At 65.9% G+C, this 57,087-nt stretch carries 50 protein-coding genes, 1 tRNA gene and 2 pseudogenes (1 of these 53 only partly in view); 31 read left to right on the forward strand and 22 right to left on the reverse strand.

Going from position 1 to position 57,087, the window contains the following annotated elements; genetic code table 11:
- The 6 genes from AC3WON_RS01975 to AC3WON_RS02000 all read right to left on the reverse strand — a co-directional run.
- The coding region (locus AC3WON_RS01975; protein ID WP_492351006.1) for an NAD-dependent epimerase/dehydratase family protein at positions 1-192 on the reverse strand (192 nt) is incomplete at its 3' end.
- On the reverse strand, positions 189-1,130 hold the full coding sequence (locus tag AC3WON_RS01980) for a formyltransferase (RefSeq protein ID WP_492351087.1): 942 nt from the start codon (positions 1,128-1,130) through the stop codon (positions 189-191). The genes AC3WON_RS01980 and AC3WON_RS01975, both read right to left, overlap by 4 nt.
- Positions 1,130-2,185, reverse strand: a complete 1,056-nt coding sequence (locus tag AC3WON_RS01985; RefSeq protein WP_492351007.1) for a glycosyltransferase — start codon at positions 2,183-2,185, stop codon at positions 1,130-1,132. Before AC3WON_RS01985 ends, AC3WON_RS01980 begins: the two co-directional genes overlap by 1 nt.
- The gene (locus tag AC3WON_RS01990; RefSeq protein WP_492316822.1) at positions 2,164-3,336 is read right to left on the reverse strand and encodes a DegT/DnrJ/EryC1/StrS family aminotransferase; all 1,173 of its coding nucleotides are present in this window, start codon (positions 3,334-3,336) and stop codon (positions 2,164-2,166) included. Before AC3WON_RS01990 ends, AC3WON_RS01985 begins: the two co-directional genes overlap by 22 nt.
- A gap of 55 nt (positions 3,337-3,391) precedes the next feature.
- Positions 3,392-3,763 (reverse strand): EamA family transporter, encoded by a 372-nt coding sequence (locus tag AC3WON_RS01995; protein WP_011617364.1) that lies wholly within the window; start codon positions 3,761-3,763, stop codon positions 3,392-3,394.
- A 36-nt stretch (positions 3,764-3,799) separates the two neighbouring features.
- Complete coding sequence (locus AC3WON_RS02000; RefSeq protein ID WP_492316823.1) at positions 3,800-5,539, reverse strand: glycosyltransferase family 39 protein; 1,740 nt, start codon at positions 5,537-5,539, stop codon at positions 3,800-3,802.
- A 524-nt stretch (positions 5,540-6,063) separates the two neighbouring features.
- On the opposite strand from AC3WON_RS02000, the gene AC3WON_RS02005 reads away from it, so the two are divergent.
- A complete protein-coding gene (locus AC3WON_RS02005; protein WP_492351008.1) occupies positions 6,064-6,954 on the forward strand; it encodes a hypothetical protein in 891 nt (296 codons plus the stop codon).
- A gap of 70 nt (positions 6,955-7,024) precedes the next feature.
- Here the strand turns inward: AC3WON_RS02005 and AC3WON_RS02010 are convergent, their stop codons facing one another.
- The 3 genes from AC3WON_RS02010 to AC3WON_RS02020 form a co-directional block, all read right to left on the reverse strand.
- Positions 7,025-7,336 carry an amino acid ABC transporter permease gene (locus AC3WON_RS02010; protein ID WP_492351009.1) on the reverse strand — a complete coding sequence of 104 codons (312 nt, stop codon included), beginning with the start codon at positions 7,334-7,336 and terminating at the stop codon, positions 7,025-7,027.
- Between the two features lie 188 nt (positions 7,337-7,524).
- Positions 7,525-8,463, reverse strand: a complete 939-nt coding sequence (locus AC3WON_RS02015; RefSeq protein WP_011617360.1) for an amino acid ABC transporter substrate-binding protein — start codon at positions 8,461-8,463, stop codon at positions 7,525-7,527.
- Between the two features lie 171 nt (positions 8,464-8,634).
- On the reverse strand, positions 8,635-9,156 hold the full coding sequence (locus AC3WON_RS02020) for a hypothetical protein (RefSeq protein ID WP_492351010.1): 522 nt from the start codon (positions 9,154-9,156) through the stop codon (positions 8,635-8,637).
- Positions 9,157-9,400: 244 nt separating this feature from the next.
- Here AC3WON_RS02020 and AC3WON_RS02025 point away from each other — a divergent pair, with 244 nt between their 5' ends.
- The 4 genes and pseudogenes from AC3WON_RS02025 to fabI all read left to right on the forward strand — a co-directional run bounded on the left by AC3WON_RS02025 (position 9,401) and on the right by fabI (position 14,781).
- Positions 9,401-11,722, forward strand: coding sequence for a DUF3141 domain-containing protein (locus AC3WON_RS02025; protein WP_492351011.1), 2,322 nt, complete (start codon positions 9,401-9,403; stop codon positions 11,720-11,722).
- Positions 11,723-12,727, forward strand: a pseudogene (locus AC3WON_RS02030) (phosphate acetyltransferase); the annotation flags it as partial. It lies immediately after the preceding gene.
- Positions 12,728-12,731: 4 nt separating this feature from the next.
- Positions 12,732-13,922, forward strand: coding sequence for an acetate/propionate family kinase (locus tag AC3WON_RS02035; RefSeq protein ID WP_492351012.1), 1,191 nt, complete (start codon positions 12,732-12,734; stop codon positions 13,920-13,922).
- A gap of 76 nt (positions 13,923-13,998) precedes the next feature.
- The gene (gene fabI, locus AC3WON_RS02040; protein ID WP_492316829.1) at positions 13,999-14,781 is read left to right on the forward strand and encodes an enoyl-ACP reductase FabI; all 783 of its coding nucleotides are present in this window, start codon (positions 13,999-14,001) and stop codon (positions 14,779-14,781) included.
- A gap of 319 nt (positions 14,782-15,100) precedes the next feature.
- Here the strand turns inward: fabI and AC3WON_RS02045 are convergent, their stop codons facing one another.
- Positions 15,101-15,463 carry an EF-hand domain-containing protein gene (locus tag AC3WON_RS02045; protein ID WP_492316830.1) on the reverse strand — a complete coding sequence of 121 codons (363 nt, stop codon included), beginning with the start codon at positions 15,461-15,463 and terminating at the stop codon, positions 15,101-15,103.
- A 283-nt stretch (positions 15,464-15,746) separates the two neighbouring features.
- On the opposite strand from AC3WON_RS02045, the gene AC3WON_RS02050 reads away from it, so the two are divergent.
- From AC3WON_RS02050 to AC3WON_RS02060, 3 genes are all read left to right on the forward strand, one after another.
- Positions 15,747-16,283, forward strand: a complete 537-nt coding sequence (locus AC3WON_RS02050; protein WP_492351088.1) for a GNAT family N-acetyltransferase — start codon at positions 15,747-15,749, stop codon at positions 16,281-16,283.
- A gap of 303 nt (positions 16,284-16,586) precedes the next feature.
- Positions 16,587-17,237 carry a response regulator gene (locus AC3WON_RS02055; RefSeq protein ID WP_492351013.1) on the forward strand — a complete coding sequence of 217 codons (651 nt, stop codon included), beginning with the start codon at positions 16,587-16,589 and terminating at the stop codon, positions 17,235-17,237.
- Complete coding sequence (locus AC3WON_RS02060; protein WP_492351014.1) at positions 17,237-20,230, forward strand: hybrid sensor histidine kinase/response regulator; 2,994 nt, start codon at positions 17,237-17,239, stop codon at positions 20,228-20,230. The genes AC3WON_RS02055 and AC3WON_RS02060 overlap by 1 nt, the downstream gene beginning before the upstream one ends.
- Before the next feature lie 368 nt (positions 20,231-20,598).
- On the opposite strand, the gene AC3WON_RS02065 is transcribed toward AC3WON_RS02060, so the two are convergent.
- The gene (locus AC3WON_RS02065) at positions 20,599-21,072 is read right to left on the reverse strand and encodes a hypothetical protein (protein WP_492351015.1); all 474 of its coding nucleotides are present in this window, start codon (positions 21,070-21,072) and stop codon (positions 20,599-20,601) included.
- Positions 21,073-21,341: 269 nt separating this feature from the next.
- On the opposite strand from AC3WON_RS02065, the gene AC3WON_RS02070 reads away from it, so the two are divergent.
- From AC3WON_RS02070 to AC3WON_RS02085, 4 genes are all read left to right on the forward strand, one after another.
- Complete coding sequence (locus tag AC3WON_RS02070; RefSeq protein WP_492351016.1) at positions 21,342-21,767, forward strand: hypothetical protein; 426 nt, start codon at positions 21,342-21,344, stop codon at positions 21,765-21,767.
- Between the two features lie 69 nt (positions 21,768-21,836).
- Positions 21,837-22,292: a DUF3302 domain-containing protein gene (locus tag AC3WON_RS02075; protein WP_492316836.1), complete on the forward strand. Its 456-nt coding sequence runs from the start codon at positions 21,837-21,839 to the stop codon at positions 22,290-22,292.
- Positions 22,293-23,471 (forward strand): HlyD family secretion protein, encoded by a 1,179-nt coding sequence (locus AC3WON_RS02080; RefSeq protein ID WP_492351017.1) that lies wholly within the window; start codon positions 22,293-22,295, stop codon positions 23,469-23,471.
- A gap of 10 nt (positions 23,472-23,481) precedes the next feature.
- Positions 23,482-24,879 carry an efflux transporter outer membrane subunit gene (locus tag AC3WON_RS02085; protein WP_492351018.1) on the forward strand — a complete coding sequence of 466 codons (1,398 nt, stop codon included), beginning with the start codon at positions 23,482-23,484 and terminating at the stop codon, positions 24,877-24,879.
- A 119-nt stretch (positions 24,880-24,998) separates the two neighbouring features.
- Here the strand turns inward: AC3WON_RS02085 and AC3WON_RS02090 are convergent.
- A pseudogene (locus AC3WON_RS02090) lies at positions 24,999-25,217 on the reverse strand (3-keto-5-aminohexanoate cleavage protein); the annotation flags it as partial.
- An 8-nt stretch (positions 25,218-25,225) separates the two neighbouring features.
- On the opposite strand from AC3WON_RS02090, the gene AC3WON_RS02095 reads away from it, so the two are divergent.
- Positions 25,226-25,471 (forward strand): helix-turn-helix domain-containing protein, encoded by a 246-nt coding sequence (locus AC3WON_RS02095; RefSeq protein WP_492351019.1) that lies wholly within the window; start codon positions 25,226-25,228, stop codon positions 25,469-25,471.
- Positions 25,472-25,700: 229 nt separating this feature from the next.
- Here the strand turns inward: AC3WON_RS02095 and AC3WON_RS02100 are convergent, their stop codons facing one another.
- The 4 genes from AC3WON_RS02100 to AC3WON_RS02115 are packed head-to-tail and all read right to left on the reverse strand — an operon-like array spanning position 25,701 to position 29,729.
- Positions 25,701-26,759 (reverse strand): VWA domain-containing protein, encoded by a 1,059-nt coding sequence (locus AC3WON_RS02100; RefSeq protein ID WP_492351020.1) that lies wholly within the window; start codon positions 26,757-26,759, stop codon positions 25,701-25,703.
- Positions 26,756-27,778, reverse strand: coding sequence for a DUF58 domain-containing protein (locus AC3WON_RS02105; RefSeq protein ID WP_492316841.1), 1,023 nt, complete (start codon positions 27,776-27,778; stop codon positions 26,756-26,758). The genes AC3WON_RS02100 and AC3WON_RS02105 overlap by 4 nt, the downstream gene beginning before the upstream one ends.
- Entirely contained in the window at positions 27,756-28,769 is a 1,014-nt protein-coding gene (locus AC3WON_RS02110; protein WP_439669149.1) for an AAA family ATPase, read from the reverse strand. The genes AC3WON_RS02105 and AC3WON_RS02110 overlap by 23 nt, the downstream gene beginning before the upstream one ends.
- A gap of 12 nt (positions 28,770-28,781) precedes the next feature.
- The gene (locus AC3WON_RS02115; RefSeq protein WP_492351021.1) at positions 28,782-29,729 is read right to left on the reverse strand and encodes a S1C family serine protease; all 948 of its coding nucleotides are present in this window, start codon (positions 29,727-29,729) and stop codon (positions 28,782-28,784) included.
- A gap of 74 nt (positions 29,730-29,803) precedes the next feature.
- On the opposite strand from AC3WON_RS02115, the gene AC3WON_RS02120 reads away from it, so the two are divergent.
- From AC3WON_RS02120 to mdcH, 18 genes are all read left to right on the forward strand, one after another.
- Positions 29,804-30,868 (forward strand): VWA domain-containing protein, encoded by a 1,065-nt coding sequence (locus AC3WON_RS02120; protein ID WP_492316843.1) that lies wholly within the window; start codon positions 29,804-29,806, stop codon positions 30,866-30,868.
- A 209-nt stretch (positions 30,869-31,077) separates the two neighbouring features.
- A complete protein-coding gene (locus AC3WON_RS02125) occupies positions 31,078-31,773 on the forward strand; it encodes an ABC transporter ATP-binding protein (protein ID WP_492316844.1) in 696 nt (231 codons plus the stop codon).
- A gap of 3 nt (positions 31,774-31,776) precedes the next feature.
- On the forward strand, positions 31,777-34,302 hold the full coding sequence (locus tag AC3WON_RS02130) for an FtsX-like permease family protein (protein ID WP_492351022.1): 2,526 nt from the start codon (positions 31,777-31,779) through the stop codon (positions 34,300-34,302).
- Positions 34,299-35,375 carry a lipocalin-like domain-containing protein gene (locus AC3WON_RS02135; protein WP_492351023.1) on the forward strand — a complete coding sequence of 359 codons (1,077 nt, stop codon included), beginning with the start codon at positions 34,299-34,301 and terminating at the stop codon, positions 35,373-35,375. Before AC3WON_RS02130 ends, AC3WON_RS02135 begins: the two co-directional genes overlap by 4 nt.
- A gap of 759 nt (positions 35,376-36,134) precedes the next feature.
- The gene (locus tag AC3WON_RS02140) at positions 36,135-39,395 is read left to right on the forward strand and encodes an AfsR/SARP family transcriptional regulator (protein ID WP_492351024.1); all 3,261 of its coding nucleotides are present in this window, start codon (positions 36,135-36,137) and stop codon (positions 39,393-39,395) included.
- Positions 39,396-39,515: 120 nt separating this feature from the next.
- Positions 39,516-40,901 carry an FAD-binding oxidoreductase gene (locus tag AC3WON_RS02145; protein WP_492351025.1) on the forward strand — a complete coding sequence of 462 codons (1,386 nt, stop codon included), beginning with the start codon at positions 39,516-39,518 and terminating at the stop codon, positions 40,899-40,901.
- A gap of 207 nt (positions 40,902-41,108) precedes the next feature.
- Positions 41,109-41,462, forward strand: coding sequence for a hypothetical protein (locus tag AC3WON_RS02150; protein WP_492351026.1), 354 nt, complete (start codon positions 41,109-41,111; stop codon positions 41,460-41,462).
- A 248-nt stretch (positions 41,463-41,710) separates the two neighbouring features.
- A complete protein-coding gene (locus AC3WON_RS02155; RefSeq protein WP_492316850.1) occupies positions 41,711-42,178 on the forward strand; it encodes a fumarate hydratase in 468 nt (155 codons plus the stop codon).
- Between the two features lie 118 nt (positions 42,179-42,296).
- A tRNA-Ile gene (locus AC3WON_RS02160) sits at positions 42,297-42,372 on the forward strand.
- 585 nt (positions 42,373-42,957) lie between these two features.
- On the forward strand, positions 42,958-44,364 hold the full coding sequence (locus AC3WON_RS02165; RefSeq protein WP_492351027.1) for an SLC13 family permease: 1,407 nt from the start codon (positions 42,958-42,960) through the stop codon (positions 44,362-44,364).
- 97 nt (positions 44,365-44,461) lie between these two features.
- Entirely contained in the window at positions 44,462-45,379 is a 918-nt protein-coding gene (locus AC3WON_RS02170) for a LysR family transcriptional regulator (protein ID WP_492316852.1), read from the forward strand.
- 137 nt (positions 45,380-45,516) lie between these two features.
- Positions 45,517-47,175, forward strand: a complete 1,659-nt coding sequence (mdcA, locus tag AC3WON_RS02175) for a malonate decarboxylase subunit alpha (RefSeq protein ID WP_492351028.1) — start codon at positions 45,517-45,519, stop codon at positions 47,173-47,175.
- Complete coding sequence (locus AC3WON_RS02180) at positions 47,175-48,116, forward strand: triphosphoribosyl-dephospho-CoA synthase (RefSeq protein ID WP_492351029.1); 942 nt, start codon at positions 47,175-47,177, stop codon at positions 48,114-48,116. Before mdcA ends, AC3WON_RS02180 begins: the two co-directional genes overlap by 1 nt.
- On the forward strand, positions 48,097-48,414 hold the full coding sequence (locus AC3WON_RS02185) for a malonate decarboxylase subunit delta (RefSeq protein WP_492351030.1): 318 nt from the start codon (positions 48,097-48,099) through the stop codon (positions 48,412-48,414). The genes AC3WON_RS02180 and AC3WON_RS02185 overlap by 20 nt, the downstream gene beginning before the upstream one ends.
- The gene (locus AC3WON_RS02190; protein ID WP_492351031.1) at positions 48,411-49,262 is read left to right on the forward strand and encodes a biotin-independent malonate decarboxylase subunit beta; all 852 of its coding nucleotides are present in this window, start codon (positions 48,411-48,413) and stop codon (positions 49,260-49,262) included. Before AC3WON_RS02185 ends, AC3WON_RS02190 begins: the two co-directional genes overlap by 4 nt.
- A complete protein-coding gene (gene mdcE, locus AC3WON_RS02195) occupies positions 49,259-50,095 on the forward strand; it encodes a biotin-independent malonate decarboxylase subunit gamma (protein WP_492351032.1) in 837 nt (278 codons plus the stop codon). The genes AC3WON_RS02190 and mdcE overlap by 4 nt, the downstream gene beginning before the upstream one ends.
- The gene (locus tag AC3WON_RS02200) at positions 50,083-50,727 is read left to right on the forward strand and encodes a malonate decarboxylase holo-ACP synthase (RefSeq protein WP_492316858.1); all 645 of its coding nucleotides are present in this window, start codon (positions 50,083-50,085) and stop codon (positions 50,725-50,727) included. Before mdcE ends, AC3WON_RS02200 begins: the two co-directional genes overlap by 13 nt.
- Entirely contained in the window at positions 50,724-51,641 is a 918-nt protein-coding gene (mdcH, locus tag AC3WON_RS02205) for a malonate decarboxylase subunit epsilon (protein ID WP_492351033.1), read from the forward strand. Before AC3WON_RS02200 ends, mdcH begins: the two co-directional genes overlap by 4 nt.
- Positions 51,642-51,837: 196 nt before the next feature.
- Here mdcH and AC3WON_RS02210 read toward each other — a convergent pair whose 3' ends face one another.
- The 6 genes from AC3WON_RS02210 to AC3WON_RS02235 form a co-directional block, all read right to left on the reverse strand.
- Entirely contained in the window at positions 51,838-52,683 is an 846-nt protein-coding gene (locus tag AC3WON_RS02210; protein ID WP_492316860.1) for a phosphodiesterase, read from the reverse strand.
- Positions 52,680-53,738 (reverse strand): ABC transporter ATP-binding protein, encoded by a 1,059-nt coding sequence (locus AC3WON_RS02215; protein ID WP_492351034.1) that lies wholly within the window; start codon positions 53,736-53,738, stop codon positions 52,680-52,682. The genes AC3WON_RS02210 and AC3WON_RS02215 overlap by 4 nt, the downstream gene beginning before the upstream one ends.
- Positions 53,731-54,606 (reverse strand): ABC transporter permease, encoded by an 876-nt coding sequence (locus AC3WON_RS02220; protein ID WP_439669144.1) that lies wholly within the window; start codon positions 54,604-54,606, stop codon positions 53,731-53,733. Before AC3WON_RS02220 ends, AC3WON_RS02215 begins: the two co-directional genes overlap by 8 nt.
- Before the next feature lie 10 nt (positions 54,607-54,616).
- Positions 54,617-55,435 (reverse strand): ABC transporter permease, encoded by an 819-nt coding sequence (locus tag AC3WON_RS02225; RefSeq protein WP_492351035.1) that lies wholly within the window; start codon positions 55,433-55,435, stop codon positions 54,617-54,619.
- A 107-nt stretch (positions 55,436-55,542) separates the two neighbouring features.
- On the reverse strand, positions 55,543-56,565 hold the full coding sequence (locus tag AC3WON_RS02230) for an ABC transporter substrate-binding protein (RefSeq protein WP_479942089.1): 1,023 nt from the start codon (positions 56,563-56,565) through the stop codon (positions 55,543-55,545).
- A gap of 53 nt (positions 56,566-56,618) precedes the next feature.
- Positions 56,619-57,087 carry the 3' end of a substrate-binding domain-containing protein gene (locus AC3WON_RS02235; RefSeq protein WP_492351036.1) on the reverse strand. Its footprint extends 629 nt past the window's final position, so only the last 469 of its 1,098 coding nucleotides appear in the window; its start codon lies beyond the right edge, outside the window — the gene reads right to left on this strand; it ends in the stop codon at positions 56,619-56,621.

The raw sequence follows: 57,087 nt of genomic DNA on the forward strand, positions 1-57,087 counted from the left end.
GTACTCGATCCACTCCTTGTTGATGGTGATGTCACCCTCGAAGAAGTGCATGCGCGGGTGGTCGACGAGGTCGCCGAGGCGGTCGGACGACATGTCCATGCCGTAGACCTCCCACGGCGTGGTTTCCAGGATGCGGCGCGTCAGGTGATGGCCGATGAAGCCGTTGACGCCAAGAATCAGGACCTTTTTCATCGGCTTTCCTCGTTGGATGATTCGGTATGGATAAGTTTGGCGAAGGCTTGCGGCGTGAGTGCCGAGCCATCCTGTGCCAGCAATCGGGTGACCATGACCAGGCCGCCGTCGCCGCACAGGCCGACGATCTGGCCGTCATGCACATGCAGGCCGGGCGCCGTGCCGGCGGGCAGCGCCAGCGCAAGCTCCGGCAGCGGCCGGCGCGCCTGCGCCACAATGAAGCGGTGCCCGGCAAGGTCGGTAAAGGCGCCGGGATAGGGCGGCGCGACGGCGCGCACGAGGTTGTAGACCTCGGCGGCCGGGCGGCTCCAGTCGATGCGGCCGTCTTCCGGCTTGCGCCCGGAGAAGTAGCTGCCCTCGGCCAGCCGGTTGGGGTGTTGCGGCGTCTGCCCGGCGATCATCGCGGGCAGGGCGCGCCACAGCGTCTGCTCGGCGGCAACGGTGACTTTCTCGAAGACTTCGCCGGCAGTGTCGTCCGGCAGGATCGGCACCGCGGTCTGGTCGACGATATAGCCCGCGTCAGGCCTGGCTTCCATGGCGTGCAGCGTGGCGCCGGTCTCGGTCTCGCCGTGCAGTACCGCCCAGTTCACCGGCACGCGGCCGCGGTACTTGGGCAGCAGCGAGCCGTGCATGTTGAAGGCGCCGCCGGGGGCCAGCGCCAGCACGCCCGCGGGGATCATGGCGCGGTAGTAGAACGAGAAGATGACGTCCGGGTGCGCGTCGCGCACGGCCTGGGCGATCGCGGGATCGGCAGGGTCCTCGCCATAGACGAAGGGGATGCCCAGCTCGGCGGCAGTGTCGGCCACGCGGCGGAACCAGATGTTCTCGTCGGGGCGGTCGCGGTGCGTGATCACCAGCGCCACTTCCACGCCGCGCGCATGCAGCACGCGCAGGCAGCGGTCGCCGACATTGTGGTAGCCGAAGACGACGGCGCGCATCATTGCTCCGCGCCCGCGCCCGCGCCCGCGCCCGCGCCCGCGCCCGCGCCCGCGCCCGCGCCCGCGCCCGCGCCCGCGCCCGCGCCCGCCGGCGTGACACGCTGGTCCGCTTCCAGCACGGCCTTGATGCGGTAGCGCGGGCGGTCGCGCACTTCCTGGTGGATGCGGCCGACGTATTCGCCCAGCAGGCCCACGCCGAACAGCAGGATGCCGATCAGGAAGAAGTTCATGGCGAACAGCGTGAACACGCCCTGTACTTCCGATCCAAGCACGAAGCGCCGCAGCAGCAGCACCACGAACAGCACGCCCGAGAGCAGCGACAGGATCGTGCCGATCGCCGAGAACCACTGCAGCGGCACGATCGAGAAGCCGGTCACGAGGTCGAAGTTCAGGCGAATCAGCTGGTACAGCGAATACTTGGATTCGCCCGCAAAGCGCTGCTCGTGGCCGACTTCGATTTCCACGGGATTCGAGGCGAAGGTATAGGCCAGCGCGGGGATGAAGGTGTTGACCTCGCGGCAGGCATTGATGGTGTCGACCACGTTGCGGTCATAGGCGCGCAGCATGCAGCCCTGGTCCGTCATGCGGATCTTGGTGATGCGCTCGCGCAGCCGGTTCATCGCGCGCGAGGCATAGCGGCGAAACGCGGTGTCGTTGCGCTGGCGGCGGATGGTGCCCACATAGTCGTGGCCGGCGCGCATGGCTTCGACCAGGCGCGGGATTTCTTCCGGCGGGTTCTGCAGGTCGGCGTCCAGCGTGATCACGATCTTGCCGCGGGTCTGCTCGAAGCCCGCCAGGATCGCCATGTGCTGGCCGAAATTGCCGGCGAACAGCACCACCCGGGTCACATCCGGGCGCTTGTGGAACTGCGCCGCCAGCAGCTGCGCCGAGCGGTCGACGCTGCCGTCGTTGATGAAGATGATCTCGTACGACTCGCCAAGGCCATCCAGCGCCGGATAGAGGCGGTCGAACAGGGCTTGCAGCCCGTCTTCTTCGTTGTAGACCGGAATGACGACCGAGACTTCGACCGGGCTCATTTGGAGAGACGTTTGCATGTTTCGCTGAGGATTGCACAGACCCGCTCCACATCGGTGGCTTGCATCGCGGGGAACAGCGGCAGCGTGACGATGCCGCGCCCGATGCGTTCGGCATGCGGCAGCATGCCTTCGCGCCAGCCGAGCGAGCGGTAGTAGGTAAAAAGATGAATGGGCGGGTAGTGCACGCCGGTGCCGATGCCGCGCTCGCGCATGGCCTCCATGACCTGCTGGCGCGCCCGGGCCGGGCCGCCTTGCAGGCGCTCGGTCGGTAGCACCACCTGGAACATGTGCCAGTTGGTGGTGGCATCGTGTGCATCCAGCGCTTGCGGCAGCTCGATGCCCAGCGCCTCCAGGCCACTGTCGGCGGCACAGCGGAAATACGTCTCGGCCAGCTCGGCGCGGCGCGCGGTGATGGTGTCGAGCTTGCCCAGCTGCGCCAGCCCGACCGCGGCGTTGACGTCGGTCAGGTTGAACTTGCCGCCGGGCTCTTCGACATCCATGCCGTCCATGCCGGTGCGGATCACGCCCTGCAGCCGCAGGCGCTCGGCGCGCACGGCTTCTTCGGGCGTGTTCATCACCAGGCAGCCGCCTTCGATGGTGGTGATGTTCTTGTTGGCCTGGAAGCTGAAGCTGACCAGGTCGCCAAAGGCGCCGATGCGCTGGCCGCGCCAGCGCGAGTCGATTGCCTGCGCGGCATCCTCGATCACGCGCAGCCCGTGCTTGCTGGCAATGGCGTACAGGCGGTCCATGTCCACCGGCAGCCCCGACAGGTACACCGGCATGATGGCGCGCGTGCGCGGCGTGATCGCGGCCTCGACGGCATCCAGGTCGAGATTGCGCGTGCGCGGGTCGATATCGACGAACACCGGCCGCGCGCCCACTGCCAGCACCACGTTGGCGGTGGCGACCCAGGTGACCGGCGTGGTGATGACCTCATCGCCCGGCCCGATATCGGCAATGCGCAGCGCGATCTCCATCGTGGCCGAGCCATTGGCGAAGGTGCGCACCGGGCGTCCGCCGAACAGGCCTGACAGCGCGGCCTCGAAGGCCTGCATCTTCGGGCCGGAGGTGATCCAGCCCGAGGCCAGCACCTTGCCGACTTCGGCAATGGCGGCGGCGTCGATGTCAGGCCGGACAAAAGGCAGGAACTCAGGGGCGGATGCGGTCATGGCAGGGCGAAGAAGTACGGTCGGTGTCGGACCTGGCGGCGTGCGCGCAGGCGCGTCATGAGCGGGCGATCAGGAAGACGCCCGCCAGTATCAGCAGGATGCCGGCCACGCGCAAGGGGCCGATCATCTCGCCGAACAGCCACCAGGCGGCCAGTGCATTGACCACATAGCCGAGCGACAGCATCGGGTAGGCGATCGACACATCCACGCGCGACAGCCCTACGATCCAAACCCCCACGCTGACCACGTACAGCGTCAGCCCGGCCAGCACCGGCCATTGGGTCAGCACGCGCAGCGCCGTCACCAGCAGCGTGCCGCGGTCCAGCGTGATCGCGCCGATGGCATTGACGCCGGCCTTGAGCAACAGTTGCGCAGCCGCATTGAGCAGCACGCCGGTCAGGATGAAAGCGAAAGTGGAAAGCGTCATGGCACTGCGTAGTGCAGGAGTAGCAGGAGTTGCAGGTTACTGTCCTGGGGCTTGCGTCTGCGGGCCATTGCCCGGCAGCGCGAAATTGGCGACCGCCACACGGCGGCGGTCACCGGCGATCCTGTGCATCGGCACGCCGCGCGCAGCCAGTGCGTTGTAGGTCGAGGGCAACATGATCGCTACCGCGCGCTTGCCGTCCTGCCAGCGCGCGATAAAGCCATCGATGGTCGGGATCCACTTCTGCGGTTCCTGGCCGATACCGAATTCCAGCTCATCGGGATGCGCCACCATGATGGTGGTGCGGCGCAGGTAGAACGGCAGCGTGTGGTCCAGCATGCCCACACTGTACAGCGGCATGTCCGGCGTCAGCACGGCATTAATGGCGGGCACCAGGTCCGCGCCGGAACTGGGCCGGCCCATGGCTTCGTGACCGCGCAGCGCCACCGTGGAGCAGATGAACATCGCCAGCGCATAGGCCACCACGCTGGGAAACACCCCACGCGTGCGCAGCAGCCGGCGCGCCAGCAGTGCGCCGCCCAGCATCACCGCGAAGGCGATGCCGGTCCACACTGCGAATTCCCGATAGACCACATTGGGCGTGCTGGGTTTGTCCATCATGCCGACAAACGGGCACGCCAGCAGCCCGACCACGCCCAGGGCAATCATGGCATTGACCTGCCAGCGCCACGTGCGTTCCGTCAACGTGTCCAGCGCCACGCCGGCCAGCAGCGCCAGCGCCGGGAAGATCGGCACGATATAGCCGGGCAGCTTGGAGCCGGACAGGCTGAAGAAGACAAAGATCGCCACGGCCCACAGCGCCGCCAGCAGGGCGGGCTGGAATGGCCGCGGCGAGGTGCCGCGAGCGACGCCGGCGCGCTCGCGCACGGCCTTCCACATTTGCGGAACCAGGCCCAGCCAGGGCAGGAAGCCGGCCAGCAGCAGCGGCACGAAGAACCAGATCGCGCCTTCGCGCTGGTGCACGTTCGAGGTATAGCGTTGCCAGTGCTCGTGGATAAAGAAGAAATGCAGGAACTCCGGATTGCGTTCCGACACCAGCCAGAACCACGGCACCGTCACCACCAGCATGGCGACGATGCCGCCCGGCAGATGCAGGCGGCACCACAAGCGGAAGTCGCGCGTCACCAGCGTGTAGACCACCAGCACCAGCCCCGGCAGCGCCAGCCCGACCAGCCCCTTGACCAGCACCGCCACGCCCATCGCCGCCCAGCAGGCGAGCATCCAGTTGCGGCGTTCGGCGCGGGTGGCATCCGGGTGCTGCGCCAGCAGCATGAAGGCCAGCACGCACGCCATGGCGCCGGCCAGCGTCATGTCCAGCGAGTTGAAGTGGCCGGCAATATTCCACATCGGCGCGGAAACCAGCACCAGCCCCGTCAGCATCGCCACGCGCCGGCCGTACCAGCGTGCCGCGGCCAGCATCGACACGCCCAGCCCCAGGATGCCGGACAGGGCCACGCACAGCCGCGCCTGCCAGTCGCCCACGCCAAACAGCGTGTAGGCCAGCGTGGTCACCCACAGGTGGAAGGGCGGCTTCTCGAAATACTTGAGTTCCTGATAGCGGATCGTGACCCAGTCGCCGGTGGCGAACATCTCGCGGGCAATCTCGGCGTAGCGGCCTTCATCGGAGCGCAGCAGGTGACGCATGTCGAGGGTGCCGAACCAGACCAGCAGGATAAACAGGCTGGCCAGTGCGACCGCACTGGCGGTGGTGGCTCCAACGGACAGCGCGGCAGCCCGCGAGGTCGATGAACTACGCATAGATCTCCTGGAAAAGCGCGACGGATCGATGGTCCTGCGTGGGGCGCGCGGTGACGGGAAGCCATCACAACGCATGGCCTTGCCTGTTGGTGGACACCAGGGAGGCAAGTCGCCTGCGGCTGGCACGCTGGCAGCGCCTCGCACGCCACTGCCGCCTCGGCACACGCGAGGCCGGCAATGGTAGCACGGTGGGCAGGCCGCCCCCGGCGGGTGCCGGAGACGGCCTGCGGGGTGCCGGATTGCCGCGGGGGAGGGGGAAAGTGCTGCTCAGGCCGGCTGTTGCACGCTACCCGCCGGCGCTGGGCACGGCGCAGGCCCATGCGGATAAGCAGAATGCCGCAAACGATGGCCCAGGAGCCGATCCATAGCACCGCCAGCGCGTCGGCCACTGGCTGCCACAGGATCTGCGCGAAAAATCCGAGTTACACATGCAACAAAACGCGATAATTTCAGTGTCCAGGCGGTCGCCTGGCAGGCCGGGCGCTGGGGTCGGGGGCGCCTGGAAACTCTAGACGGGGATTCATGTGAAGAAAAAGGCGCAGCAAGACCGGCTGGCAGGCCTGGTGGCGGGCGCGGCCATGGCCCTGGCGCAGCATGCCGGCGCACAGGGTGTGGTGCTGCCGGGCGCCGGCCCGGCGGTGGCGCAGGCCGCGGCAAGCCAGGCGCAGGCAGCGGCGGCGGCCGTGCTGTGCAGTGCCCCATGGTTTCGCTCCGGCTCGCATGTGCAGATGGAAGGCGACGGCGTGATGCCAATGTCGGTCAGCATGACCCTGCGCGATGTGGTGCGCAGCCCGACCGGCTGCCGCGCCCAACTGGAGATCAATTCCAAGACTGCCCTGTCGGCGCTGATGGGGCCGCCGGTGATTACCACCCAGGTGCATGAAGTGGTGATCGACCGCAGTTCGCCCGGCGGCCCGACCAGCATCGAGAGCCAGCATGCCGTCATCAACGCCCGCGCGCGCTACGCGCGCATGTACGGTGAGGCGGCCTTCCGCGGCATGGGCGTGTTCAACTACGCCGGCCTGGACCTGCGCGAGGGCGCCACGCTGGAGGGCGAGACCTTTGAATCGAGTGTCTCGCTGAAGGTCTATCCGCTGGGATCGGACGAAGTGGTCAGCACCATGCGAGCGCAGCATGCGTCGATCCATATCGGCTCGCGCCACGTCGGCAAGCGGCAGACGATCAATACCGTCCTGGGGCGCAAGGAATGCCTGCCGGTTACCTTCGAGAAGCGCACCTCGCTGGGGCCGGTGCTGGTTGGCGAAGAAGTGGTGCAGGTTGAGCCGACCGTGATGCACGTCACCGACTGGTATTGCCCGGCCGACGCGTTCGTGCTGCGCACTGAAGTGCGCCAGGATGACAAGGTGCAACGCGTCGATGTCACCGCGCTGGAGCGCGACACGCAAGCGCCATAGGCTTGTGCGCCTGGGCACGACGCAAAAAAAACCCGCCAAGGCGGGTTTTTTTGCGTCAGGCGCTTGCGGCTCAGCTGGCAGCCGGCGCCGAAGCGGCCTTCTTCTTGCTCTTCTTCTTGGTGGACTTCTTGGCCGGCTTTTGCTCGGCGGCCGGCGCGGAAGCGTCGGTCAGGTCGCTGCGGGTGCTCTTGTTCGCGCCCTGGCTGTACGGGTCAAACTTGTCGCCGGCCTTGGCCCCCTGGCTGTACGGGTCGAACTTCTCACCCGACTTGGCGCCCTGGGAATACGGATCGAACTGCTTCTTGCCGCCGGTCTGTGCCTGCACGGCCAGCGAAGCGGCGCCAAGGCAGAGTGCGATCGCGGTCGCGACGTACTTGTTCATGGTTTCTCCTGAGAAATGCCGCCGTCGGGCGGTCGTGTATGTGGCCTCTCCCTTGCACGGGACGGCTCGGCCCAGTGTCGCCAACATCGCTCATCGCTGTCAACTTGGGGCTTGCCCCGGCGCCACGGCCTCATGGAAACCCTGAATTGCGGCACCAGCCCAATTGGGGTTCGGGACCGCTTGCCCGTTTACTCCGTGACCGCGTCCGACGGGTGCTTCCAGGCCGCGCGCACCTCGCCGGACGGCGCCAGCGCCAGGTTGATGCCGCGGCTGCCAATGGGCTGCTGGAACCAGCGCTTCTGCAGCGCCGTGACCTCCGGGCCGGCAAAGGTGTTGGCCAGCGCCTGGTCGACCAGGCGCTTCCATTCCGGATCGGCCTTGGACAGCATCAGCGCATTCTGCTCCACCGACAGCGCCGGGCCCACGATCACGTATTGCGACGGGTCCTTGGCGCGGGCGCGCAGGCCGGCCAGCAGCACGTCGTCCATGACGAAGGCCTGGGCACGGCCGGATTCGAGCAGCAGGAACGATTCGCCATGGTCCTTGGCGTAGACGTCGTGGTAGCCGTACTGGGCCTTCATGCGGCGCACGTGGCGGTCGCCGGTCGATCCGGCGCTGGTGACCACGGTCTTGCCGCGCAGGTCGCCGAACGAGCGGATGCCCGAGTCGGCGCGCACCAGCATGCGCACGGTCGACACATAGTGCGAGACGCTGAACGCAACCTGCTTCTGGCGCTCGAGCGAATTGGTGTTGGGCGCGCAGTCCAGGTCCACCAGCCCGTTGACCACGGCGGGAATGCGGTTCTGCGGCGTGAGCGGCATCCAGCGCACCTTCAGGTCTTTCAGGCCCAGTTGCTGGCGCGCTGCTTCGGCAGCGCGCAGGCAAAGGTCGACCGCATAGCCGGCCGGCTGGCCCTTGTCATCGGCAAACGAGAATGGCAGCGCCGACTCGCGGTAACCGAGCACGATGGTGCCGGATTCGCGGATCTTGTCGAGCACAGGGCTCTGGGTGCTGGCCAGTGCCGGCGTCAGCGCGGCCGCGGACATGGCGGCGAGGGCGACGGCGGCCAGCGAGCGGCGGGCGCGGAGGAGTCGGGCGGACAGGGCGGGCAGGGTGAAGGCAGGCATGCGGGGGAAACCGGAAAGCGGCCGGCAAAGGCAAAGACGAGAGGGTATACCCTTGGTTGGGGCGGGCGAAGGACATTGTTGTCATAAGCAAATTCCCTGCCCCGAAAGCCTTGCCTGGGCCCTCCGGCAATCGTCTGTAACTCGGACTCGGCGGTACCGTGCGGCTCCGACCTACTTGCTGCCGTCTCGCGTGTCGCCGCCGATCGCATCGACGATGATCATGGTCCGGTCGAGCACGCCGCGTTCGTCAAAGTAGGCACTGAAATGCGCTGGCATGTAGGCGCCCGCATAGAGCCGGTAAGACCAGGCCTCGCGCTTCATCAGCGGGTAGTACTGGATGGGCTCGCGCGGACGGCCAAAGCGCTCGGCAATATCCTGCTTGGTCCAGACCCCCGGGCGTGCCTCGTAGATTTCTTTCTCGGTCAGCATCTGCCGAAAGCTCGTAAGCTTGCCGTTGGCGTCAAAGTCTGCCGCGTAGACTTCGAAGCCGAGCGGCTGTTTCGAATAAATCCACCGAGTGGTGCCATCGGCGAGCTGGTAGGTTTCCGTGGGAGCGCCGAACGTATCGCGCACGGCATGCTGCGGGCCGCCGAGCATGCCCTCTGCGGTTTCCAGGGGCCGGAGAGTGGCACAGGCGCCCAGCACAAGGGCCGCCACTGTGACAGTCACGCAGGCGGGCAGGCGATAACGCATGATCGTTCTCCAGCGGGTCCGCGGTGTGTGCGCCGCGCCAGTTCAGCATAGCGCACGCAGAGTCCAATAGGATATGGTCATTCGTCCTGCCGTCCTGGAAAGAAATCCTTCTTATCTCATCGTCCGAAAAGATTAAGTTCTATTGCGACCACGGTCGACACTATAGTTCGAAGCACGACGCACATCGGGGGCTGGGTTACCACGCCTGGCCAACCGTGTCACAAAATTCGCAGCGGAGAACGGCATGGATGCAGCAAAGCAACTGGTGCACGCGCGTGAAGTTGGCCTCAAGACCGGCATGGTGCTGCAAAAGCGCCTGAAGAATGCGCAGGAGGCCTTTAGTGGCCGCGTGCAGCAAGCCGTTGGGGAGCCGGGCGTAGGCCCGATCAACCCGATGGCCGGCATGGATCCGATGAGCAGCTATGCCTATGCCATCGACAGCATGCAGCGTGCCATCCTGTTCTGGGACACGCTCAGGCAACGGGGCAACAACTTTGTCGAAAACACCATGCAGGGGCTCAAGCCGGTCCTGCATTTTGGCTACGAGACCGTTCTGGATGCCCGCCAGTTCGAACGGCCCGTCAACTACGCGCTGTTGAAGATTATCCCGCCCGATGGCGTGACGATCGATGATAGCCGCCGCCCTTACGTCATCATCGATCCGCGTGCCGGCCATGGCCCGGGCATCGGCGGCTTCAAGGACGACTCGCAGGTCGGCGTGGCAATGCGTGCCGGCCATCCTGTGTATTTTGTCATCTTCTTCCGCGATCCCGAGCCGGGACAGACCCTGCTGGACGTGTGCGAGGCCGAGCAACAGTTCATCAAGAGAGTGCGTGAACTGCATCCACACAGCGCCAAGCCAGCCATCATCGGCAATTGCCAAGGCGGCTGGGCTGCGATGATGCTCGGCGCCTCGGACCCGGACGACACCGGGCCGATCGTGATCAACGGCGCGCCGATGTCGTATTGGAGCGGTGCCTGGAGCGAGGGCGAAGGCGACAACCCGATGCGCTATTCCGGCGGGCTCCTGGGCGGCACGTGGTTGGCGTCGTATACGGCGGATCTCGGCAACGGCAAGTTTGACGGCGCCTGGCTGGTACAAAATTTCGAAAACCTGAATCCGGCTAACAGTCTCTGGGACAAGTACTACAACCTGTACAAGAAGGCCGATACCGAGCCGCCGCGCTTTCTTGAGTTCGAACGCTGGTGGGGCGGCTACTACCTGATGAACCGCGAGGAGATCGAATGGATCACGCGCAACCTGTTCGTCGGCAACAAGCTCTGGGGCGGTGAAGTCAAGAACGCCGGCGGCAAGGCGTTCGATCTGCGCGAGATCCGCTCGCCCATCGTGTTGTTTGCCTCGATGGGCGACAACATCACGCCGCCGCAGCAGGCATTCAACTGGGTGGTGGACATCTACGGCAGTACCGAGGAGATCAAGGCTCGCGGCCAGGTGATTGTCGGCATGATGCACCGGAGCGTCGGCCATCTGGGCATCTTCGTCTCCGGCAAGGTCGCGCAGAAGGAGCACGCACAGATCGTCTCGGTGCTCAAGAGCATCGAACTGCTGCCGCCTGGGCTCTACGGCATGGTCATCCATGAGCGCAAGGGTAGCGATGGCGTGGACTATGAGGTCCAGTTCGAGGAGCACTCGCTCGAGGAAATCGCCAGCAGGCTTAACCGCTTTGAGCGCGCCGACGAGAAGCCGTTCGAGACGGTCGCCAACCTGTCGGACTTCACGCAGCGCGCCTACGAGCTGTTTGCGCAGCCTTACGTCCAGGCGGTGTCCAATGAGATGACAGCGCGGGTGCTGCGCGAATTCCATCCGCTACGCATGCAGAACTGGCTGTTCTCGGACCTGAATCCGTGGATGGCATGGTTGAAGCCCGCCGCCGACGCGGTCCGGGCCAGCCGGCAAACGTTGGAACCGGATCATCCGCTGCGGCAGCAAGAGCAGGTGGGCGCGGAAATGCTCAGCGCCGGTTTGGACGCATACCGGGCCGTGCGCGATGCGATGACCGAATACACCTTTTTCAACGTGTACGCCAACCTGTTCCCGTTCCAGCCAAGGAGCGAGCCTTCCGCCCGCGCGGGTGCCCCGGCGGCGACCGACCCGCATGACCTGCCGGAAGTCAAAGCGGCGCTGGCCGCGGTCGGGCAAGGCGGATACGCCGAGGCCATTGCCCGGCTGGCCTGCCTGCTGAGCCGCAGGGGTGAGCCCCTGCCGCTGTCCAGGCTGGAGCTGCGCAAGGAGCTGGTCACGGACTACGCCGATCTGCTGCCGGAACTTGAGCCGGACGCCTGGCGCGAGATCCGCGGCAGGCAGGAGCTGATCACGCGGTACGCGCCCGTACAGGCCCTCGCGACGCTGCCGGCCTTGCTCAGGTATCAGGCCGACCGCCAGCGGCTGCAGGCGCTGGCGGAGAAGCTGCGTGTCGATGAGCGCCTGCTTGGCGCCACGCCCACTGTCGAGCAGACGGCAATGCTGGAGCGGATCCGCACGGCGCTCGGCGCCAAGCCGGAACGCGTCCGCGGCGCGGCCGCGCCGCTCACCCGCGCGTCCTAGCGCGCCGCGGCTGGCACACCGCCTCGCAGCCGACCGACACCGACGACCCTGACGCAGGAGTGGCCCGTGAACGCCAAGCATGAGAAGTACCAGCGCCTGATTGATTACTGCAAGGCCATGCCGCCTACACCGACCGCGGTGGCGCATCCGTGCGACCAGTCTTCGCTGGAAGGCGCCGCAGAGGCCGCCCGGCTGGGCCTGATCGCGCCGATCCTGGTTGGGCCGCGTTCCCGCATCGAGGACGCCGCGCGCGCGGCCGGCATTGACATCCGCGAGTACCCGATTGTCGATGCCGAGCACAGCCATGCGGCAGCGGCTGCCGCCGTGCAACTGGTGCGCGAAAGCAAGGCCGAGGCTCTCATGAAGGGCAGTCTGCACACCGATGAGCTGATGGGAGCCGTGGTCGCGGGTAACAGCGGCTTGCGCACCGGCCGGCGCATCAGCCACTGCTTCGTGATGGATGTGCCCGGCCACGAGGACGCTCTGATCATCACCGACGCCGCCGTCAATATTGCCCCGACGCTTGCCGAGAAGGCCGGCATCCTGCAGAACGCGATCGACCTGGCCCATGCCTTGCAGGTCAAGGAGGTACGCGTGGCGATCCTGTCGGCGATGGAGACCGTCAACCCGATGGTTCCGTCCACACTGGATGCCGCCGCGCTGTGCAAGATGGTCGACCGCCACCAGATCACCGGCGCGATCGTCGACGGACCGCTTGCGCTGGACAACGCGATCAACCTGGACGCGGCGCGGATCAAGAAGATAGACTCACCGGTGGCCGGGCGCGCCAATGTCCTGCTGGTGCCTGACCTGGACGCCGGCAACATGCTTGCCAAGAGCCTGACCTTCCTGGCCGGCGCCGACGCCGCAGGCATCGTGCTGGGCGCGCGCGTGCCCATCATCCTGACCAGCCGTGCCGACCCGGTCATGACCCGGCTGGCGTCGTGCGCGGTGGCCGCGCTGGTGGCCAAGGCACGCCGCGAGTCCGGCCAGGTGGCGGGGTGATGCCATGGCCGAACTGATCCTGGTCCTGAATGCGGGTTCGTCGAGCATCAAGTACTGTGCCTACAATACCCATGACGATGCACTGAGGCTGGTGCTGCGCGGGAGCATCGAAGGTCTCTACGCGGCACCGGCATTCCACGCCACCGACGCCGTGGGCGCTGAGGTCGAGACCAGGCGGTGGGATGCCGGTACCACGCTCGGGCACGAGGGGGCTATTGCCTTCCTGGCGGACTTCCTGCGCGGCCATGGGGAAGGGCATACGCTGAGCGCGGTCGGGCACCGGGTGGTGCACGGCGGGGTACGCTTCACCCAGCCGGAAAGGGTGACCGACGCGCTACTGGCAGAGTTGGACTCGCTATGCCCGCTCGCACCCCTGCACCAGCCACACAATCTCAAACCGATCCGCATCCTTGCCGAGAGGCGCCCGGAACTGCCCCAAGTAGTCTGCTTCGACACCGCCTTCCACCGGGCGCAGCCGGAAGTGGCACAGGCATTCGCATTGCCCGCGGAGATCAGCGCGCGCGGCGTCAGGCGCTACGGCTTCCACGGACTGTCCTATGAGTACATCGCCAATGTCCTCCCGAGCGTTGATGCGGGTGCGGCGGCGGGCCGCACGATCGTGGCCCACCTCGGCAACGGCAGCAGCATGTGTGCGCTGGTGGCGGGGCGCAGCGTGGCCAGCACGATGGGCTTCACTGCGGTGGATGGCCTGCCGATGGGAACTCGCTGCGGCAGCCTCGATCCGGGCGTCATCCTCTACCTGATCAGCGAACTCGGCATGGATGCCCGCGCCATCGAGGACCTGATCTATCGAAAGTCCGGTCTGCTTGGCGTCTCCGGCCTGTCGAGCGACATGCGCGCGCTGCTCGCCAGCGACGATGAGCAGGCCCGTTTTGCCGTCGAACTGTACACGTACCGCGTCGCCCGGGAGCTTGGTTCGCTGGCCGCCGCCGCACAGGGGCTGGACGCGCTGGTCTTCACCGCTGGCATCGGCGAGCATGCCGCGCCGATCCGCGAGCGCGTATGCCGGCTGGCGGCATGGCTGGGGGTGAGTGTCGATCCCGCGGCGAACGCCAGCGACGGACCACGCATCAGCTTAGCCTCGGGCCAGGTCCCGGTCTGGGTCATCCCGACCAACGAGGAACTGATGATTGCCAGGCATACCAGGGAGGTCCTGGCGGCACCCGCTCGATGACCACCGCTACAGCCGACCAAGCCAGCGGCATGGCAGCGACGGCTCGCTGGCAACAATGAATCCAGGAGAGAGTGACATGACCGCAGCGCAACAACTGCCTATCCTCGCCAACGCCCGCGCACTCGTCTGCGGGATTGCGAACGAGCACTCCATTGCTTACGGGTGCGCCAAGGCCTTCCGCGAACTGGGTGCCGAGGTGGCGATTACCTATGCCAGCGAAAAGGCGCGCCAGTTTGTCGAGCCGGTGGCGCAGGAGCTTGACGCTTCCATCTTCCTCCCCCTGGATGTCACGAGCCAGGAGGAAATGGACGAGTTGTTTGCGCGGATCGGGGAGCAGTGGGGAAAGCTCGATATCCTGGTGCATTCGGTGGCCTGGGCGCCGAAAGACGATCTGCAGGGCGGCCTGCTCAATTGTTCGGCCGAAGGCTTTGCCAAGGCCATGGATGTGTCCTGCCACTCCTTCGTGCGCATGGCCCGGCTGGCAGCGCCCCTGATGGGCGATGGTGGCACGATGTTCACCATGAGCTATCACGGCGCCAACAAGGTGGTGCCGAACTACAACGTCATGGGCCCGGTGAAGGCCGCCCTGGAAGCGGTATCACGCTACCTGGCGTACGAGTTGGGCCCGCGCGGCATTCGCGTGCATGCGATCTCGCCCGGGCCGCTGCAGACTCGCGCTGCGTCCGGGCTGAAGAGCTTTGATTTGATGCTTGCTGACGCTGTGGAACGCGCTCCACTTGGCGAGCTGGTCGATATTATGGATGTGGGATACACCTGCGCCTTCCTGGCCACGCCTTACGCCCGGCGGCTGTCGGGCGAAACGCTGTATGTGGACGGCGGCGTCAATATCATGGCGTGAAACGCAGCGCTCGTTGACAGCGCGGGAGGAAAAGGGTGGCGCTCGGAGTCTAGCCGGCATTCAGTCGTTGGGCATCGGGTGGCCACTATGCGTGAACGTATCAGCCAGCCAAGCTTCCACGAGGAAACTAAAGTGGGTTGACGGCACAAGGCTCATCCAGCCGGTTCAAGAGGGGATGCATGATGCCTTGCGATGGCATCGAGGTTTGGGAGCCTCGACTGACAGCCTCTCTCTCAAGGCTCCCAAGGGGCAAGAGGTACGACTCTATTTCTCCCGCTTCATCATCCCATGAGCAGTACAAGGAATTGCTGCAGTTCCTTCAGTTCCAGATCGGATCTTCCTTCTGCATCTGATCCTTGGTCTTCTTCATCCAATAGGAACCGATCTGGCGCTCGGTGACGTGACCCTGTTTTTTTACGTCGATCTTGTCGAAACTTTCGTAGACCTTTGGCATTCCCGCCTGAGCTTCGTCACGAGTCAGCTTGCCGTCATGATTGGAATCGGCAGCCTTGAATCGCTCGGCAATCAGAGCCTTGGCCTGGGCCGTAGTCGGGGGAGCTTTCGGCACCTCGGCTGGCGCCGCTCCCTGTTGGGATCCTGGTGCCGGCTGGGCGGTCGCGCCTATAGAAATCAGTCCCATCAGGACTGCGAAACCAACTGCTGGCAATTTGCGCACGGTCATGTCGCTCTCCTCAGTTCATTATGTGTGTTTGGACCTTTGGCACGGAAACGACTTCCATTCGAGCTTCTGTGAGTCTTGGCTCACCCAGCATTCTAGACGCTCGTAGCGGAGACCGGGGGCAAATTGATTCCGGTCGGACTGGCGCGACAATACAGCTCGATGGCGGCGATGTCGTGCGTAATCGCCTATGTTCGATATCGGAAAACTGCGCCGGATCAGCTACTATCAAATGCTGCGGGGGCGATTCAACGAACTCGCTCTCATTCCTTACGACACCGTTGCCATGCAAGCCAAGTCTGACGCGACAAACTTCGTCCCGTTCACCGTGCCCCTGTGCGATGGACGGGAAGTGCTGGTGCGGGAGATTACCGAAGACGACAAGGTCGGCCTGTTAGCGGCATTTAACAGGCTTTCTGCCGATGCGCGTTACGCCAGATTCATGGCCGCCATGCAACAGCTGCCGGAAGCGATGCTCGAGCAAGCGACGCATCCGTCGGCCGAGCGCGAGTTTGCGCTGGTAGCGCTTGCCACGGAAAATAAGGGGTCGTCTATTGTGGGTGGCGCACGCTACGCCGCCGCGCCGGGCAGCGATACCTGCGAGTTTGCGGTGACTGTCGCCGATGACTGGCATCGGCTCGGCCTGGCCAGCCGACTGCTGGGCACACTGATCGACATCGCTCGGAGCCGCGGCTATCGATGCATGGAAGGGTATGTTTTGTCGTCGAATACCGCCATGCGGCGACTGACTAAACGTTTTGGATTTGCCGATTTAGCGTGTCCAGACGATGCCACGCTGCGCGTGGTGACGCTTGCGCTTTAAGGCAGCGAGAATAGGTGCAAGCGTCTTGCTGCGATGTCTTCCGTTTGAGGTGATCTATATGAACGCGTGCCCTTTACGCTAGCTTCTCGCGTGCACGGTTAGACAGGAATCGCGTCTGGAAGAGCTTTGACTGGGGCGCAGTACGATTACTCCGCGTGGGACGATCAGCCAAATATATGTCCCGTTTTGTCAAATTAAGGTGGGTGCCCCTTGGTAGAATCCGGTGCCCTATGCAGCCAGTTCCGCCGGTTGGGCACGTCGCCCCGATCCATACAAGCGTGCTGCCGGTCTGAGTTAACGCGCATGCCGCCACCTGTCATCTCCGTCGTCATCGCAGACGATCATCCGGTAATTCAACTTGCAGTCAAGGCCACCTTGAGCGAGATCCCGAATGTCGGGATTTGCGCAATATGCTCGTCAGGAAAAGAGCTCTTTGCGGCGCTACAAACGCAACAACCTGACCTTATCGTCACCGATTTCACGATGGAGCGCTCCCAGGTCAATGATGACGGTCTTCGGCTGATCCACCGGCTCAGGCAGTCGCGTCCACATACACCGATCGTGGTTTTCACGATGTTGACCAATGGCGGACTGCTCACGCGCATCAAGGAGATGGGCGTTGCGGCCATCGTCGGTAAGAACGAGGAGCCGGGCATCCTGAGGCAAATCTGTATCGATGCAATAACAAGTACTGGCCAGCGCCTGTCGCCGGGCATAGCGGCCAGGATGTCAAGTGCGGGGGCGTTGGTCAACGGCACGGCAAGCCCGCTGTCCCCGCGGGAGATCGAAGTTGTGCGGATGTTCGCGACTGGCAGCACGCTCACGGAAATCGCGGGATATCTCCATCGATCGCTCGCTACCATTGCGACGCAGAAGCGCTCGGCAATGCGCAAGCTGAATATCACCACTAATGCGGACCTTGTCACGTACGCACGCGACAACGGTCTTACCTGATGCAGGAAGAGCGCGAGCGCTCGCAGCAATCGCCACTACACGCCGACCACTCGGTTGAGCGGAATCTGCAGCGGGAGCGCCGTGTGTTCTCGATGGTGGTCCTGCTGCTGGGGCTGGTCGCCATCGCGATCGCTTCGGCAGCAATGCTTGCCCGCCTGAATGAATCCCTGCGCGCCCAGGAGCAGGTCGCGCGCCTGTATGAGCAAGGCGTCGTCGATGCGGTGCTCGAACGCCGCAGCACCCTGACGGCGACGAACCTGATCCTTGAGTTGCGCAGCAATGGCAAAGTCCCCGTGGCGCAGCGCGGGCATGCCGGCAGTCTATGCACACAGGTGTCTCCGTCTGCGCCTCCCGATCCGGTGTTGGAGCAGAGTTGCGACCAGGCTGTCCGGACGCTGACTGCCGCAAGCCAGAAGCCTTCGATCGAGATGATCTCGATTGCGAACGGGGCGACGTATCGGTATGAAGCGCCCGACGCATCGGGATCCGGCGTGGCTGCGGCCCTTCCGCCGCTGTCGTCGTCAAGCATCACCACGATGATCCTTGAACGGTTCCAGAGCCGCGACATGGATCTCTTGCAGGCAGCGCGGGAGAAGCGTGTCGTATGGCTGGGCATCCCGGCGAATGCGGCCGGAGGGAGTCCGGAGATGGTTGGCGCATCGCTGGTCGCGAAAGGCGACGCACTTTACGCCATCGTGTTGACGCGGATCCCGCTGCAAGACTTGCTTCGGCCAGCCTGGCCGAACTTGTCGATCCCGGAGCCAATTGTCGTCGATCGCCTGGGCACGCCACTGGTTGCTTCAGGTGCACGGGCCAACGCACGGCGCCTGGACGCCAGGCTGGAGGGACTTCCGGAGGGGCTGTTTCACTGGGTCCAGGACTATGGATGGGCCCTGCGGCGCCCGCTGCTCATTGCGGATTTCGGCCACCTGGTCTTCGCACTGCCGCTAGGGCAGCAGTTCCGGGAAATGCGGCAGGAACTGCTTGTAACCGGCCTGTTTACGGCCGCGCTTCTCGCCTTGCTGTTCGCGATGTATCGATACTGGAACTATCGCTTCCTGACCGGCACATATGCCGAAGCGGCACGCGCACAGCAGCTGTTGCACGAAGCGAGACTCGCCAGCGAGGCTGCGGCCAAGGCCAAGGTGGCGTTCTTTGCGTCGATGAGCCACGAGATACGGACGCCGCTTTCCTCGCTGCTGGGAAACATGGAGCTCGTGGCCCTCGGTAGGCTGGAGCCGGAGCAGCGGGCGCGGGTAAGCGCCATGCAGGTGTCGGCCGAAGGGTTGCTGCAGATCGTCAATGACGTGCTCGATTTTTCGAAGCTCGACGTGGGAGCGATGCGTCTGGCGGAGGAGCCCGTCGTCGTCACGGAACTCCTGGGTCGCATTGCAATCTCGCACGCGCCGCTGGCGGCGCGGCGTGGGCTGAGCTTCTTCGCGGTATATGGCAAGGAGATTCCGGCGCGGCTCAATCTTGACCCGGTGCGCCTGACCCAGATCATCAACAACCTGCTTGGCAACGCGTTCAAATTCACCGAGGCGGGGAAGATTGTCCTGCGCGCGCAATGGGTGGATGCAAACCTTGAAATCGTCATCACCGATACCGGCGTTGGCATACCGGAGGCGTACAAGGAACGGCTGTTCCAGCCATTCTCCCAGATCGGCAACAATCGTCTCGCGCAGGCCGGCGGGACCGGGCTTGGACTGTCAATCTGCATGCGGCTGGTGGAGCGGATGAACGGACGTATCACGCTGGACAGCGTACTAGGCGTTGGCACGCGCGTTACGGTTCGCCTGCCGCTCAGCCCGCCAGGCGGGCATCAGACCCCGGCGCAATGGCGCCTGGCGCCGCGCCGCGCGCTGGTCCTGTCCCGTGAGCCAGAGTGCCTCGAAGGAATGCTGAACCATTTCGACTGGGGATCATGCCAGCCATTTTTTCGGTCCAGCATCGACGAGCCCATTGACGGGGACAGGTTCGACTGCCTGCTCGTGACCGAGTCCTTGGATCCGGCCCAAGTCATAGCGTGGTGGCGGAACCCCGCCACTATCGTGTGGCTCAAGCAACTGGGCCCGCTCGTCCCGACCATACGGCCGGATGGCAGCCGGGAGGTGTCTGCCTACAGCCTGGCCGGTATCCATGCCGCTGCACAGGCGGTCCTCAATAATGCTCCGGAGACCAGGCATGTCGACGAAGACCGTGTCGTGGCTGCCATACACGATCAGTCTGCAGCGCTGTTCGCGGGCCTTTCCGTGTTGGTCGCGGAAGACAATCTGCTGAACAGGAAACTGCTGCACGACCAGCTTCACCTGTTAGGTGCGAGCGTTATCGAAGCAGGCAACGGCAACGAGGCCTTGGCAGTGTTGTCGCAGCAGGGCGTGCATGCAGTGCTGACGGATGTGGACATGCCCGTAATGAATGGATTCGACCTGCTTCGTGAAATCAGGCGGTGCAGGCCGGAGATACCCGTCTATGCCGTAAGCGCAAGCGCGAGACCGAAGGACGTTACCGAGGGGCTGGCAAGCGGATTTACCGGCTATCTCACGAAACCGGTGTCGCTGGCGACGCTGGCTTCGGTGCTCGATGCTGTTGCCGCCAAGGCCGACCCGCCACACACGGATGATGGGGCGGCGCCAGTGCTGCTAACCGATGACGATCTCCCTGAGCTGCCGTCGGTCGCCGGAGAATACGCCGAAGCGTTCCTGGCGCAGACCATGGTGGACCTGAACGAATTCGAGGCGGTCCGGGCAGCGCGAGACATCCGCCACATGGAACGGCTGCTGCATCGTATCGCGGGGACGCTCGGGGTCGTGGGGCGCTCAGGACTGTCCGAACTCTGCGCTGACCTGCACGGCCACGTGGCTGAAGCCAAGCGCTGGGACGACGAGATCGAACTGCAGTCCGCCTTCATCGTTCAAGGCCTGATGAGCGTATGCGAGCGCGGGCGTGGTGAGAACGGGGTCGCCTGCGGTTCCCGTCCGCTGGCTTTCTGACTTCTATGATTGTGAATGCACCTGGGCGCGGTCAGCATTGAGGGGAAGGCTGGATGCCTGCTTAAGGCACCACTCACTCGTCTTGGGTACTGCCCCCTTGCGAGGCCCTTGGTTCGCCCGCCTGTACGGGGGGTATTTTTCTCTGTGCCCCGGCCGGGCGCATTGGCTGGCGCTGATTGCCGCCGCACCGAGGCGCGAATCCCCGCCACCGGGGAAAGATGGCGCCATGCCCCGGCCTGGCACCTCCTCAGGAGAGTTCATGAGCAATCGTAGAAGTTTTGCTCTTGCCGTGTGCACGGCGGCACCGCGGAGGTAGACCGGGCTGGCGGCAGCCGGTCTACCGCGCCGAGCAACATGCCAGAGGCGTCCTAAAGAACGGCGCAGGCTTCTGCGCTGGCGGTAACGGCAACATCTACCCGCGCATCATTGCGTAGGACCACGCAGAGGAAGTTGCCGATGGCGTTGCCCGCATGAGGCGTTTCCCGCCAAAGGCGTGGGGGTGCCGTCGAGGCAAGCAGTTCGCCCTGTTCGGATGCGGCATGGAATTCCGTGCCGGCTATGGCATCGCTCCAGGTTATCGCGATGGGCCCCTCCGGCTTGGTGCCAAGGAAGCAGAAGGAGGGTGCCGACAGCGAGCGCCGCGACGCGGGTCCGGTCTCGCAAGGGCCGGCGCGTAGTGCCAGCACGTCATGATCGGTCTGGTTGACAGTGACGATTTTCGTCCACGGCCAGGGCTCCTGGAACGGATGCCAGGTCTCAGAGGTAGGGATCGCGCATCCTGAGATGGCGCTTGCCGTGGCAATGGCTATGAGACGTGTGGAAATCGCGGAAACAGCATTCATTGGATAGTCAGTTCAGGTGAACCTGATCTTCACCTGGGAGGGCATACGACGGCGGACAGAGTAAGCCTGCCTCGCCATGGTGGCTATCAAAGGAATTCGAAATGCCGGGCGGCCCTTGGCGCGCATCTTTTCGACGCACCCTCACTTTCGAATTTCTTTGATAGCCCCGCCCGCGCCACCGGAATAAGGTGTGCACATCCACGGAGATGCGACCGGCCGCGCCGGTTTGCGTCGACGGTATCTGATCCACTTCGAAGGAAACTACAGGAATGATCAAGCACTGCCTTTCGGCTGTCTCGATAGGGGGCGCCAGCGCGCGCGGTCGTGGGGTGCCCAACCTTGTCATGGCCCTGCTGATTGCCGGCGCCGCGCAATCGTACGCGCAGAACCTGCCCGCTCACGCGCAGCGAGACACCGCCGCGCAGCCGGAAGCCTGCTCCGGTACTGGCGCCGGCCTGCAATCCGCGGCCTGCCGTGCCGCCAGCAATGCCGGCCAGAGCAAGTACAACCTCCTGTACGCGGACGATGTGCCGGCCGGTAACAGCGAAAGGTCAACCGGGCCGGTTTCAGCCAGCCCGTGCCGGAACTGCCCGGCGGATGCACAATCCGGCCGGCAGGCGGGGCGCATGCCGGATAGCGCCGCCAGGAACAGCCGCAGCGAATCAGCGGGTACTGCGCCGGCCAGCACACTGTAGTTCTCAATCCAACCGAGTACCTGGCAAGTCAAACACCGGGCCCTGGTGCCCGATCTCTCTATTTCCCCGATGAAACTGCGTCAATATCTGCTGGCGGGCGTTGGCCTGCTGGCAATGCATGAACCAGCGTTCGCCTCCTTCCTCAGCGGAAAGGCCCTCGAGAGCGCCGCCAATGCCATCTCCTGGGTGGTGATGATATTCGTGCCGCTCGCAGCCATCTACCTGTTCTGGATGCTGCATATCTGGCCGGATAAGGTCGCCCACCGGAAACAGCATCCGCAAAGGGAAGCCATCCATGCGCTATGCCTGCTTTCGCTCTTCTTCGGCGGACTGCTGTGGCCGATGGCCTGGCTCTGGGCACACACCAAGCCGGTGTTCTACCGGGCGGCCTATGGCACCGACAAGCTGCCGGAAGACGAAGCGGCGCGAGGCGCGGCACATGCCCCCATCGGCCGGCCCGGGAACGTCGCGTCCCTGCGGGCGCCGGCACGCGGCGCTACGTCGGGCGCAGGGGAGCAGAGCTGAATGGATGCGCTGCTGCTTGCTATCTACGCGCTGGCCGTCTGGCTGATCTTTTTCAAGTTCAAATGGCTGCCATGGAACACGACGTCCATGGTCATCGTGGTCACGATTCCGGTGGTTGCCCTGACGCTGCTGGTCCTGACGCTGAACGTGGTGGCACCTTCGTCCCATGACGTCAGGGTGGTCGGCAAGGTGCTCCAGGTGGTGCCGCAGGCAAGGGGGCGCATTGTCGAACTTCCGGCCGAGGGTAACCGGCACTACAAGAAAGGCGATGTCCTGTTGCGCATCGACCCGACGCCCTATCAGGCCTCGGTCAGGCAACTTGAGGGCAGGTTGATGGCGGACGACGCCGCGCTTGCCGAAGCGCAGGCCGTTGCTCGCCAACTCAGCGAGTCCGTGCGCGGAGCGGCCGGCAAGGTTGCCACGGTACAAGCCAAGCTGTCGCTCGCCCGACAGCGGCTCAGGGAACATGAGGCACTGCTTGCGGCAGGTGCCGGATCGAAGTTTGACCGGGAAGATGCCCTGGCGCGGCGGCACGAACTGGAAGGCGAACTGGTCAGCGCTCAAGCCGTCGAGGACGAGGCCAGGCAGAAGCTGTCTGCCAAAAGCCAGGGGGAATTCGCCGCCATCGCCACGGCGCGCGCCAAGCGCGCGGAAACCGAAGTCATGCTCGAGAACGCCCGATGGGAACTTGGCCAAACCGAGTACCGGGCGCCCGCCGACGGCAAGGTCGTGAACCTGCAGGTGCGCGTGGGCACGATGCTGGTCCCGTTTCCGTTCTCGCCGGCATTCAGCTTCGTTGAGGACGAGCAGGAGGTGGTCGCCTTCTACAAGCAGAACGAGCTATACAACGTCAAGACGGGGGATGCCGCCGAGATCTACCTGCCGACGCACCCGGGTGAAATCATCAAGGCAAGGGTGGATTCGATCGTCTGGGCGCAATCACAAGGCCAGTTCGCGCAGGGTGGAATGATTCCGAACACTGGTGCCACGGAAGCCGTACCGAACCGGTTCGCCGTCAAGCTGGACCTGCGCGACGAATCGAAGGGCCAGATGCTTCCGGTCGGGGCGGTCGGCGCGGGTGCCATCTACACCTCGCACATGAAGATGTTCCATATCGTTCGGATGGTCTTCCTGCGCGTCAGTTCCAAGCTGAACTATCTGGTATTCAAGCTCCATTAAAGGCAAGCCTGTGTCGTCATCTCTCAACAAGACCCTTCCGGTACTGCTGGCGCTGCCGCTCGCCATGCTCTTTGGCTGCGCCCTGCAGGCGCCGCCGGATAGCGCCAGCCTTCGAGGCCAGGCGGTCCCCGCGCTTGAAGGGCAGCGCACCTGGGCAAACGAGGCCGCAGCAGGCGAGCCCGCGGACGACTGGCTTGCAAGCTTCGACGATGCTGAGCTGCAGCGGCTGGCCCGGGAAGCGATTGCGCACAACGGCGATCTCAGGCTGGCAGCGGTGCGCGTCGAGCAGGCCCAGGCACTCGTTACCATGCAAAGCAGCGGCCTGTTACCGAGCGCGGGCGTGAAGGGCAGGGCTGGCCATTCGGAAACCCAGTTCCTCTCGATTGGTGCGAGCTGGGAGATCGATCTCTGGGGCCGCATCCGTGCACAATCGCGTGCCGAAAAATCCCAGTATGCCGCTACCGCGGACGAATATCTCTGGGCGCAGCGCGTCGTCGCAGCCGCTACTGCCAAAGCATGGTTCACGCTGATCCGGTCAGCAAAGCTGGAGGACCGGCAGCGACAGGCCGTGGCGGTACAGGAGCAACTGGTGCAGATCAGCGAGCGGCGGGTTGCCATTGGGGCGGCACCGGGTACTGAACCGGTGGAAGCGAAAAATGCGCTGCGCACGCAGGTGGATTCGCTGCGGAAGGCCGAACTGGCCAGGAGCCAGGCCGCGCAAGCCCTGGAGCTGCTGCTGGGCCGCTACCCTGCCGGGGAAGTCGGGAATAGTGTGGCGAAGCTGGAGTTGCCCGCCATGCCCATAGCCCCGCAGGCAGGCCTGCCTGCAGACCTGCTTGATCGCCGCCCGGACTTGACTGCCGCGGCACACCGCGTCGCCGCGGCCTTCGACCTGAGGCAGTCCGCCGAGGCGGCGCGGCTGCCAAGCATTTCAATCAGCGCGGCCATTACCGGCATCCGTAGCGACGTGCTGCTGCTCAACCAGTCCGGCACTCCGATCAAGGGACTGAATGGCGCGATCTTCGCGCCGCTGTTCACGGGAGGAGAGCTCAAGGCGAGGGCGGACTACTACAGCGCCGAGCAGAAGGCCGCCATGATCGCCTATGGCAACAGTGCCCTGCAGGCACTGGGCGAGGTCGATGCGGGGTTGCGTGCCGAATCGAATCTTGCAGATCGCACCAGGCAACTGCAGGATCGGGTGAACGAGAGCCAGCTATTGGTACAGCGCGAGGAGGCGCGCGTTAGCATTGGTGCTTCCGATCCGCGCGGCGTCCTGAAGGCTCGGCAGGCAATGCTGGCTGCCGAGATGGATCTGATCCACCTGAGGGGCGATCATCTCAACCAGCGCATTGCGCTATTGTTGGCGCTAGGGGGTGACTGGAGCAGGAAAGCCATGGAAAGCGCTTGAATGGGTCAAAATGCCAGTCAGAGCATGAAGCTGACTGGCATGGTGTGCTGGATGGAAGAGATTCACTTCTTGCTTTGAGAATGCGCGTCAAAGCGCGCGACTTCTTCGAGCAGCATCGGCATCCCCATCGCCAACGCCATCGTGTTCCACGGGAGTACGTTCTTGAACAACGACTCGGCGGTAACGGTGCAGCCATCCGGTGCACGCTGGATGAAGTCGAACAGGTTGTACGGATGCGGACCATGGTGGCCGCCACCGATGCCGATGCAGGTCAGGTTCAGCGGGCCCTTGTAGACCCCCTTGCGCACCATGCGGTCCAGCGTTTCGAGCGCATGCAGGAATAAACGTGCGCACGCTGCAACGCCAGCTCGAAAGCGCCGGAGCGGTCTTCTCCGACATGGTCAATGGCGTAAGGCGCGATCTCGTCATCCACTACATGGAGAACGGAAGCCTCTCGCTGGGACGCATTGCCGAGTCGCTCGGATACTCCGCTTATGGCTCGTTTTTCCGTTGGTTCACTGCGCAGTTCGGGATGACGCCGACGCGGTGGCGCGACACTAAACCAGCAGACAGGGGAAGGTGCGGCAAATAGCCGTTGTTGGAGACCGCAAAATCGGGGGCAACGACGAAGTCTGCCGCGGAAACGCTGATGAGCCAGCTACAATGCGCGCATGGATTCCGATCCTCGGTGCGAGGATCCGATCTCCGAAAGAGCTATTGGGACTTCGTTGTGGGCAGGGGGCGGTGACTGAGTGGCTCCGAGTGTGGGGCACAGCTGCGGCAAAGGGACGCCCGGGTTTCCTCCGCCAGAGCCACCGTGCCTACATCACGCGCCCGAACCACCACAACGACAGCAGCCCCGCACACGTGGCCAGCAACGCCCCCAGCGCGGCGAAGAACGCAGTAATTTCCACCTGTTCGCGCTTGCCAAATGCCAGCCGCATATTGAGCGCCCGGTACACCTTTTTCAGTTGCGCGGCATTCCCAAGCGGGAAGTACTCTGCCCCTGTTGCATTGGCGACTTCCTTCAATACCTTCTCATCCAGCCTGACGCGCGCCGACCAGCCATCGACCGAGAGCACCACGCCGTCGGTCGTGCCAACCCCGACGGTATAAACGCGCACGCCGTGCGCGGCGGCAAGCTGCGCCGCCTGCGTCGCGGCCGGGCCGGTGTTGCTTTCACCGTCGGAAAACAGGACGATCGCCCCGGAGGGATAAGAGCCGGGCGTCACGGCTTCGCCGCTGCGGGATGCGTCCGGCTTTTGCAGCGGCGTGGTGTCGCCGTTCATGAGGCGCTCGGCGTCACCAGCCGTCTGCGGCAGCAGCGTCGTCAGCGCGATGAGCAGGCCATTGCCCAGCGCGGTGCCGCCTTGCGGCTTGAGGCGGTCGATCGCCGTGGCCGCGGCATCCTTGCTGCGGCTGGGCGCCTGTGCCACGGCGGCGGTGCCGGCCATCGCGACTACTCCCGCGCTGACGCCCGCGGGCAGTGTGTCGAGCAGAACCTTGGCCGCTTGCTGGGCGGCGCGGATGCGGCTGGGCTGGATATCCTGCGCGCGCATGCTGCCGGACAGATCGATGACCACGACCACGGTCTCGATGTGCGAGGGCAGCAGCATCACTGCCTGGGGTCGGGCGATGGCGAGGGTCAGCGCGGCCAGGGCCAGCAGGAGCATCATGGGCGGCACGTGGCGGCGCAAGGTCGCGCCGCCCCTGATGGCAACGCCGACGGATTTCAGGGTGGGAGAGTGCAGCGTGGCGTGGCGCCGGCGCCTGTCGAGCCATAGGTAGCCAGCGGACAGCACGAGGACGAGCGCGAGCAACCACAGCATGCCTGGCCACAGGAAGCTGAAGACGGGTAGCCGGCTTATGGCATCGGTCATGCTGCCTCCTTGGGCCCGTTCTCCTGCTTTGCTGGCGCAGCGGCCCCTCGACGATGGCGGCGCCGGCGGGTGAAGTGCAGCAGGGCCAGGTCCAGGCGGGCGTAGGTCGACAGCGTCAGGCACGCCACGCCGGCCTTGGTGAAGGCCAGGCGCAACTCGTCCTCGCGCGCCTGGGCGGCGGCGGCGAAGCGTTTGCGGAAGGCCGGGTCGTGCGTGTCGACGAACATCTGCTCTGCGGTTTCGGCATCCTGCAGCACGACCAGGCCCAGGTCGGGCAAGGCCATCTCCAGCGGGTCGACCAGCCGCACGGCGACGACCTCATGGCGCCGGGCCAGCATTTGGAGCGATGCCTGCCAGCCCGGGGCGCTGATGAAGTCGGAGACCACGAACAGCACCGATCGATGTTTCGCGACCGCCCGTGCGCGCTCCAGCAGGTCGCGCAAGCGGGTGTCGCCCGGCGACGCGGCCGGTGTGGCATGCATGCGGTCGAGCAGGTGCAGCAGGTGCCGGCGCCCCGAGCGCGCCGGCACCACCGACGCGCCCGCGTCTGTGGCCCCGCCGTAGAGCAGGGCGCCGACCCGGTTGCCATAGCGCGTCAGCAGCAGCGCCATGACGGTGGTGAAGTCGCTCAGCAGGTCGCGCTTGCTCACGCTGCCGGAGCCGAAACCGACCGATCCGCTCAGGTCCAGCAGGAACCAGACGGAGACCTCCCGGTCTTCCTGGTACTCACGCACGTGCGGTGTCTGCAGCCGCGCCGTCACGTTCCAGTCGATGTGCCGCACGTCGTCGCCGGGGCGGTATTCGCGCAGGTCGGCAAGATCCAGCCCAAAGCCGCGGAACAGCGTGCGGTAGTCGCCCTGCAGCAGGCCATCGAGGCGGCGCACCACGGTCCATTCCAGGCGGCGCAGCAAGGCCTCGGTCTGCCTTGGGTCGACGCTGGCCAGCGCCGTGCCGGCGGGTGTGCTGCGGGGTGCGGCTTCCGGGCCGCTCCGGCGCCTATTGCGCAGGCGCCCGAACATGGGATTCCAATGGGCGCTCCGGGACCGGCAGCGCCTGCAGGATGCGGGTGACGAGCTGGTCGGCAGTCACGCCGTCGGACATGGCCTCGTACGAGAGCACCAGGCGGTGGCGCAAGACATCCGGCACGAGGTCGACCACGTCTTCGGGCAGCGCATAGTGGCGGCGGCGCAGGAACGCCAGGGCGCGCGCGCCTTCTATCAGGCCGATGGTGGCGCGGGGGCTGGCACCGAACGCTATGTATCGATCCAGGTCCTCCAGCCCGTAGCCTCCCGGCTTGCGGGTGGCCGCCACCACGCGCACTGCATACTGGAGCAGGCTCGGATCCACATAGATCCTGCCGCATTCGTCCTGCAGGCTTGCCAGGCGCTCCGGCGTCGCGATGGGGCTCACGCTGATGCTGGGGCCGGTGACACGGTTGACGATGACGGCCTCCTCCTCCTCGCTGGGATAGCCCACCAGGACCTTCATCAGGAAACGGTCGACCTGCGCCTCAGGCAAGGGGTAGGTGCCTTCCGTTTCTATCGGGTTCTGCGTGGCCATGACGAGGAAGGGCGTGGGCACCAGATGGGACTCGCCGGCGATGGTGACCTGCTTCTCCTCCATCACTTCCAGCAAGGCGCTCTGCACCTTGGCCGGCGCGCGGTTGATCTCGTCGGCCAGCAGCAGGTTGGCGAAGACCGGACCCCGCACGGTGGAGAACTCGCCCGTGCCCTGGTTATACATGCGCGTGCCTATCAGGTCGGCTGGCAGCAGGTCAGGCGTGAACTGGATGCGCTTGAAGGAGCCGCTCATGGTCCTGGCCAGCGTCTTGACGGTCAGCGTCTTGGCCAGGCCCGGCACGCCTTCCACCAGCAGGTGGCCACCCGCAAGGATCGCCACCAGCACCCGTTCGAGGAAGTGGTCCTGCCCTACCACCACGCGCTTCACCTCATACAGCAGGCGTTCCATCAACTCGGCGCTGTCCACTGCGCCCCTGGTTTGGTCGTTCATAGGCCCCCGCGATTAGAAAGGAGAGGATCCGATGGAAGCGCCGGCGCTTTCGATGGTGACAGCAAAGCCGATGCCGAGGAAAGTGCCGCTCTGGTTGGGGTTGAGGATGGCGGTGACGATCCCTACCACCTCGCCATCCAGATTCACCAGCGGTCCGCCGGAGTTGCCCGGATTGGCGGCGGCGTCGAACTGGATGAGCTTGTCCAGGTCCCGCTTGCCGTCCGGCAAGACGAACCTGCGGTCGAGCCCCGACACCACGCCGGCAGACACCGACGGGCCGATGCCGAACGGAAAGCCGACCGCGACGACTTCAGTGCCGGGCGCGAGGTTCCGGCTGGAACCGAGCGTCGCCGGCGGCAGGTCGTCGGGGATGGAACTGGGCCGGATCACGGCTAGGTCTTTCTCCGGGAACGCCTGCACCACCGAGGCCTCGGCCGTGTGGCCGTCGTGGAACCTGACCTCCAGGCGCAGGGCGTCGGCGACGACGTGGTAACTGGTGAGAATGATGCCGCTTTCGGTCACGACCACCCCCGAACCGATGTGGCGGGCTGTGCGCTTGCCGCCGGACTCGCCTTTGCCGCCAGGTGGGTCGCCTTTGGCGAGTTCATCGCCCGAGGGCGGCGGGGATAGCGGGGGCGATTCGGGAGGTGCTTTGCGGCGTGTGGCAGGGGAATCACGCTTGGCGTGGGGGGCGGATGCCGCTTTCTTCGGCTTGTCCGCAGCCTTTTCGGCTGGCGCATAGCTGCGAACTTCCACCACCGACTCGCGAACCGCCTCTGCCGCCCTGGCTGTGCGCGAAGGCAGACGCTTGGTTTCCAGCGTGTGCAGCACGGCGGAGTCGATGTCGGCTTGCTTGAGGACGCGCGGCGTCGGCTGCAACAGCCAGGCAGAGCCCACGACTGCCGCGAGCACCAGCGCCACCGCTGCCGAGACCCATCCGTAGATCGTTACCCGTCTCATTCCGCCCCCGAGGTCCCGTCCCGCCGTGAAAAATACAGTACCATCGTCTTACCCACGCGCCAAGGAGCAGGTGCATGCAGTTTCTCTGGCCGCAAATGCTCTGGCTGTTGCTCGCGCTGCCCCTGCTGGCAGCCGCTTACCTGTACCTGATTGCGCGGCGCAAGAAAATCGCGCTGTTATACGCCAGCCTTGCGCTGCCGCGCGCCGCCCTGGGCCCTCGCCAACGGCTGCGGCGTCACATTCCGCCGCTGCTCTTCCTGCTCGCGCTGGGCGCGGCCCTGCTGGCTTGCGCCCGTCCTACTGCGACGATCACGCTGCCGTCCGACACCATCACCCTGGTGCTGGCCATGGACACCTCCCGCAGCATGGCGGCGACCGACGTTGCACCCACCCGCATCGGCGCATCCAAGCAGGCTGCCCGGGATCTCATCGTCGGGCTGCCGGCCAGCGTGCGCCTGGGCATGGTCTCTTTTGCCGCCACCGCGACCGTGGTGCTGCCCCCCACCGACAACCGGCAGGACATGCTCGACGCAATCGATCGCTTCCAGCTCCAGCTCGGCACGGCGACCGGCAGCGGGCTGATCCAGGCGCTGGCAGTGTTGTTCCCCGACGATGGCATCGACCTGGAAGCCATCCTTTTCAGCGGCGAGTCGCTCGCACCCGGGCCCGGCGGCAGATCGCTGACAGAGGCCGCCGCGGCGGATGCCGTCCGCAAGCGCGAACAGGAACGGCCGGCGGCGCAGCCCGGCTCGTATCGGCACGGTGCGGTGATCCTGCTCAGCGATGGCCGCCGCACCACCGGCCCGGACCCGCTGGACGCCGCGCGCATGGCCGCCCAGCGCGGCGTGCGCGTCTATACGGTGGGCTTCGGTACGCCGCAGGGCGGAGCCGCGGCAGAGTCGGGCCTGTCTTACTACATGCAGCTCGATGAACCCGCCTTGCGGGCGGTAGCGGCGATAACGAACGGCGAGTACTTCCAGGCAGGCTCGGCTGCGGACCTGAGCCAGGTGTATCGCCAGCTCAGCGCCCGCTTCGCGCTCGAGCGCAAGGAAACCGAGATCAGTGCATTGTTCTCGGCAGCAGCGGTCCTGCTGCTGGGGGTGGCATGCGGGCTCTCGATGCTGTGGTTCCGGCGGTGACCTGAAGCACGGTAGTCCCCCCGATCGGCGGCGAAGCGAACCAGCGCCAGGAAATGGCAAAGTGGCTGCACCGTTCCCAGTGCGAATCGTCCGACTTCTAGCGGCCTTCTTCGACAAGTCCATGCACTTCAACGGTGGCAGAATGGCTTGTGTCCGCTTTCCCGTCACAGCTTTGACGGAGAGACGCGCCACGCGAGGCTGACGACATTGTGCTGACCCTTACAGATGTCTCCAAGACATACAACGGCGCCCGACCGCGCACGGTTCTCCACGGAGTCAGTCTTGCGCTGGACGCCGGCGAATTTGTCGCCGTCATGGGCGAATCGGGCGTGGGCAAGTCAACGCTGCTCCACCTGATCGCCGGTCTGGATCGGCCCGACAGTGGCCGCATCCAGTTCGACGGACAGGATCTGGGCAAGCTGGACGACGATGCCGCAACCTTGCTCAGGCGTCGCAAGCTGGGGTTCGTGTTCCAGGCCTTCCACGTGCTGCCGAATTTGAGCGCGGCGCAGAACGTGGCGCTGCCGCTGCTGTTGAACGGCCTCGAGCGAAAAGGGGCGTCGGCGCGCGTTGCCGAGATGCTCGCCGCGGTTGGGCTTGAGGGGCGCGAGGACAGTCTGCCGCGCGAGCTTTCCGGCGGGGAGTTGCAGCGGGTGGCGATTGCGCGTGCCCTGGTACACCGTCCAATGCTGCTGCTGGCGGATGAGCCGACTGGCAACCTTGATCACGAGACGGCCGCGCGGGTGCTGAGCCTGCTGCGCGAACTGGTCAACGCAAACGGCACGGCCGCGATTATCGTCACGCATTCGGCAGTGGCTGCGGCGACGGCGGATCGCGTCTTGCAATTGACGCCAGGCGGATTGACGCCGCTGGGGCCACAGCCGCCGATGAGCGCGGCCGCCTAAGCCATGCGAACGCCGCGCTCACTCGGCCTTGCGCTACTCCCGGGCGAATTGCGCGCCCATCCCGGACGCGCCATCATCGGCATCCTTGCCGTGGCCATCGGTGTGGCAATGGGCTATGGCGTGCATCTGGTCAACCACGCTGCACTGGCGGAGTTTTCCCAGGCGGTGCGCTCCCTGATGGGGAATGCCGATCTGGAGATCCGCGGGCCGCGCATGGGCTTCGACGAATCGCTCTATCCGCGCATCGCGGGCCTGCCGGAGGTGGCGGCGGCCAGCCCCGTGGTGGAAGTCACTGCGCTGGTGCCGGGGCGCACCGGTGCGCTGACGCTGTTTGGCATCGATGTGTTCCGGGCGGCGCCTGTGACACCCAATCTGATCGGGCGGCCCGCCGAGGAGCGCGCGGGCAAGCTCGACGTTCTCGATCCCGACGCCGTGTTCCTTTCGCCGGCGGCGCTGAGCTGGCTCGATCTCAAGCCCGGGGACCCGCTCACCGTACAAGTCGGGCTGACCGCGCTTACGCTGCGTATTGCCGGCACGCTGCCGGCGGCGGGCGAGGGCCTGCGCCTGGGCGTGATGGATATCGGAGCAGCGCAGTGGCGCCTCGACCGGCTTGGCCTGCTGCAGCGGATCGACGTCAAGCTCAGGCCGGGAGTGGACACCGGCAACTTTGCGCAAGCGCTGGCCGCGCTGCTGCCGCCAGGGGTGGTGGCGGGTTCGCCGCAGGACAACGCGCGCCGGACTTCCAACCTGTCGCGCGCCTATCGGGTGAACCTGAACGTGCTTGCGCTGGTGGCGCTGTTCACAGGCGCCTTCCTGGTGTTCACGATGCAGGCTGTATCGGTGCTGCGGCGGCGCTCGCAGCTTGCACTGTTGCGCGCCCTCGGGGTGACACGCGGTGGTCTGCTGCGGCTGCTGCTGGCGGAAGGCGCGGCGCAAGGCACGCTCGGCGCGATGCTCGGCCTGGCGCTTGGCTTCGTCCTCGCCGCCGCGGTGCTCGGGTACGCGGGCGGCGATCTGGGCGGTGGCTACTTTGAAGGTGTAAAGCCCAGGGTCCGCTTCGACGCGCCGGCAGCGCTGATCTTCTTCGCGCTCGGCCTGTCGGCGGCGGTGCTCGGCAGTCTCGCACCGGCATGGGAGGCCGCCCGCGCGCGGCCGGCGCAGGCGCTCAAGGCGGGCGATGAGGAGACGCCGCTCAAGCGGCTACGCTCGCCGTGGACCGGGCTTGCTGCGATGGCAGCCGGGCTCGGGCTGACGCCACTGCGGCCGGTGGCGGATCTGCCGGTCTTCGGTTATGCAGCGATCGCGCTTCTGTTGGTGGGCGCCATCCTGCTGATGCCACGGCTGGCGCATCTTGTGTTCGGCTTGCTGCCCTCTTTGCGACAGGCTGTGCCGCAGCTTGCCCTGACCCAGCTCGCCGGCGCACCGGGCCGCGCCGCCATCGCCCTGGCCGGCATTGTCGCCAGCTTTAGCCTGATGGCCGCGATGGCGATCATGGTGTCAAGCTTCCGCATCTCGGTGGACGATTGGCTGCACAATGTCCTGCCGGCCGATCTCTATCTGCGTGCTTCGTCAAGCGGCGATAGCGCGTATTTCTCGCTTGACGACCAGGCGGCCATCGCCAGCCTCCGTGGCGTTGCGCGTGCCGAGTTTCTACGTTCGAACCAGATCCTGCTTGATCCCGAGCGTCCCCCCGTCACGGTCATTGCCCGGCCGATCGACCCGCGCAATCCGGGCGCGCGGCTGCCGCTGACGGCTGCGCCCGTCGCGGCGCAGCCGGGTGATCCGCCGGCGGTATGGGTCAGCGAGGCGATGGTCGACCTCTATGGCTTCCGCCCGGGGCAACGTATCACGCTGCCGCTGCAGGGCCGGCCCGTCGCCTTCCTGGTGGGCGGCGTGTGGCGCGATTACGCACGCCAGCACGGTACGGTGGTGATCAGCCAGGACGATTATCGGCGGCTCACGGACGAGCTGCGTGTCACTGACGTCGCCCTGTGGCTGGAGCAGGGCACGGGCCCGGCGCAGGTCAAGGAGAGTCTGCGCCAGCGCGTCGCCGGCGGTGAACACATTACATTCTCCGAGCCTGGCGAGATTCGCGCCATCACCCTGAAAATCTTCGACCGCAGCTTCGCAGTGACCTACCTGCTGGAGGGCATAGCGGTCGTGATCGGGCTATTCGGCATCGGCGCCAGTTTCAGCGCGCAGGCCCTGGCGCGCGCGCGCGAATTCGGCATGCTGCGGCATCTCGGCTTCATGCGTTGGCAGATCGGCGCGATGCTGGCACTGGAGGGCGCGTTACTCGCTCTGCTTGGCGTGGTAGCCGGTCTTGCGCTGGGATGGGTCATCGCGGTCATCCTGGTTCACGTTGTCAATCCGCAGTCGTTCCACTGGACCATGAGCTTGCATGTGCCTTGGGTATTCCTGGCCCAGGTGGCAAGCGCGGTGGTGGCGGCGGCCTCGCTGGCTGCGCTGGCGAGCGGGCGGCAGGCGATGTCGCGTAGCGCCGTGCGCGCGGTTCTGGAGGATTGGTGAAGAGGCGCTCATTCCTGCTGTTGTTGCCGAGTTCCGGCGTGGCGGCCGCGGCGCTGGGCGCAGCGCCCGCTTATCCGCCAGTCGCCGCAGGCCGAACCCTGGCCTTCCCGCGCGACCACGGCGCGCACCCCGACTATCGCACCGAATGGTGGTATGCCACCGGCTGGCTGCAGACGCAGGCAGGAGCGCCGCTCGGCTTCCAGGTTACGTTCTTCCGCTCGCGCCCGCAGTTTGACCAGGCCAATCCAAGCCGCTTCGCGCCGCAGCAACTGCTGTTCGCCAATGTCGCACTGAGCGATCCCGTGGCCGGCAAGCTCCAGCACGACCAGCGTGCGGCGCGCAGCGGCTTCGGCCTGGCGCTTGCCGATACTGCCGATACCGATGTGTACATCGGCAACTGGTCGCTGCGCCGAGAGACCACGGGGCGCTACCGAGCCAGATTTCCCGCGCGGGATTTCACCCTCGATCTGACAATGGAGCCAACCCAACGGTTGCTGCTGCAGGGCGAACGGGGATACAGCCGCAAGGGCCCGCTGGCGGCCCAGGCGAGCTATTACTACAGCCAGCCGGGGCTCAAGGTGAGCGGCACCCTGGAGCGGCGCAGCCTGCAGGAAACCGTGCACGGCAGCGCCTGGCTGGATCACGAATGGTCGTCGACCTTGCTGGCCGACGAGGCCGTCGGCTGGGACTGGCTCGGCCTCAACCTCGATGACGGCGGCGCGTTGATGGCCTTCCAGATCCGGGACAAGGCGGGGCGCAAGTTCTGGGGAGGCGGCACGCTGCGCGGCAGCGACGGTCGCGTCCAGGTACTGGCTCCCGAAGAGGTCAATTTCATGCCGGCACGCCGTTGGCGCTCGCCTCATACCGGCACGAGCTATCCGGTTGCCATGCGGTTGAGGGCAGGCGATCTCGCGCTCGAACTGGTACCGCTGATGGATGATCAGGAACTCGATAGCCGCGCGAGCACCGGCGCGGTCTATTGGGAGGGCGCGGTGACGGCGTTGCGGGGAGGCAAGGCGGTCGGACGGGGCTACCTCGAACTGACCGGGTATTTCCAGCGCCTCAATCTTTGACTTGAGGCCCGGCCCGGGTAATTGGGAGCGGCCGGTCGGAGTGCCCGCCCGCCGCTTCGCTCGGCGATCCACACGATTTCCCTCAACCGCAAGATTCTCGCCACACCCCCTCTTTGGTGGGACCTTCTCCAGAGGAAAGCCGATTGCCCTGCTATTTCCGTCACGCTATGATGATTTTCAAATAGCGCGCCGCGTGCTCCCTACTCGTTGGTGATTGCGGGCAGCGTAAAGAAAAGTGCCGCCGGGCAATGGAGGGGTCAATTGGTAAAGGACGACTACAAGCACTGGAGACGCCGGTGGCTGCGGTGGCACTCGCGGTCTCTGCTGGCAAGCGCACTCGTATTGCAGCGAAGTGAGTGTGATGCCTACCTTAACCAGATGCTGAGGGCATACCTTGCCTACGGCGACTTCACCGAAAACGAAGTTGATTTCATTTTTCGGCGAGTCTCCCACGGCGTACGGAAGCTCGGGTCAAACCTGGATGCATCAGTCTTTGCCCGGCGTGCCCAGGCGCGAATCCGAGCCCATGGGCTTAGACTGATGACGGACGCATCCGAGGTCTTCGGCTAGGACCTAGCGGGAAAGGGAGTGACTGCTCGTCGATGTTGGCCGGATGGGACGCGCCAACGCGAGTATAGTCATGAATTGCGCTCGCGCGGGCTTGGGTGTTGGAGAGTTCCCGCACGAGCGCTAGCGCAGTGCGCACCGCACGCTGCCTACAGGAGCTCCCCATCGCATTGTGCCGCATTGCGCTCCAGCATGACTTCGCAGGCCCGCTTCTCCGTCCGTTTGTTTGGCGAGTTCCAGCTCGACGGCGCTGGCGCGCCCCTGTTTAACGCAAACTCCCCCCGCTTGCAGGCGCTGCTCGCCTGCCTTGTCCTGCATCGCGACGCACCGCAGACGCGGCAGCAGCTCGCCGTACTGTTCTGGCCTGATTCCTCGCAGGCGCAGGCGCGCAATGCCCTGCGCCAACTGCTGTTTCAGCTGCGCAAGACCTGGCCGGAGGCAGATCAGTTTGTCCATGCCGATGCGCAAACGGTGCGATGGCTGCCCGATTCGCCGCTTGACCTCGATGTAGCGCAGTTCCAGTCCGCGCTTGCGGCTGCGGCCAGGGCCTCGAGGCACGGCGACGCAGGCGCTGAAGAAGAGCTGCTGACGCATGCCGCCGATCTCTATCGCGGTGACCTGCTGGCCAACTGCTATGACGAGTGGATCCACCCTGAGCGCGAAAGGTTGCGCGAACAGTGCATCACGGCGCTCGCGCGCCTCGGTCAACTGAGTGAAGACCGGCGCGACTATGCAAAGGCGTTGAAGTACACACAACAGTTGCAGCGGCTCGACCCGTGCCGCGAACCCACCTGCCTGGCGCTGATGCGCCTGCACGCGCTGAACCACGATCACGCATCGGCCATGCGCGCCTATCGTAGCTGTGTGGAAACGCTCGCGCGCGAATTGGGCGTCCTGCCCGGCGACCCCATGCGCGAGGCCTATGCGCGGTTGGCTGCGCAGGCTGCGTCAATGCAGCGCCAACGCCCGCGGGATGCGATGCTGCCAATGATTGGCCGGCATGGCGAATGGCGCCGGCTGCTTGAAGTCTGGCAGCGTACCCAGCTGGGCGACAAGCAGTTTGTCCTGATCCTGGGCGAAGCCGGCATCGGCAAATCGCGCCTGGCGGAGGAACTGCTGGTCCATCTGGCCGAGCAAGGCATCACCGTGGCGCATTCGCGCGCCTATGCGGCCGAGGGACGGCTCGCGTTTGCACCGGTGACCGGCTGGCTGCGCAGCCCTGCCCTGAGTGGTGCGATCGGCAAGCTCGACAAACTGTGGCTGACCGAGGTCACGCGCCTGTTGCCGGAATTCCTCACGCAGCAATCCGGACTGTCGCCGCCGTCGCCTCTTACCGAATACTGGCAACGCCAACGGTTTTTCGAGGCGCTTGCGCGAGCGGTGCTTGCACAAGGCGGGCCGCTGCTACTGCTGCTCGACGACCTGCAATGGTGCGACGGCGAGACGCTCGAATGGCTGCGCTTCCTGATGCGTTTCGACGCGGCGGCAAGGCTTATGGTGGTCGCAACGGCGCGCCCCGAGGAAATCATGCCGCTGCACGCGGCGAACCAGCTGCTGGACGCACTACGCCGCGACGACCAGTTCATCGAGATCTCATTGGGGACACTGGACGCCGCCGAAACGGCAAAGATAGCGGCCCAGATCCTGGACCGGCCGCTGGCAGACACGGAGGCAACCCGGCTGTTCGAAGAGAGCGAGGGTAACCCGCTGTTTGCGGTCGAAATGATGCGGGCCCGCTCCGACACCATGCCGGTCGGGGACGCACAGGGCGGCATGGCGTCGAAGTTGCCGCCCAAGGTTTACACCATCATTTCGAACCGGCTGGCACAGCTTCCTCCGGGCGCCCGCGAAATCGTCGGGGTTGCTGCAATCATTGGACGGGCGTTCACGACCGACATCCTCGCCCAGGCAGGCGACCTCGGCGAGGATGCCCTGGCAGGCGCGCTGGACGAGTTGTGGCAGCGGCGCATCGTGCGCCAGACCGACGGTGGCGGCCTGGCGTTTGACTTCAGCCATGACAAGATCCGCGACGTGGCATACGCCGACGTGAGTCCGCTACAGCGCCGCCGCCTGCATTTGCGCGTGGCGCGAGCGCTCGAGCAGGCGTCAGGCGATGCGCCCGACGCGGCAAGCGCGCAGATCGCCTCGCACTATGAGCGGGCGGGCCTGCCAGCCCAGGCGGCGGCGTTCTATCGGCGCGCGGCCGGCGTTGCGCAGAGTGTGTATGCCTATGACGATGCCATTGCATTGCTGACGCGCGGGCTGGGGCAAGCGGACCGGATTGCCGATCCGCAGGAGCGCGCCAGTCAATCGCTGGCCCTGCAACTCGACCTGGCGCCACCGATTCGCATCGCCCGAGGCTGGGCGGCCCCCGAACTGGAGGCGCCGCTGCGACGCGCGGTGGAACTGAGCCGGCTGGCGGGTGACGCCAGTCAGCAAGCACGCGCCCAGGTCAGCCTTTCATTTTTCCTGGTAGTGAGGGCGGAACTTGCACAGGCACGTAGCCTGAGCGAGGAACTGATTGCGGGATTGGGGCCGCTGGGCTCCGGTACTTACTCGGTGATGGCATGGACCAGCGTCATGGGTAGTCTGGTCCAGCAAGGCGACTGGATGGCTGCCGAGCCCGCGTATCAACGCGCGCACCGCGCTTATGACGAGGCCCAGCACGCCGAGCATGCGTCCCTGATGGGCGGTAACTTCGGCGTGCTGGCCGCCGCGTGGTCGGCGCACGCATTGTGGTTCAGGGGGCTTGCCGATCAGGCCCTTCAGCGTGGACGCGAAGCGCTGGAGGTGGCGAACCGGGTAGCACACCCGTTCTCCCAGGCGCTCGCGCTGTCATATCTCGCGACGCAGCATGCGCTGCGACATGAGCACGGTCTCACGCTGCACTATGCCCGCCAGGCACACGAGATCGCCGAACAGTACCACGTAGGCTACTACCTTGCCTGGGCCGGCATACTGCTCGCCTGGGCGAACGCGAAACAGGCGCCCGGCGCCGACGCCGTGGTGGCGGTGCAGGGGGCGATCGAGGGCTTTCACGCAACGGGCGCACGCCTGCGTCTGCCGCTGTATCTGGCCATGCTCGCTGAATGCCAGGGCGACGTAGGAGAGACCGAGGCTGCGTTGGCGGCTTTGGGCCAGGCGCTCGAATGCGCCGGGCGCACTGGCGAGCACTGGGTGGACGCCGAGCTGTACCGTCTGCGCGGTGAATTGCTGCTACGCAGCAGCGCCAACCTCGCCGAAGCCGAGTCATCGCTGATCAAGGCGATCGAGATCGCCACAGCCCAGCACGCGCTACCGCTTGAGCTGCGTGCCACCCTGTCATTGACAACGCTGCGAACCTCGCAGGGGCGCGGCAATGCGCATGAGGTGGTCGAGGCGCCGCTTGCGCGATTCACCGAGGGCTTCGATCAGCCCGACATCGTCAAGGCGCGGGCGTTACTCGCGCGTTAGCTTCGGCTCGACCACTGCGCGCCGATCGGGAGGCAGAATCCCTTTGTAACGGTTCACCTAACGCTTTCAAAACGCCGAGGTTGCTAAAACTCCTGCATACCAACCGGACAGGAGGCAACCATGGAAGCTTCATTGAGCGAACCCGTCGCAACCGCACTCAAGGCGCATTTTCGGGGACAACTGATTCAGCCGGGCGACGCGGCTTACGACCAGGCGCGTGCCGTCTACAACGGAATGATCGACAAGCGACCTGCGATCATCGCGCGCTGCGTCGATGTTGCGGACGTCATCGCGGCGGTGAACGCCGCGCGCGACGGCGGGATGCTGCTGGCCGTGCGTGGCGGCGCGCACAATGGCGCCGGGCTCGGCACATGCGATGGTGGACTGGTGATCGACCTGTCGACCATGAAGGGCGTGTTTGTCGATGCCGGACGCAAGACACTGCGGGTTGGCGGTGGCTGCACCTGGGGCGATGTGGATCACGCCGCCAGTGCCTACGGGCTGGCGACGCCGAGTGGCTTCATCTCGACCACCGGCGTGGGCGGACTGACGCTCGGCGGCGGCATCGGCTACCTCAGCCGCGCCTACGGCCTGACGATCGACAATCTGCTCAGCGCCGAGGTCGTTCTGGCCGACGGGCGCATCGTCACAGCAAGCGAGGACGAAAACGCCGACCTGTTCTGGGCGTTGCGCGGCGGCGGTGGCAACTTCGGCGTGGTGACGTCGTTCGAGTTCAAGGCTCATCCCGTAGCCACGGTCTATGGCGGCCCGATGCTGTGGCCGATGGAGCAGGCACGCGAGCTGATGACATGGTGGCGCGACTTCATCCTGAGTGCGCCGCAGGACATCAATGGCTGGTTCGGTTTCGTCACGGTGCCGCCCGCAGCGCCCTTCCCGGAGGAAATTCACCTGCAGAAGATGTGCGCAGTGGTGTGGTGCTACACCGGCCCGCTCGACCAGGCCGAAACGCATTTCCGTCCGATTCGCGAGGCCATGCCGCCGGCGGTGGACTTTGCCGGGCCAATACCCTGGCCTGTCCTGCAGGGCCTGTTCGACGGACTGTATCCGGCGGGCTTGCAGTGGTACTGGAAAGCCGACTTCGTCAGCGACCTGAGCGACAAGGCCATCGATCTGCACATCAAGTACGCGCAGCAGTTGCCGTCGATGCACTCGACCATGCACCTGTATCCGATCAATGGTGCAGCGCATCGCGCCGGCTGCGACGACACGGCCTTCAGCTACCGCGATGCCAACTTTGCCAGCGTGATTGTCGGCGTGGATCCCGACCCGGCCAACAACGATCGCATCGTGCAGTGGGCGAAGGACTACTGGCTGGCCCTGCATCCGCACTCTGCTGGCGGCGGCTACATCAACATGATGATGGACGAGGGCAATGACAACGTGAAGGCGTCCTATCGCGACAACTATGCGCGGCTGGCGGAGATCAAGCGCAAATACGACCCGGCCAACCTGTTCCGCGTGAATCAGAACATCAGGCCCGCCTGACGCACCACGCTTGCGACATGGGGCGCAGGTACCCCTTTCCAGAAGTCCGGCGCGACGCCGCTGCCACGTCGGATGGCAGCCGGTTCACGCCAGGCAACGGCTTGCACGGCAGAGGCGATCCCGTGCGGGCCGTACCGTTCCGTAGCTGATCGCCTGCACGAGGAGTGCCGTCGCGGCAACGCCGCCGACACCCTGTTGGAGATAGCAATGCATAAGACTCTTGCCAAGACCCTGCTTGCGGCTGCCGCACTTGCCGCCGGGCTCAGCCAGACCGCCCACGCCGGTGCCTATGCCGATGGGCTGGTCGTCGCCGCGCCGGGACACAGCGGCCAGCGCGACGCCTTTACCGATGGCGCGCACAGTCCGTCCACCGAGGCCACCATGCTGCCCGTGGTCGCGTATCAGGGCAGGTCCGTGTGCGCGGTCCGTGGCTTTGATCCGTACCTGGACGGCATGCGCAAGCCTGACCCTTACACCGATGGCGCCCGCATCAGCTCGCGCGATGGCTTCACCGACGGTGCGCGCAGCGATGCGCGCGACAGCGGGGAATGCTTGTCCTGAGCAGGGCAGGGCAACGGGGCGGTTGGTCTGGGCCTGCTCCGTTGCCCAGGCGCGGGAAAATGCGCCATGACTTGGCCTTGCCCCGATATGACGCAACCCTGCCGTCAGGCAACCGAGTCCCGATCGACAGGGGGGTAGTCAAATCGCATTGCAATGTTCGGTGCTTTGCCATTTGGGGGAAACGTATTATGTAACGCCACTCGTGCGGTTATACTCCGCGCTTCACTCACAACTATGAATAACCAAACATGGTCGCAACAACTAAAACGACACGGGTAAGTGCAACTGCCAAGGGCAAACCTGCCGCAAAGAAGGTGGCCGTGCCGACGAAAAAGGCCAGCGTGCTTGCCCGCGAGGCACAGGCAGCGAAGAAGCGCTTGCTGAAGCTGCGCGCCGACACGAAGAAGGCAATTGAAGCGGCAAAGCGCGAGGTTGCCCAGGCAGCGGAAGCCGCAAAGGCCGCGGCCCGCTTTGAAAAGCAAGCCGCAAAGGACAAGCTCTTGGCAAAGAAGGCCAAGGCTGCAGGCGCCAAGAAGGCGACGGGCAATAAAGCTGCCGTAACGAAAGCAGTCGCGAAAAAGGCCGCGCCCGCTACTAAGGGCAAGGTCGCCGCGAAAGCAGGCCCGAAGGCGGTCGCAGTGAAATCCGTGACGAAAAAACGGGCTTCGGCGAAGAAAGTGGTTCCGGCTGTAGCGTCGCCTGAAGCGTCGGCGTGATCCTTGCCTCGGCTGGTAACGCGATGTCGCCAACCAGCCGATTGATGCAAGATGGGGGTACTGCTGAGAAAAGCTGAGGCCGACGAACCTTGTGCTGACGGCTTTACCCCTTCCAATTGGGCCTCTAGCTCATGCCTGGTTAGCGCAGCGGACTCATAATCCGTTGGTGCCGTGTTCAACTCACGGGAGGCCCACTATTCACCACCAGCCTGGCAAAACTCCGTCCCTCATGTCGCGTGGATCGCCGGCGGGTAAAGTGAGCCCAGATTGAAGAGGCCCGCGCGAATGAGGTCGCAAGCGTGATCGAGCAAATTCGCGGCTTGATGACCCAGTGTGGTTCCTCACCCCCGCATACGCGGGGGACCGCCTTAAATCCATTGGTCGTTCTCGACAGTCCGCTCGCACGTCACGTCGTCGCCTGGGTTCACCACACCTCGTGGCTCGACCCGCAGCAGCTTTCACCTCTGCGTTTGCACAGGGCTTTTGCCCGACTCGCCCTCCCGATGCTATTCCGGTCTCCGTAAGGATTGCCCCCGCACCTTAATTGATGCTCATTGTCCGCCACCTTATTCTTGGCTCAAAAGCAAGACTGAAAAATGGCGCCGACTTGAAGTATTCAAGCGAGGCCATATCCACCAAGGAGACGCATGTGACGGCCTACCCCTTCCACACCTTGCCGTAGCGGCGCATCACCTTCGGCAGTTCCAGCCGAAAACCAATCCCACGTCATTCCTACCAAGCGATGGGCGCCCCGGCGCGCCTGCCGCGACGGAGCCGCTATGTCGCAACACCTGATTTCCATTTCTGTCCTGGGGCTGATGTTCGTCATCGCCACGGTCCTGCCCATCAACATGGGCGCGCTGGCCTTTGTCGGCGCATTCCTGGTCGGCACGCTGGTTGCCGCCATGCCGGCCAAGGTTATCCTGGCCGGATTCCCCGCCGACCTGTTCCTGACGCTGGTCGGCATCACATACCTGTTCGCAGTGGCGCAGAACAATGGCACCATCGACTGGCTGGTGAGGCTTGCGGTACGCGCCGTGGGCGGCCGGATCGCGGCGATCCCGTGGATCATGTTCATGATCGCGGCGGTGCTGACCTCGGTCGGCGCGGTCAGCCCGGCAGCGGTCGCAATCATCGCGCCGATCGCGCTGGGGTTCGCCGCGCGCTACGGCATCAACCCGCTGCTGATGGGCCTGATGGTGATCCACGGTGCCCAGGGCGGCGGCTTCTCGCCGATCAGCATCTATGGCGGCATCACCAACAAGATCGTGCAGAAGGCGGGGCTGCCGCTGAACGAGATGGCGACGGCCTTTGCCAGCCTGGGTGTCAACCTTGCCGTGGCCGCGGGACTGTTCGTCGCATTCGGCGGCCTGCGCCTGATGCGGCAAGCGGCGCCGGCGGTGGCAGCGCCGCAGGCGGTCGCCGACGGTGTGCTGGCCATGGGCCATCCCTTCGGCGCCCACGCCGTGCCGGCACAGGGCGCGCAGATCTATGGCGATGCCGAGGCCGAGGCCGGCATGGAAGAGCGGAAGACGAGAGCGCGCGACCGCGGATCGATGCTCGAGGGCGATGCCGCCGGCACCGCCGCGGCGCCGGCCGGACTCTACCAGTACCTGACCGTGGCCGGCCTGGTGGCACTGGCCGTCCTCACGCTCTACTTCAAGCTCGATATCGGCTTCGTTTCGCTGACCATCGCGCTGGTGCTCACGCTGATGGCACCGGAGCTGCAGAAGCGCGCGCTGGGCCAGGTGTCGTGGCCCGAGATCATGCTGATCGTCGGCGTCAGCACCTTTGTGGGCGTGATGGACAAGATGGGCACGATCGATTTCGTCGGCCATAGCGTGGCCCACCTGACCTCGCCGCTGATGGCGGCGCTGCTGCTGTGCTTTGTGGGTGCGGTGGTGTCGGCGTTTGCCTCGTCGACCGCGGTGCTGGGCTCGCTGATCCCGCTTGCCGTGCCGTTCCTGCAGCAAGGCTCCGACGTCAGCGCGATCGGCTTTATCGCGGCGATGGCGGTGTCCTCGACGATCGTGGACGTAAGCCCGTTTTCGACCAATGGTGCGCTGGTACTGGCCAACGCCCAGGGCGTGGACCGGCAGGCTTTCTTCCGCAAGCTGATGATCTATGGGGCGCTGGTGACCGTGACCGCGCCGGTTGTGCTGTGGTTTATCTTTGTCGTGCTCTGAGTTCCGGTCGCGATGGCTCGGCCAAGCCAGCTAATCATGCGAACTGGCCGCCACGCGGCTAAGATGGAAGGCCGCCCCCACACCCGAGCCCAGAACCATGAGAATCCGCATTGGCGAAGAGATCACCTTCCGCAAACTCGAAGCCCTGCTGGCGTTCATGGAATCCGGCAACCTGGCCAAGGCGGCCGAGATCCTGGACACCAGCACGGTCAGCGTGCACCGTGCGCTGCACTCGCTGGAAGAGGGCACGAGCTGCGCGCTGTTCCGGCATGAGGGCCGCAACCTGATCCCGACCGATGCGGCCTATGTGCTGGCGGATACGGCAAGAGAAGTGCTCAAGGCCATGGCCGACGGCATCCGCGCCACGCGCGAGGCCGCCGGCTTTTCGGCCGACCAGCTCAAGATCGGCTCGCTCTACTCGCTGACGGTCCAGACCGTGCCCAGGATCGTGATCGGGCTGAAGCTGCGGCGCCCGGAATTGCAGACTGAACTGGTGCTGGGCTCCAATGCGGACCTTCTGCACAAACTCAAGCAGGGCTCTATCGATGCCACCTTGATGGCCGTGCCCGAGCCCGACCCGGAGATCGAGTCGATCCCGCTGTTCGAGGACGATATCTTCTTTGCGGCGCCTGCCGACTCGCCCTACGCCTCCATGCCGGCGGTCGACCTGCGAGCCTGCCGCGACGAGCCGTTCGTGGCGTTGAGCGAGGGCTTCGTCACCTATCACGGCTTTGTCGAGGCCTTCCGTATTGCCCAATTCACGCCAAATGTGGTGATGAAAGTCGGCGATATCTTTTCACTGATGAACCTGGTGGGCGGTGGCATCGGCTACACGCTTCTGCCAGGGCGGGTAAAAGGAGTGTATTCGCGCAACGTGGCGTTCGTGCCACTGGCCGGCGAATACGACATCAAGCAGACCATCGGCCTGAGCTTCCTGCGCCGCCGCGAGCGCGATCCCAACCTGCTGGCGCTGGCCGCGGTGTGCCGCATGGCCATGCGCGACGCGGAGCCATAAGACGCCGAGGCTGGGTCCGGCCACGCTTCAGGCCTTGCTTCCGGCCAGCGTAATGGTTCTCCGCCCAACGTGATTGTTCGGTGGGCACCGCCTGTTTTAAGGTGGGCACATCAGACAGACGTCAGCCCGGAGATGCGATGACCACCACCAGCACAGGCCGCCAATGGAACACCCGCAGGGAAGCCAAGGCGCGCCGCAAGCAGAACGCCGCCGCCATTGCCCAGGGCAAGCTGGTGCCGACCAGCGATATTGTGCCCTTCCTGGAGGCAGTGCTGCTTTCGGGCGACCGCGTGGTGCTGGAGGGCAACAACCAGAAGCAGGCCGACTTTCTGTCGCGCTCGCTGGCACAGGTCGATCCCGCGCGTGTGAATGCACTCCACATGATCATCCCGAGCGTCAGCCGGGTGGAACACCTGGACCTGTTCGAGCGCGGCATCGCGCGCAAGCTGGATTTCTCGTACGCCGGCGCGCAGAGCATCCGCATCTCGCAGTTCCTGGAGGACGGCCAGCTCGAAGTGGGCGCGATCCACACCTATATCGAGCTTTATGCGCGGCTGTATGTGGACCTGGTCCCCAACGTCGTGCTGATCGCCGGCTACAAGGCCGACCGCGAGGGCAATCTCTACACCGGCCCCAGCACCGAGGACACGCCGGCACTGGTAGAGGCCGCGGCCTTCCGCGACGGGCTGGTCATTGCGCAAGTCAACGAGATCGTCGACGACCCCGCCGGCCTGCCGCGCGTGGACGTGCCCGGCTCCTGGATCGACTACGTGGTGCAGGCCGACAAGCCATTCTTCTGCGAGCCACTGTTTACCCGCGACCCCCGCCTGATCAAGCCGGTCCACGTGCTGATGGCGATGATGGCGATCCGGGGCATCTACGAGCGCCACCAGGTGCAGTCGCTCAACCATGGCATCGGCTTCAACACCGCGGCCATCGAGCTGATCCTGCCCACCTACGGCGAGTCGCTGGGGCTGAAGGGCAAGATCTGCAAGTACTGGACGCTCAACCCGCACCCGACGCTGATCCCCGCCATCGAGACCGGCTGGGTCGAGAGCGTGCACAGCTTTGGCAGCGAACTGGGCATGGAGGCCTATGTCGCCGCGCGCCCGGATGTCTTCTTCACAGGTGCGGACGGTTCGATGCGTTCCAACCGGGCCTTCTGCCAGCTTGCCGGCCAGTATGCGGTGGACCTCTTCATCGGCTCGACCTTGCAGATCGACGGCGACGGCCACTCGTCCACCGTGACGCGCGGGCGGCTGTCGGGCTTTGGCGGCGCGCCCAACATGGGCCACCAGCCCGGCGGGCGGCGGCACCCGACGCCAGCCTGGCTTGACCTGATCGAAACCGACGATCCGCTCGCGCGCGGCCGCAAGCTGGTGGTGCAGATGGTCGAGACCTTCCAGGCGGGCGGCAAGCCCACCTTCGTGGAATCGATGGACGCGGTCGACGTCGCGCGCGAAAGCGGCATGCCGCTCGCCCCCGTGATGATCTACGGCGACGACGTTACCCACGTGCTGACCGAGGAAGGCATCGCCTACCTGTACAAGGCGCAATCGCTGGAAGAGCGGCGCCGGATGATTGCCGCAGTGGCGGGCGTCACGCCGATCGGCATGAAGCATGACCCCGCCACGACGCGCCGGATGCGCAGCGACGGCCTCATCGCGCTGCCCGAAGACCTGGGCGTGCAGCGCAGCCAAGCCACGCGCAGCTTGCTGGCGGCCAAGAGCATGGCCGAACTGGTGGACTGGTCCGGCGGGCTGTACGCGCCGCCCGCCCGCTTCCGGAGCTGGTGATGGCGAGCGCAGCAGCAAGGATCCTGCACACGCCGGCGCAGCACCGGCGCCAGCCGGTGGCCGCTCCCCGCGCCCAGGCACTCGCTGGCCTTGCGGTCGGCGCGATCGTGGAAGAAGCACGGCTGTCGCCCAAGCCTGGCCTGGTCGACAGCCGTGGCAGCGGCGCACATGCCGACCTGACATTGCCGCTGATGCTGCGCTCGGCGCAGTCGCTGCGCCCGTCGTTCGCGGCCATGGCCGATGCCGGCCTGCAGGCGCCGCGCGTCGGATATGGGCTGCGCGAGCAACTGGGCGCGCTCGGCCGCGAGGCCGAGGCGGTGATGCTGTCCGCCACCGGCGGTGTCAATACGCATCGCGGCGCGATCTGGTGCATCGGCTTGCTGGTCGGCGCCGCAGGACTGCTCGGCGCGGCCGGGCAGCGCGCCAGTGCCGCGGCGATCAGTGCCACGGCGGGTGCCATCGCCGCGCTGCCCGACCGCCACCGGCCGGTGGTTACCGGCAACAAGGGCGAACTCGCCTGCCTGGCGTACGGCGTTGGCGGTGCGCGGGCCCAGGCACGGGCAGGGTTCCCGCACGTGATGCGGCTGGCGCTGCCGGCCCTGCAACGCAGCCGCGCGCGCGGCGACACCGAATCCACGGCACGTCTCAATGCGCTGCTGGCGTTGATGAGCGAGCTGGACGATACCTGCGTGCTGGCGAGGTCGGGGCGCAAGGGCCTGGACTACATGCAGGCCGGCGCCAAGGCGGTGCTCGCCGCCGGTGGCGCGGGCACGGTGGTGGGACGGCGGCAGCTGCGCAACCTGGACACCGGCATGCTGGCGCAGCGCGCCTCGCCGGGCGGCGCGGCGGACTTGCTGGCCGCGACGATCTTCCTCGACCGGCTGTCGCAGGACTCGATGGGCAACAATTCAGGGGACTTTGATGGAACAACTACGATTTGAATTTCCGGCGGGGCAGCCTGCCAGGGCGCGCGTGCTGGTGGGCGTGGTGGGGTCGGGCGACCTCGAGGTTCTGGTCGAGCCCGGCAGCGGCGGCGTGACCACGGTTGAGGTCACCACCTCGGTCAATGGCTATGGCCGTGTCTGGGATGCGCAGCTCGCGCGCGTCTTTGCCGCCGAGCCGCGCGCGTCGATGCAGATCCGCATCCACGATTTCGGCGCCACGCCGGGCGTGGTCGGCATGCGCCTGGCGGAGGCCTTCGAGGCGCTGGGCGACCCGCAACCAGGAGAGGGCGCATGAACACGGCGGAACTGCTGGCGCGCAACAGCTTTATCGAACTGGGGGCACGCGAGCGCGCGCGTGCGCTGCTGGACCCGGGCACCTTCCGCGAACTGGCGGGCCCGTTCGACGGCCTGCAGTCGCCATGGCTGCCGCCCCAGGGTGTGGTGCCGCAGAGCGATGACGGCGTGGTGGTCGCCAAGGGGCGCATCGACGGGATGCCGGTGGTGGTGCTGGCCATCGAAGGCGCCTTCCAGGGAGGCAGCATGGGCGAAGTCGGCGGCGCCAAGATTGCCGGCGCACTCGAACTGGCCGCCGAGGACAACCGCCGCGGCGAACCGACGCGCGCAGTGCTGCTGCTGGAAACCGGCGGCGTGCGCCTGCAGGAAGCCAATCTCGGGCTGGCCGCGATTGCCGAGATCCATGCGGCCATCGTCGACCTGCGCCGCTACCAGCCGGTAGTCGGCGTGATCGCCGGGCAGGTGGGCTGCTTCGGCGGCATGTCGATTGCCGCGGGCCTGTGTACCGCGCTGGTGATGACGCAGGAAGGGCGCCTCGGCCTGAACGGCCCGGCCGTGATCGAGCAGGAGGCGGGCATCGCCGAGTACGACTCGCGTGACCGGCCCTTTATCTGGAGCTTTACCGGCGGCACGCAGCGCGTTGCCACCGGCTTCGCCGATGCGTATGTCGATGACGATTGCGACGCGATGCGCAGGCAGGTCGCCGAACTGTTGCGCGGCCCCGTCGAGGGAAGCTATTGCAGTGAGCAATACGCCCAATATCTGGCCGCACTGCAGGCGTACGACGCCAGTGCGCAGCCCACGCCGGCCGATGTGCAGGCGTTGTTGCAACGGGGGACCGACGCATGAACTCACCAATCCAAACCGCTATCGCGCGCGAACCCAGCCGTGGTGAACGCTGGCTGCAGGCACTGGCGCCCGCGGCGCAGGTCCAGCCGGGTCTGCCAGACTCAGTGCTGGTTGCCGACGGCGAACTGGCGGGGACCGCGGTTCGCTGGATCGCGCTGGTGCCTGACGCCGACAGCCGCTTTCCGCGGGCACGTCATGGCGAGGCCGGTCTGCTCGAAGGCTGGTCGCTGGCGCGCGCGGTGCGCGAAGCGATCGAAGCGGACCGCGAATTGCCGGTCAGGCGCGCCATCGTGGCGATCGTCGATACCCCCAGCCAGGCGTACGGCCGGCGCGAAGAAGCGCTCGGCATCCACCAGGCGCTGGCTGGCGCTGTCGCTGCCTATGCCGAGGCGCGGCTGGCCGGCCATCCGGTGGTGGCGCTGATCGTCGGGCGTGCCATGTCGGGAGCCTTCCTCGCGCACGGCTACCAGGCCAACCGCATCATCGCGCTCAATGACGAGGGCGTGCTGGTGCATGCGATGGGCAAGGAGGCCGCCGCCAGGGTCACCATGCGCACAGTCGAGGACCTCGAGGCGCTGGCGTCGACGGTGCCGCCGATGGCCTACGACATCGAGAGCTTCGCCACGCTGGGCATCCTGTGGCGGCTGATCGACGTCGAGTCGGCCAGCGCCCCGGTGCCGGCCGATGTGCACCTGGCGCGCGACACCATCCTTTCCGCGCTGGCGGAGATCCGACGCGACCCGACCCACGGACTGTCCGGCCGGCTGGCGGGCGCAAACCGCAAGGCGTCGGCTGCAGTGCGTGACTGCCTGTCGCGGCAATGGCAAGCCTGAACACTGCGACGCCCGCGCCACACGACCTGGTCTGGCTGGGCGATCCGGCCAGCGACCTGGGCCGGGACGGCTTGCCGGAATGGGTCTGCCTGCCAGCGCTGCGCGAGATCCCGCTGGTCGTGCGGCGCGACGGCCGCCGGCCTGGCGCAGTCCCCGTCGGCTTGCGCGGCGGTACGCGCGCGGAACGCTTCGGCACCTGGATCACGCCCGCAGCGATCCGCAAGATCGTCACGCCGATGGACCTGGCCGCGCAGCGTGCCTGGCGGCGGCCGGAGCTGGCGACCCTGCCGGCAATCCTCGCGCTCGAGGCCATCGCCGACTGGCTCGACGCCGCCGGTATCCGGTGGGGCGTGACTGGCAGCGCCGGCTTCTCGCTCGCCTGTCTGCACAACGTGCTGCGTGCCGACAGCGACCTTGACCTCGTCGTGCAGGCCGCACAACCGCTCCCGGCCCCGCATCTGGACCTGCTGGCCGAGCTGCAGCGCGCCGCGCCGGCCAGGCTCGATATACAGGTCGCGACCCCGTTTGGTGGCTTCTCGCTGCTGGAACGCCTGCGCAGCGGCGGCAGGGTGCTGCTGAAGACGGATCACGGCCCGCGGCTGTGCGACGATCCCTGGCAACCCACGGCATGAATGTCCTGCTTACTTTCCCCGGCCAGGGCGCGCAGCGGCCCGGCATGCTGAAGGACCTGCCCGCGCATCCCGCGGTGGCCGCGGTGCTGGCCGAGGCGCAAGACGTGCTGCAGGTGCCGGCGGCGGAGATGGATACGCCGACACGCCTGCAGTCCACGGTATGGACCCAGCTTTGCCTGCTGACGGCAGGCGTGGCCATGGCGCGCTGCCTGGTCGGGCATGACGCCCGCGCCGACGCGGTGGCCGGCCTCTCCATCGGCGCCTATGCGGCGGCGGTGACCGCAGGTGTGCTGGCCTTTGCCGATGCGTTGCGACTAGTGCGCTTGCGCGGGGAGTTGATGGCGCAGGCCTTTCCGCATGGCTATGGCATGACGGCGATCCTCGGCCTGGACCGGAACCGGCTGGAACCGCTGGTGGCGCAGGTCTGCACGCCGCAGCAACCGGTGTACCTGGCCAATTTCAACGCCCCCACGCAGATTGTGATCGCGGGCAAGCTGTCGGCGCTGGCGGAAGTGTCGACGCTGGCGCTAGCGGCTGGCGCGCAGGCCGCCAGGCCGGTCGCCATCCACGTCCCGTCGCACTGTCCGCTGCTGGCAGACGCCGCGCGCTCCCTGGGCGAAGCCATGCAGGGGGTGGCGATGTCGGCGCCTACGTTGCGCTACTTCAGTGCGAGCAAGGCGCGCGAACTGCGCGATCCACGCAAGATCGCTGAGGATCTCGCGCAGAACATGGCGACGCCGGTGCGCTGGCATGAAGCCATGCTGCTGGCCCGAGCCAATGGCGCCAGGCTGGTGGTGGAGGCGCCTCCGGGTGATGTGCTGACACGGCTGGCGCAACCGGTGTTTGCAGATGGCATCGCAATGGCCTGTGACAGAACCCGCGTCGATTCGATCGTGGCGATCATGCGTCGTTGATTCTCCGTTTGGCAATAGCGGATCTGCAAAGCAGCAAACCACCTCGGTGAGGAGTCTCCGCGGTGGAATCATCGCGGATGACTCCACCTGCAAGCTGGGACATGGCGCAAGCGGTTGCGACGCATGGCTTCGCCATTCGTGTACTTTTGCAAGGCCATCACCTGGCGCTTACGAACAACCTGCCAGAGCGTCACCGCTAGTCGATCAGCTTGCCCTGCGCGTCAAAGAACGGATGCGCTGCCCCATAGTCCCCGATCGCTGCCGCATGCGTCACGAGTCCGTGTGCCGGATGCCACCAGTGCAGCAGGTAGCCCGGCGGCTCCATGCGAAAGCACGAGGGCGCCTGCGGGTCCAGGTCCAGCGCCACCTGGTGCGCCGGCCCGGGCGCGGTGATCGCGACCGTGCCACCGAAGCGGCGCGTGATGTGCCGATGCAGATGGCCGCACAGCACGCGTTCCACTTGCGGGTGGCGGCGCACGATGGCTTCGAGCGCGTCGGCGTTGGCCAGGCCCTGCTCGTCCATGTGGCCGATGCCGGTAAAGAACGGCGGATGGTGCAGCAACAGCAGGGTGGGGCGGGCCGGGTCGGCAGACAGTGCGGCTTCCAGCCATGGCAGCGCGCCGGGATCGACGTGCCCGCCGGGCTGGCCCGGCACGGTGCAGTCGAAGGCCACCAGCCGCAGCGGGCCCGCGTCGATGCTGTAGTGCACCGGGTCTTCGCCGCTGCCGGTGGCAAACAGGTAGTCGTGATCGGCAAAGACCCGGCGTAGCGCGCCGCGGCTGTCGTGATTCCCCGGCAGCAGCCGCACGGGCATGGGTAGCCGCTGCAGGATCTGGCGCAGGAACTGGTATTCGCTTTCGGCGCCGAAGTCGACCAGGTCGCCGGTGACAATCACTGCGTCGGGTTGTTGCGGGGCTGCCAGCAGGGCGTCGATGCAGCGGTGCAGCGCGCCGGCGGTGTCAACCAGCCGGTACGACAGCTTGCCGCCGGCCTTGATGTGGAGGTCGGTGATGTGGGCGACCAGGTAGGGGGCGGTGTTCATGCTGCCAGGGCTTCGGCAAGTGTGATGAGGTGGCCGGTGTCGATGCGCAGGCCGACGCGGTCTCCGGCGTGCCAGTTGTCGCGGCGCGTGGTGTCGACGATGAGCGGCGCGGCGGCGCCGACTTCCACCAGCAGGCGCGTGCAGTTGCCCAGGAACAGGGCCGTGACCACGCTACCGTGCAGATGGGCGTTGTCCGTGTGCACCAGCGCCACGTCTTCGGGGCGGAACATCAGGTCGGCGCGCTGCGCCGGCGCGGATTCGTGCGTCCGGGGCACGACGCCGCCAGGCACGCGCCAGGCGCCGTTCTCGGCAGCGGCGGGCAGGCGGTTCATGGTGCCGATGAAATCCGCCACGAAGGCATTGGCCGGGGCGCGGTAGATATCCTGCGGCGTGCCCGTCTGGGCGATGCGGCCCTTGTCCATTACGATGATGCGGTCGCCCAGCGCCATGGCCTCGGCCTGGTCATGCGTGACATAGACGGCGGTGATGCCCAGGTTGCGCAGCAACTGGTTGATGTCGGCGCGCAGGGCGTCGCGCAGCTTGGCGTCGAGCGCGGTCAGCGGCTCGTCCAGCAGTAGCACGCGCGGCTGCACGGCAATGGCGCGTGCCAGCGCCACGCGCTGGCGCTGGCCGCCCGAGAGCTGGTCCACGCGGCGGTCGGCGAAGGGTTCGAGATGCATCATCGCGAGCATGTCGGCGACCCGCGTGCGGCGCGTGGCGGCGTCCACGCGCCGCACGCGCAGCCCGTAGCCGATGTTCTCGGAGACGGTCATATTGGGGAACAGCGCGTAGCTCTGGAACACCATGCCCACGCCGCGCTGCTCGATCGGCAGCGCGGTCACGCAGGTATCGCCGAACCAGACTTCGCCGCCTGCATCGGGATACTCCAGCCCGGCGATGATGCGCAGCGTGGTGGTCTTGCCGCAGCCGGACGGGCCTAGCAGTACCACGGTTTCCGCGGCGCCGATGTCGAGATCCAGCGGCTGCAGCGCCAGCGTGCCGTCGGCAAACGTCTTGCCGCAATCGCGCAGCCTGATGGTGGTGGGTTCATGCATGACGGGTCTCGGTATGAGGGTTGGCCGGCGTGGCGGCAACAGCAGGGGCGGGCACCGCTTCGGGAACGTACTTGCGGGAACGCGCGCCCAGCGCGCTGAGCGCCTGCATCAGCACCAGCAGCGGAATGATCATGACGAAGAAGACGATGGTGTAGGCCGAGCCGATCTCCAGCCGCATCGAGGCATAGCTGTCGGCCAGGCCGACAGGCAACGTCTGGGTGGTGGGCGTGTGCAGCATCCAGGTGAGGTTGAATTCGCCCACCGACAGCGTGACCACCATGAGCGCGCCGGCCAGGATGCCCTGGCGGCAATTGGGCAGCACCACGGTGAAGAAACGCTGCAGGCGGCTGGCGCCAAGGCTGGCCGCCGCGTCTTCGAGCGTGCGGATATCGATGGCGGAAAGGATGGCCAGCACCGAACGCACCATAAAGGGCAGGGTGAACAGCACATGGCCGATCAGGATAAACAGCCAGCTCGTGCGCAGGGCCTGCCAGGTGCCGTAGAGCAGGATCAGGCCAAGCGCGGTCGCGAGGCCCGGAACGGCCACTGGCAGCATCAGCAGTTCCTCGATCAGCCGGGTGATGCGGTTGCGCCGCAGCGCCATGTAGTACGCGGCCGGCACGCCCAGCACCAGCGTGCAGGCAAGGCAGGCCAGCGCGATCAGCAGCGACAGGAAGATGGTATTGCGATAAAGCGACCAGACTTCCGCGAGCCAGCGCGTGGTCAGGCCGCTTTCCAGGCCGATGAAGATATTGTTGGTCAGGCCAGCCAGCACGGAGAGCACGACCGGCACGGTCATGAAGGCGCAGACTGCCAGTGTGAGCGCCAGTTGCAGCCAGTAGCCGGGGCGGCGATGGGTTGGGGTCATGGGTTGGCTCCTAGGCGGTCGCGGCCACGGCGTCGCCGGAGAACCAGCGTGCGAGCGCCAGCAAGGCCCAGGTGACGGTGCCCAGCAGGATGGACAGCGCAGCGGCCATGCCGAAGTTGGCGTAGTTGGTGAACTCGTTGTAGATGGTGAGCGGCAGCACATCGAGTTGCGTGGCCAGCGTGAAGGCGGTACCGAACGCGCCCATGCTGGTGGCAAAGCAGATCGCGCCGCTGGAGATCATGGCCGGCATCATCGCGGGCAGCATCACGTCGCGCACCACGTGCCAGGGACTGGCGCCCAGCGATCGGGCCGCTTCTTCCAGCGAGGCGTCCAGCTTGTCCACGGCCGCCATCACGGTCAGGATCACGCGCGGGATCGAGAAGTACAGGTAGCCGACGAACAGCCCCGCCAGGCCGTAGGCAAAGGTCCAGCGCTCGCCGGCGACCTTGTCGCCGACCATTGCCAGCAGGCCGTTGCGGCCGCCGAGCATGATGACCATGAAGCCGATCACCACGCCGGGAAACGCCAGCGGAAAGCTCAGCATGGCCACCAGCACGGACTTGCCAGGCACCGCGTTGCGCTGCAGGAAGGTGCCGGCAATGCCGGCAATCACCAGCGTGGCCAGTGTCACGGCGGCCGACAGCAGCACGGTGACCACCAGGCTGTGCAGGTAGCGCGGACTGGAGACCACGGTCCAGTACACGCCCGCGCCTTGCTCGCCGTTGATGCTGACCGCCAGGAGCCGCGCCATCGGCAGGCAGAAGAAGGTCAGGAAGACCACCAGTGCCGGCAAGGCGAACAGGAAGAGGGAGGGGGATCGGTTTGTCATGGCAGCGACGGGGTGATGGGGGGGGGGCGATGGTTTGGGTGAGCCGCCCGGTTGTCTCCCCCTTTGCGGGGAGACAACCATCAGGCGGGTGACACCATCGCCAGTCGTCAGCGCACTTCCTTCAGATACTGCTCGCTGAACGCCTTTTGCACGTCGGCCATCTTGCCGAAGTCCACCGCCTTGGCCCGTGCGTATTCGGTGGCCGGCAGGAAACGCGCCTGTACTTCCTTAGGCACCACGCCGGCGCGCACCGGGCGCAGGTAGGCGTTGGCCCACAGCGCCTGGCCGGCGTCGGACAGCACGAAGTCGAGCACCTTGCGGCCTTCGGCCTCATGCGGCGCCTTGTTGACCAGGCTCATCACGTAGGGAACCACCACTGAGCCCTCCCTGGGGATCACGAAGGCAACGTTGGCGTGATCCTTGTAGCGGGCGCGATAGGCGTTGAAGTCGTAATCGAGCAGGATAGGGATTTCACCGGACAGCACGCGCGCATAAGCGGTCTGCTTGGGCACGATCGGCTGGTTTTTCTGCAGGTCCTTGAAATACTTGAAGGCCGGGCCGAAGTTGTCGAGCGTGCCGCCCATGGCCTGGTTGACCGCGACTGCGCCCACATAGCCTACGAAGGCGCTGGCGGGGTCGAGATAGCCGACCAGGCCCTTGTACTCGGGCTTGAGCAGGTCGGCCCATGACTGCGGCACCGGCTTGCCGCGCAGCGCGTCGACATTGACCATGAAGCCCAGCGTGCCGGAATGGATGGCGAACCAGTTGCCCTGCGGGTCTTTCAGGCCGTCGGGAATGTCGTTCCAGTGGGCGGGCTTGTAGGCGGCGGTGACGCCATCCTTTTTGGCCTGGATGCCGAAGGTCACGCCGTAGTAGACCACGTCGGCCACCGGGCTGGCTTTCTCGGCGACCAGCTGCGCCAGCGACTGGCCGGAGTTCTTGTTGTCCAGCGGCACGGCAACGCCGGTCTTTTCCTTGATGGCGCGGATCTGTGCCGCCCAGTCGGCCCATTCGGGCGGGCAGTTGTAGCAGATCGCGGTCTGGGCGGCCACGCCCTGGCTGAACGCGGCAGCGCTTAGCGCCAGGGCAATCCAGCGCAGCGGGCGGCGCCAGGAAGGAATAGGTTGCATGAGAGGCTCCTTGGTTGAGGACAGGGGGTGGGGAATGCAACATGCGCACGCGGTTACGGTGACGGCGGAGCGGCCACGGTGCCGTTGACGCGCAGTGCGTGCGGCAGCAGCGTGACGCGCGCCAGCGCCGCCGAGGCTCGTCCGCCATCGTGCAGCCAGGCAAGCAGCCGGCCGACGGCGCTGGCGCCGATCTCCGCATTGGGTTGCACGACGGTGGCCAGCGGCGGTTCGACCACGCTGCCCAGCGCGATACCGTCATAGCCCAGCACGGAGATGTCGCGCGGCACGCTCAGGCCGAGGCGCCTGAGGTCGGAGATCACGCCGATGGCCAGCAGGTCATTGGTGCAGAAAAAGGCGGTGGGCGCATCGTTTGCCCGGACCAGCGCGCGGATCTGTTCGGCATTGCTGGCGGTGTGCGATGGCAGGCAGACTGGCGTGGCGGGCCTTAGCCCGTGCGCGCGCATGGCGTCCTGATAGCCGGCAAAGCGCTGGCGCGCGCGGTCCGAGGCGACGAAGGCGCCC

The organism is Cupriavidus sp. FW305-46, assembly GCF_058787075.1.

Bases quoted from the DNA above. Each gene is read 5' to 3' on its own strand.
- AC3WON_RS02060 (WP_492351014.1), top strand. From the start codon at position 17,237: ATGCAGGAAGAGCGCGAGCGCTCGCAGCAATCGCCACTACACGCCGAC.
- AC3WON_RS02140 (WP_492351024.1), top strand. From the start codon at position 36,135: ATGACTTCGCAGGCCCGCTTCTCCGTCCGTTTGTTTGGCGAGTTCCAG.
- mdcA (WP_492351028.1), top strand. From the start codon at position 45,517: ATGACCACCACCAGCACAGGCCGCCAATGGAACACCCGCAGGGAAGCC.
- AC3WON_RS02050 (WP_492351088.1), top strand. From the start codon at position 15,747: ATGCAAGCCAAGTCTGACGCGACAAACTTCGTCCCGTTCACCGTGCCC.
- AC3WON_RS02110 (WP_439669149.1), bottom strand. From the start codon at position 28,769: ATGAACGACCAAACCAGGGGCGCAGTGGACAGCGCCGAGTTGATGGAA.
- mdcE (WP_492351032.1), top strand. From the start codon at position 49,259: ATGAACTCACCAATCCAAACCGCTATCGCGCGCGAACCCAGCCGTGGT.
- AC3WON_RS02080 (WP_492351017.1), top strand. From the start codon at position 22,293: ATGGATGCGCTGCTGCTTGCTATCTACGCGCTGGCCGTCTGGCTGATC.
- AC3WON_RS01995 (WP_011617364.1), bottom strand. From the start codon at position 3,763: ATGACGCTTTCCACTTTCGCTTTCATCCTGACCGGCGTGCTGCTCAAT.
- fabI (WP_492316829.1), top strand. From the start codon at position 13,999: ATGACCGCAGCGCAACAACTGCCTATCCTCGCCAACGCCCGCGCACTC.
- AC3WON_RS01980 (WP_492351087.1), bottom strand. From the start codon at position 1,130: ATGCGCGCCGTCGTCTTCGGCTACCACAATGTCGGCGACCGCTGCCTG.
- AC3WON_RS02075 (WP_492316836.1), top strand. From the start codon at position 21,837: ATGAAACTGCGTCAATATCTGCTGGCGGGCGTTGGCCTGCTGGCAATG.
- AC3WON_RS02120 (WP_492316843.1), top strand. From the start codon at position 29,804: ATGCAGTTTCTCTGGCCGCAAATGCTCTGGCTGTTGCTCGCGCTGCCC.
- AC3WON_RS02065 (WP_492351015.1), bottom strand. From the start codon at position 21,072: ATGAATGCTGTTTCCGCGATTTCCACACGTCTCATAGCCATTGCCACG.
- AC3WON_RS02185 (WP_492351030.1), top strand. From the start codon at position 48,097: ATGGAACAACTACGATTTGAATTTCCGGCGGGGCAGCCTGCCAGGGCG.
- AC3WON_RS02200 (WP_492316858.1), top strand. From the start codon at position 50,083: ATGGCAAGCCTGAACACTGCGACGCCCGCGCCACACGACCTGGTCTGG.
- AC3WON_RS02000 (WP_492316823.1), bottom strand. From the start codon at position 5,539: ATGCGTAGTTCATCGACCTCGCGGGCTGCCGCGCTGTCCGTTGGAGCC.
- AC3WON_RS02210 (WP_492316860.1), bottom strand. From the start codon at position 52,683: ATGAACACCGCCCCCTACCTGGTCGCCCACATCACCGACCTCCACATC.
- AC3WON_RS02025 (WP_492351011.1), top strand. From the start codon at position 9,401: ATGGATGCAGCAAAGCAACTGGTGCACGCGCGTGAAGTTGGCCTCAAG.
- AC3WON_RS02130 (WP_492351022.1), top strand. From the start codon at position 31,777: ATGCGAACGCCGCGCTCACTCGGCCTTGCGCTACTCCCGGGCGAATTG.
- AC3WON_RS02155 (WP_492316850.1), top strand. From the start codon at position 41,711: ATGGTCGCAACAACTAAAACGACACGGGTAAGTGCAACTGCCAAGGGC.
- AC3WON_RS01985 (WP_492351007.1), bottom strand. From the start codon at position 2,185: ATGCAAACGTCTCTCCAAATGAGCCCGGTCGAAGTCTCGGTCGTCATT.
- mdcH (WP_492351033.1), top strand. From the start codon at position 50,724: ATGAATGTCCTGCTTACTTTCCCCGGCCAGGGCGCGCAGCGGCCCGGC.
- AC3WON_RS02020 (WP_492351010.1), bottom strand. From the start codon at position 9,156: ATGCGTTATCGCCTGCCCGCCTGCGTGACTGTCACAGTGGCGGCCCTT.
- AC3WON_RS02165 (WP_492351027.1), top strand. From the start codon at position 42,958: ATGTCGCAACACCTGATTTCCATTTCTGTCCTGGGGCTGATGTTCGTC.
- AC3WON_RS02015 (WP_011617360.1), bottom strand. From the start codon at position 8,463: ATGCCTGCCTTCACCCTGCCCGCCCTGTCCGCCCGACTCCTCCGCGCC.
- AC3WON_RS02225 (WP_492351035.1), bottom strand. From the start codon at position 55,435: ATGACAAACCGATCCCCCTCCCTCTTCCTGTTCGCCTTGCCGGCACTG.
- AC3WON_RS02215 (WP_492351034.1), bottom strand. From the start codon at position 53,738: ATGCATGAACCCACCACCATCAGGCTGCGCGATTGCGGCAAGACGTTT.
- AC3WON_RS02150 (WP_492351026.1), top strand. From the start codon at position 41,109: ATGCATAAGACTCTTGCCAAGACCCTGCTTGCGGCTGCCGCACTTGCC.
- AC3WON_RS02145 (WP_492351025.1), top strand. From the start codon at position 39,516: ATGGAAGCTTCATTGAGCGAACCCGTCGCAACCGCACTCAAGGCGCAT.
- AC3WON_RS02230 (WP_479942089.1), bottom strand. From the start codon at position 56,565: ATGCAACCTATTCCTTCCTGGCGCCGCCCGCTGCGCTGGATTGCCCTG.
- AC3WON_RS01990 (WP_492316822.1), bottom strand. From the start codon at position 3,336: ATGACCGCATCCGCCCCTGAGTTCCTGCCTTTTGTCCGGCCTGACATC.
- AC3WON_RS02190 (WP_492351031.1), top strand. From the start codon at position 48,411: ATGAACACGGCGGAACTGCTGGCGCGCAACAGCTTTATCGAACTGGGG.
- AC3WON_RS02105 (WP_492316841.1), bottom strand. From the start codon at position 27,778: ATGTTCGGGCGCCTGCGCAATAGGCGCCGGAGCGGCCCGGAAGCCGCA.
- AC3WON_RS02045 (WP_492316830.1), bottom strand. From the start codon at position 15,463: ATGACCGTGCGCAAATTGCCAGCAGTTGGTTTCGCAGTCCTGATGGGA.
- AC3WON_RS02035 (WP_492351012.1), top strand. From the start codon at position 12,732: ATGGCCGAACTGATCCTGGTCCTGAATGCGGGTTCGTCGAGCATCAAG.
- AC3WON_RS02115 (WP_492351021.1), bottom strand. From the start codon at position 29,729: ATGAGACGGGTAACGATCTACGGATGGGTCTCGGCAGCGGTGGCGCTG.
- AC3WON_RS02180 (WP_492351029.1), top strand. From the start codon at position 47,175: ATGGCGAGCGCAGCAGCAAGGATCCTGCACACGCCGGCGCAGCACCGG.
- AC3WON_RS02220 (WP_439669144.1), bottom strand. From the start codon at position 54,606: ATGACCCCAACCCATCGCCGCCCCGGCTACTGGCTGCAACTGGCGCTC.
- AC3WON_RS02100 (WP_492351020.1), bottom strand. From the start codon at position 26,759: ATGACCGATGCCATAAGCCGGCTACCCGTCTTCAGCTTCCTGTGGCCA.
- AC3WON_RS02010 (WP_492351009.1), bottom strand. From the start codon at position 7,336: ATGAACAAGTACGTCGCGACCGCGATCGCACTCTGCCTTGGCGCCGCT.
- AC3WON_RS02170 (WP_492316852.1), top strand. From the start codon at position 44,462: ATGAGAATCCGCATTGGCGAAGAGATCACCTTCCGCAAACTCGAAGCC.
- AC3WON_RS02070 (WP_492351016.1), top strand. From the start codon at position 21,342: ATGATCAAGCACTGCCTTTCGGCTGTCTCGATAGGGGGCGCCAGCGCG.
- AC3WON_RS02055 (WP_492351013.1), top strand. From the start codon at position 16,587: ATGCCGCCACCTGTCATCTCCGTCGTCATCGCAGACGATCATCCGGTA.